This is a genomic window from Gammaproteobacteria bacterium (assembly GCA_030949385.1).
Taxonomy (GTDB): Bacteria; Pseudomonadota; Gammaproteobacteria; order JAUZRS01; family JAUZRS01; genus JAUZRS01.
Map to the genome: position 1 here is coordinate 180,172 of JAUZSP010000002.1, position 57,433 is coordinate 237,604.

General features: G+C 51.0%; 49 protein-coding genes, 2 tRNA genes and 4 pseudogenes (2 of these 55 running past the window's edge). 36 read left to right on the forward strand and 19 right to left on the reverse strand.

Annotated elements, in window-relative coordinates; all coding sequences use genetic code 11:
• The 4 genes and pseudogenes from Q9O24_02875 to phoU all read left to right on the forward strand — a co-directional run.
• Positions 1-1,858: pseudogene (locus Q9O24_02875) on the forward strand (ABC transporter permease subunit) (it extends 414 nt beyond the left edge of the window).
• Between the two features lie 28 nt (positions 1,859-1,886).
• The gene (gene pstA, locus Q9O24_02880; protein MDQ7074099.1) at positions 1,887-3,536 is read left to right on the forward strand and encodes a phosphate ABC transporter permease PstA; all 1,650 of its coding nucleotides are present in this window, start codon (positions 1,887-1,889) and stop codon (positions 3,534-3,536) included.
• 11 nt (positions 3,537-3,547) lie between these two features.
• Positions 3,548-4,393 (forward strand): phosphate ABC transporter ATP-binding protein PstB, encoded by an 846-nt coding sequence (gene pstB, locus Q9O24_02885; GenBank protein ID MDQ7074100.1) that lies wholly within the window; start codon positions 3,548-3,550, stop codon positions 4,391-4,393.
• 26 nt (positions 4,394-4,419) lie between these two features.
• A complete protein-coding gene (phoU, locus tag Q9O24_02890) occupies positions 4,420-5,130 on the forward strand; it encodes a phosphate signaling complex protein PhoU (protein MDQ7074101.1) in 711 nt (236 codons plus the stop codon).
• On the opposite strand, the gene Q9O24_02895 is transcribed toward phoU, so the two are convergent.
• Positions 5,127-7,340: an EAL domain-containing protein gene (locus tag Q9O24_02895; protein MDQ7074102.1), complete on the reverse strand. Its 2,214-nt coding sequence runs from the start codon at positions 7,338-7,340 to the stop codon at positions 5,127-5,129. The two genes, phoU and Q9O24_02895, sit on opposite strands and share 4 nt — an antisense overlap.
• 298 nt (positions 7,341-7,638) lie before the next feature.
• Between Q9O24_02895 and Q9O24_02900 the strand changes: the two genes are divergently transcribed.
• Entirely contained in the window at positions 7,639-7,860 is a 222-nt protein-coding gene (locus Q9O24_02900) for an acetyltransferase (protein MDQ7074103.1), read from the forward strand.
• A 56-nt stretch (positions 7,861-7,916) separates the two neighbouring features.
• Here the strand turns inward: Q9O24_02900 and Q9O24_02905 are convergent, their stop codons facing one another.
• Both Q9O24_02905 and trxA read right to left on the reverse strand, forming a co-directional pair.
• Entirely contained in the window at positions 7,917-10,040 is a 2,124-nt protein-coding gene (locus tag Q9O24_02905) for a nitric oxide reductase activation protein (GenBank protein ID MDQ7074104.1), read from the reverse strand.
• A 15-nt stretch (positions 10,041-10,055) separates the two neighbouring features.
• A complete protein-coding gene (trxA, locus tag Q9O24_02910; GenBank protein MDQ7074105.1) occupies positions 10,056-10,943 on the reverse strand; it encodes a thioredoxin in 888 nt (295 codons plus the stop codon).
• A gap of 148 nt (positions 10,944-11,091) precedes the next feature.
• On the opposite strand from trxA, the gene Q9O24_02915 reads away from it, so the two are divergent.
• Complete coding sequence (locus Q9O24_02915) at positions 11,092-11,772, forward strand: OmpA family protein (GenBank protein ID MDQ7074106.1); 681 nt, start codon at positions 11,092-11,094, stop codon at positions 11,770-11,772.
• Positions 11,773-11,869: 97 nt separating this feature from the next.
• Here the strand turns inward: Q9O24_02915 and Q9O24_02920 are convergent, their stop codons facing one another.
• Both Q9O24_02920 and Q9O24_02925 read right to left on the reverse strand, forming a co-directional pair.
• A complete protein-coding gene (locus Q9O24_02920; protein ID MDQ7074107.1) occupies positions 11,870-12,850 on the reverse strand; it encodes a phosphate ABC transporter substrate-binding protein in 981 nt (326 codons plus the stop codon).
• 149 nt (positions 12,851-12,999) lie between these two features.
• Positions 13,000-14,403, reverse strand: coding sequence for a c-type cytochrome (locus Q9O24_02925; protein MDQ7074108.1), 1,404 nt, complete (start codon positions 14,401-14,403; stop codon positions 13,000-13,002).
• A gap of 266 nt (positions 14,404-14,669) precedes the next feature.
• Between Q9O24_02925 and Q9O24_02930 the strand changes: the two genes are divergently transcribed.
• Together Q9O24_02930 and Q9O24_02935 are read left to right on the forward strand one after the other, a co-directional pair.
• Positions 14,670-16,478 carry a DEAD/DEAH box helicase gene (locus Q9O24_02930; GenBank protein ID MDQ7074109.1) on the forward strand — a complete coding sequence of 603 codons (1,809 nt, stop codon included), beginning with the start codon at positions 14,670-14,672 and terminating at the stop codon, positions 16,476-16,478.
• A gap of 77 nt (positions 16,479-16,555) precedes the next feature.
• Positions 16,556-17,110, forward strand: a complete 555-nt coding sequence (locus Q9O24_02935; GenBank protein MDQ7074110.1) for a hypothetical protein — start codon at positions 16,556-16,558, stop codon at positions 17,108-17,110.
• Here Q9O24_02935 and Q9O24_02940 read toward each other — a convergent pair.
• Positions 17,107-17,982, reverse strand: coding sequence for a tetratricopeptide repeat protein (locus Q9O24_02940; protein MDQ7074111.1), 876 nt, complete (start codon positions 17,980-17,982; stop codon positions 17,107-17,109). The two genes, Q9O24_02935 and Q9O24_02940, sit on opposite strands and share 4 nt — an antisense overlap.
• A 135-nt stretch (positions 17,983-18,117) precedes the next feature.
• Between Q9O24_02940 and Q9O24_02945 the strand changes: the two genes are divergently transcribed.
• Together Q9O24_02945 and Q9O24_02950 are read left to right on the forward strand one after the other, a co-directional pair.
• Positions 18,118-18,459, forward strand: coding sequence for a transcriptional regulator (locus tag Q9O24_02945; protein ID MDQ7074112.1), 342 nt, complete (start codon positions 18,118-18,120; stop codon positions 18,457-18,459).
• Positions 18,440-19,207, forward strand: a complete 768-nt coding sequence (locus Q9O24_02950; GenBank protein MDQ7074113.1) for a DUF6499 domain-containing protein — start codon at positions 18,440-18,442, stop codon at positions 19,205-19,207. Before Q9O24_02945 ends, Q9O24_02950 begins: the two co-directional genes overlap by 20 nt.
• On the opposite strand, the gene Q9O24_02955 is transcribed toward Q9O24_02950, so the two are convergent.
• Complete coding sequence (locus Q9O24_02955; protein MDQ7074114.1) at positions 19,190-19,594, reverse strand: hypothetical protein; 405 nt, start codon at positions 19,592-19,594, stop codon at positions 19,190-19,192. The genes Q9O24_02950 and Q9O24_02955 overlap by 18 nt on opposite strands.
• Before the next feature lie 125 nt (positions 19,595-19,719).
• Here Q9O24_02955 and Q9O24_02960 point away from each other — a divergent pair, with 125 nt between their 5' ends.
• Complete coding sequence (locus tag Q9O24_02960; GenBank protein ID MDQ7074115.1) at positions 19,720-20,250, forward strand: peptidylprolyl isomerase; 531 nt, start codon at positions 19,720-19,722, stop codon at positions 20,248-20,250.
• A 96-nt stretch (positions 20,251-20,346) separates the two neighbouring features.
• Here Q9O24_02960 and Q9O24_02965 read toward each other — a convergent pair whose 3' ends face one another.
• On the reverse strand, positions 20,347-21,159 hold the full coding sequence (locus Q9O24_02965; protein ID MDQ7074116.1) for a CbbQ/NirQ/NorQ/GpvN family protein: 813 nt from the start codon (positions 21,157-21,159) through the stop codon (positions 20,347-20,349).
• 282 nt (positions 21,160-21,441) lie between these two features.
• Here Q9O24_02965 and Q9O24_02970 point away from each other — a divergent pair, with 282 nt between their 5' ends.
• From Q9O24_02970 to Q9O24_02985, 4 genes and pseudogenes are all read left to right on the forward strand, one after another.
• Positions 21,442-22,737 carry an FAD-dependent oxidoreductase gene (locus Q9O24_02970; GenBank protein ID MDQ7074117.1) on the forward strand — a complete coding sequence of 432 codons (1,296 nt, stop codon included), beginning with the start codon at positions 21,442-21,444 and terminating at the stop codon, positions 22,735-22,737.
• 4 nt (positions 22,738-22,741) lie between these two features.
• Positions 22,742-24,987: pseudogene (locus Q9O24_02975) on the forward strand (hydrogenase iron-sulfur subunit).
• Between the two features lie 9 nt (positions 24,988-24,996).
• Entirely contained in the window at positions 24,997-25,626 is a 630-nt protein-coding gene (locus tag Q9O24_02980; GenBank protein ID MDQ7074118.1) for a 4Fe-4S dicluster domain-containing protein, read from the forward strand.
• Between the two features lie 11 nt (positions 25,627-25,637).
• Positions 25,638-26,537: a CoB--CoM heterodisulfide reductase iron-sulfur subunit B family protein gene (locus Q9O24_02985; GenBank protein ID MDQ7074119.1), complete on the forward strand. Its 900-nt coding sequence runs from the start codon at positions 25,638-25,640 to the stop codon at positions 26,535-26,537.
• 147 nt (positions 26,538-26,684) lie between these two features.
• Here Q9O24_02985 and Q9O24_02990 read toward each other — a convergent pair whose 3' ends face one another.
• Positions 26,685-27,263: a Uma2 family endonuclease gene (locus Q9O24_02990; GenBank protein ID MDQ7074120.1), complete on the reverse strand. Its 579-nt coding sequence runs from the start codon at positions 27,261-27,263 to the stop codon at positions 26,685-26,687.
• A 224-nt stretch (positions 27,264-27,487) separates the two neighbouring features.
• Between Q9O24_02990 and murA the strand changes: the two genes are divergently transcribed.
• The 5 genes and pseudogenes from murA (at position 27,488) to queG (ending at position 32,994) form a co-directional block, all read left to right on the forward strand.
• Positions 27,488-28,747 (forward strand): UDP-N-acetylglucosamine 1-carboxyvinyltransferase, encoded by a 1,260-nt coding sequence (gene murA, locus Q9O24_02995; protein MDQ7074121.1) that lies wholly within the window; start codon positions 27,488-27,490, stop codon positions 28,745-28,747.
• A gap of 17 nt (positions 28,748-28,764) precedes the next feature.
• Complete coding sequence (hisG, locus tag Q9O24_03000; protein ID MDQ7074122.1) at positions 28,765-29,403, forward strand: ATP phosphoribosyltransferase; 639 nt, start codon at positions 28,765-28,767, stop codon at positions 29,401-29,403.
• A 10-nt stretch (positions 29,404-29,413) separates the two neighbouring features.
• Entirely contained in the window at positions 29,414-30,490 is a 1,077-nt protein-coding gene (locus Q9O24_03005; GenBank protein ID MDQ7074123.1) for a 3-deoxy-7-phosphoheptulonate synthase, read from the forward strand.
• Entirely contained in the window at positions 30,490-31,791 is a 1,302-nt protein-coding gene (hisD, locus tag Q9O24_03010; GenBank protein ID MDQ7074124.1) for a histidinol dehydrogenase, read from the forward strand. The genes Q9O24_03005 and hisD overlap by 1 nt, the downstream gene beginning before the upstream one ends.
• Positions 31,792-31,906: 115 nt before the next feature.
• A pseudogene (queG, locus tag Q9O24_03015) lies at positions 31,907-32,994 on the forward strand (tRNA epoxyqueuosine(34) reductase QueG).
• Here queG and Q9O24_03020 read toward each other — a convergent pair.
• Entirely contained in the window at positions 32,991-34,595 is a 1,605-nt protein-coding gene (locus Q9O24_03020) for a cation:proton antiporter (GenBank protein ID MDQ7074125.1), read from the reverse strand. The pseudogene queG and the gene Q9O24_03020 overlap by 4 nt on opposite strands.
• A gap of 190 nt (positions 34,596-34,785) precedes the next feature.
• Here Q9O24_03020 and parE point away from each other — a divergent pair, with 190 nt between their 5' ends.
• The 13 genes and pseudogenes from parE (at position 34,786) to Q9O24_03085 (ending at position 48,532) form a co-directional block, all read left to right on the forward strand.
• Positions 34,786-36,675, forward strand: a complete 1,890-nt coding sequence (parE, locus tag Q9O24_03025; protein MDQ7074126.1) for a DNA topoisomerase IV subunit B — start codon at positions 34,786-34,788, stop codon at positions 36,673-36,675.
• Between the two features lie 224 nt (positions 36,676-36,899).
• Positions 36,900-37,826, forward strand: coding sequence for an HAD family hydrolase (locus Q9O24_03030; GenBank protein ID MDQ7074127.1), 927 nt, complete (start codon positions 36,900-36,902; stop codon positions 37,824-37,826).
• Between the two features lie 151 nt (positions 37,827-37,977).
• Positions 37,978-38,054, forward strand: a tRNA-Met gene (locus Q9O24_03035).
• A gap of 74 nt (positions 38,055-38,128) precedes the next feature.
• A complete protein-coding gene (gene rimP, locus Q9O24_03040; GenBank protein ID MDQ7074128.1) occupies positions 38,129-38,590 on the forward strand; it encodes a ribosome maturation factor RimP in 462 nt (153 codons plus the stop codon).
• 53 nt (positions 38,591-38,643) lie between these two features.
• Complete coding sequence (gene nusA / locus Q9O24_03045) at positions 38,644-40,158, forward strand: transcription termination factor NusA (protein ID MDQ7074129.1); 1,515 nt, start codon at positions 38,644-38,646, stop codon at positions 40,156-40,158.
• Positions 40,159-40,180: 22 nt separating this feature from the next.
• Positions 40,181-42,738 (forward strand): annotated as a pseudogene (gene infB, locus Q9O24_03050) (translation initiation factor IF-2).
• Positions 42,739-42,766: 28 nt separating this feature from the next.
• On the forward strand, positions 42,767-43,153 hold the full coding sequence (rbfA, locus tag Q9O24_03055) for a 30S ribosome-binding factor RbfA (GenBank protein ID MDQ7074130.1): 387 nt from the start codon (positions 42,767-42,769) through the stop codon (positions 43,151-43,153).
• An 86-nt stretch (positions 43,154-43,239) separates the two neighbouring features.
• Positions 43,240-44,157 (forward strand): tRNA pseudouridine(55) synthase TruB, encoded by a 918-nt coding sequence (truB, locus tag Q9O24_03060; GenBank protein MDQ7074131.1) that lies wholly within the window; start codon positions 43,240-43,242, stop codon positions 44,155-44,157.
• Positions 44,158-44,206: 49 nt separating this feature from the next.
• Positions 44,207-44,479, forward strand: a complete 273-nt coding sequence (rpsO, locus tag Q9O24_03065) for a 30S ribosomal protein S15 (protein ID MDQ7074132.1) — start codon at positions 44,207-44,209, stop codon at positions 44,477-44,479.
• Between the two features lie 31 nt (positions 44,480-44,510).
• Positions 44,511-46,592: a polyribonucleotide nucleotidyltransferase gene (gene pnp / locus Q9O24_03070; GenBank protein MDQ7074133.1), complete on the forward strand. Its 2,082-nt coding sequence runs from the start codon at positions 44,511-44,513 to the stop codon at positions 46,590-46,592.
• A 62-nt stretch (positions 46,593-46,654) separates the two neighbouring features.
• Positions 46,655-47,518, forward strand: a complete 864-nt coding sequence (locus Q9O24_03075) for a hypothetical protein (protein ID MDQ7074134.1) — start codon at positions 46,655-46,657, stop codon at positions 47,516-47,518.
• 19 nt (positions 47,519-47,537) lie between these two features.
• Entirely contained in the window at positions 47,538-48,020 is a 483-nt protein-coding gene (gene tadA / locus Q9O24_03080) for a tRNA adenosine(34) deaminase TadA (protein MDQ7074135.1), read from the forward strand.
• 86 nt (positions 48,021-48,106) lie between these two features.
• Positions 48,107-48,532 carry a DUF4399 domain-containing protein gene (locus Q9O24_03085; protein ID MDQ7074136.1) on the forward strand — a complete coding sequence of 142 codons (426 nt, stop codon included), beginning with the start codon at positions 48,107-48,109 and terminating at the stop codon, positions 48,530-48,532.
• Here the strand turns inward: Q9O24_03085 and Q9O24_03090 are convergent.
• Both Q9O24_03090 and Q9O24_03095 read right to left on the reverse strand, forming a co-directional pair.
• Positions 48,525-49,388 carry an SDR family oxidoreductase gene (locus Q9O24_03090; GenBank protein ID MDQ7074137.1) on the reverse strand — a complete coding sequence of 288 codons (864 nt, stop codon included), beginning with the start codon at positions 49,386-49,388 and terminating at the stop codon, positions 48,525-48,527. The genes Q9O24_03085 and Q9O24_03090 overlap by 8 nt on opposite strands.
• Positions 49,385-50,263: a DUF4743 domain-containing protein gene (locus Q9O24_03095; protein MDQ7074138.1), complete on the reverse strand. Its 879-nt coding sequence runs from the start codon at positions 50,261-50,263 to the stop codon at positions 49,385-49,387. Before Q9O24_03095 ends, Q9O24_03090 begins: the two co-directional genes overlap by 4 nt.
• Positions 50,264-50,468: 205 nt before the next feature.
• On the opposite strand from Q9O24_03095, the gene Q9O24_03100 reads away from it, so the two are divergent.
• Together Q9O24_03100 and Q9O24_03105 are read left to right on the forward strand one after the other, a co-directional pair.
• The gene (locus Q9O24_03100; GenBank protein ID MDQ7074139.1) at positions 50,469-50,648 is read left to right on the forward strand and encodes a hypothetical protein; all 180 of its coding nucleotides are present in this window, start codon (positions 50,469-50,471) and stop codon (positions 50,646-50,648) included.
• Between the two features lie 43 nt (positions 50,649-50,691).
• The gene (locus Q9O24_03105) at positions 50,692-50,985 is read left to right on the forward strand and encodes a hypothetical protein (protein MDQ7074140.1); all 294 of its coding nucleotides are present in this window, start codon (positions 50,692-50,694) and stop codon (positions 50,983-50,985) included.
• Between the two features lies 1 nt (position 50,986).
• Here Q9O24_03105 and Q9O24_03110 read toward each other — a convergent pair whose 3' ends face one another.
• Positions 50,987-51,484: a hypothetical protein gene (locus Q9O24_03110; protein ID MDQ7074141.1), complete on the reverse strand. Its 498-nt coding sequence runs from the start codon at positions 51,482-51,484 to the stop codon at positions 50,987-50,989.
• A 199-nt stretch (positions 51,485-51,683) separates the two neighbouring features.
• Here Q9O24_03110 and Q9O24_03115 point away from each other — a divergent pair, with 199 nt between their 5' ends.
• Complete coding sequence (locus tag Q9O24_03115) at positions 51,684-52,376, forward strand: DUF481 domain-containing protein (GenBank protein MDQ7074142.1); 693 nt, start codon at positions 51,684-51,686, stop codon at positions 52,374-52,376.
• 8 nt (positions 52,377-52,384) lie between these two features.
• On the opposite strand, the gene Q9O24_03120 is transcribed toward Q9O24_03115, so the two are convergent.
• From Q9O24_03120 to rpoD, 6 genes are all read right to left on the reverse strand, one after another.
• Positions 52,385-52,657 carry a cupin domain-containing protein gene (locus Q9O24_03120; GenBank protein ID MDQ7074143.1) on the reverse strand — a complete coding sequence of 91 codons (273 nt, stop codon included), beginning with the start codon at positions 52,655-52,657 and terminating at the stop codon, positions 52,385-52,387.
• An 18-nt stretch (positions 52,658-52,675) separates the two neighbouring features.
• A complete protein-coding gene (locus tag Q9O24_03125; protein ID MDQ7074144.1) occupies positions 52,676-53,014 on the reverse strand; it encodes a metalloregulator ArsR/SmtB family transcription factor in 339 nt (112 codons plus the stop codon).
• Positions 53,015-53,078: 64 nt separating this feature from the next.
• Positions 53,079-53,933, reverse strand: coding sequence for a response regulator (locus Q9O24_03130; GenBank protein ID MDQ7074145.1), 855 nt, complete (start codon positions 53,931-53,933; stop codon positions 53,079-53,081).
• Positions 53,911-56,292 carry an ATP-binding protein gene (locus Q9O24_03135; GenBank protein ID MDQ7074146.1) on the reverse strand — a complete coding sequence of 794 codons (2,382 nt, stop codon included), beginning with the start codon at positions 56,290-56,292 and terminating at the stop codon, positions 53,911-53,913. The genes Q9O24_03130 and Q9O24_03135 overlap by 23 nt, the downstream gene beginning before the upstream one ends.
• Before the next feature lies 1 nt (position 56,293).
• Positions 56,294-56,370, reverse strand: a tRNA-Ile gene (locus tag Q9O24_03140).
• Positions 56,371-56,393: 23 nt separating this feature from the next.
• Positions 56,394-57,433, reverse strand: partial view of an RNA polymerase sigma factor RpoD gene (rpoD, locus tag Q9O24_03145; protein ID MDQ7074147.1) — the 3' portion only. It continues 784 nt past the right edge of the window; 1,040 of the gene's 1,824 nt are visible here — the last part of the coding sequence; its start codon lies off the right edge, out of view; the stop codon is at positions 56,394-56,396.

A 57,433-nucleotide genomic window follows, 5' to 3' on the forward strand; every position in this document is an offset into this window, starting at 1 on the left:
GCGTTTGGTCTGGACAGTGGTGCGGTGTTGCTGGCCAAACCGCAGTATCAGATCAGCTACCCCAATGATGTGCGCCACATTACACCGAAGATGGCGTACCCCTTTGGTGATGAGGCGCTGATCCTTCGAGAGGACGGCTCGGCGGTTGAAACATTGGCGGTGGGTAACAGCGAGGAGAGCATCAGTTTTTTGAGTTACAACGCCAGCGCTGGCTTGGTGTTGAATTATTACCTCAAAGAAGAAGATTTGATGGAGGAGGGTTTCACACTGGAAGAACAAAGTGTGGCACACCTTGATTATGCTCAAACGGTGTCACGTTTGCAGTTGGATGCAGAGCAGCAATTTGCCTTTGTGGCCACCGCTGAAGGGGTATTAACGGTTTTTTCTCTGGCAGATAAAAGCGAACCAGAGATGAGCCAGCGAGTGCATTTGCTGGCAGGCGGTGCGCGTTTGAGTCGTTTGGATTTTTTGCTGGGTTCTTTGTCGCTGCTGGTGTCAGACAGCAAGGGCACTATCTCTCAGTGGTTTATGAGCAGAGATGCCCAAAATGCCTTTCAGTTGACGCACATTCGTCAATTTGAGCCGATGGTAAGCGGGGTTCAACTGCTGCATTCTGAGCAGCGGCGTAAGGGCTTTGTGGCGCTGGATCAAACGGGGCAGGTGGCGCTTTATCACAGCACCTCTGAGCGTTTGGTGTTGAGCCAACCTTTGTTAGACAGATCGCCGCAGCTGATGGCTTTGTCACCCCGAGCCAACCGCCTATTGTTGGAAAGTGATGATGGCGTGATTGATCTTTGGTCAATTGACAACGAGCACCCTGAGATTTCTTGGAGTGCTTTGTGGGATGAAGTGTGGTACGAGAGCTATTCTGAGCCGGATTATGTCTGGCAATCTTCTTCGGCTAGCAATGATTTTGAACCTAAATTCAGTTTGGTTCCACTGACCTTTGGCACCATTAAGGCGGCTTTTTATGCCATGTTGATGGCGATGCCATTGGCTATTTTTGGTGCTATTTATACCGCTTATTTTATGGCTCCGTCGATGCGTAAAGTGGTTAAGCCGACGATTGAAATTATGGAGGCGTTGCCCACGGTGATTTTGGGCTTTTTGGCCGGTCTCTGGCTTGCACCTTTTGCTGAGGCAAATCTGCCAGGCATCTTTACCCTGTTGTTGCTGATGCCCCTTGGGATGCTGTTGTTTGCCTACGCTTGGACGCATTGGTTGCCCAAGCGAGTGCAACAGTGTGTGCCAGACGGTTGGCAGGCAGCACTCTTGATGCCGGTTGTTATTGTGGTGGGGTGGGGCAGCATCGCATTGAGTCCGACCCTGGGAGGGGCTGTTGTTTGATGGCAATATGCAGATGTGGATGCAGCATGAATTGGGCATCGGTTTTGATCAACGTAATGCACTGATTGTTGGTTTGGCGATGGGTTTTGCGGTGATTCCGACCATCTTTTCCATTACCGAAGATGCGATTTTCAGTGTGCCAAAACACCTCAGTTACGGCTCTTTGGCTTTGGGAGCAACGCCGTGGCAGACCTTGATTCGAGTGGTGCTGTTGACCGCCAGTCCGGGAATTTTTTCAGCGGTGATGATCGGTTTGGGGCGCGCGGTGGGGGAAACCATGATTGTCTTAATGGCGACGGGCAATACACCGATTATGGATTTCAGCGTTTTTGAGGGCATGAGGACGTTGTCGGCCAATATTGCCGTGGAGGTACCAGAAGCGGAGCTGAACAGTTCGCACTACCGAATTTTGTTTTTGGCCGCGTTGGTGTTGTTTATGGTGACCTTTGTCTTTAATTCCGTAGCGGAGCTGGTGCGTCAGCGGTTGCGCGACAAATACAGTAATTTGTAAGGGCAAGGATAAAATGAAATCAAACTCAATGAAAAAGTGGTTTGCAGCCGGTACGCCGTGGATCTGGTTGAACGCTGGGGCGGTGAGCATCAGTGTGGTGATGGTGGTGGGGCTGTTGTTGTTGATTGCGGTACGCGGTTTGGGGCATTTTTGGCCTGCGGATGTGCAGCAGTACCGCTATCACGATCAAGGTAAAACCGTGCGTTTGATTGGTGAACAGGTGAGCGAAGAGTTGATCTCCAGTGAGTTGCTGCGTGAGTCGGGACAGACGGTGGCGGATGATCGTGAAAGCGTTAAGCGTTATTTACTCAAAATTGGCAACCGTGATATTGGGGGGCTTGATTTTGTCTGGATCACGGAATTGGGCATTGAAGAGCAGGGTCAGCCTGATGCGTTGATGGTATTGGAGCGCCGGGAGTGGGGCAATTTTTACGGTTATTTGAAGCAGGTTAAAGAACGTGGCCAGTTGGTTTCGTCCAAGCAGAGCCTCTGGTCTGAATTGCAGCAGCGTTTGCAGCGGGTCAGCCATTTTTATGAGCGCATTGAAAAAATTCAAAAATCGGAGATAGGAGCGGTCAATTATCAATTGGAGCGCCTGCGTCTGCAAGCGCGTTCGTATGAGTTAGAGGGGGGGGGCAGTGCGCAGCAACAGAGTGAGCTGGCGAGTGAGCGCCAGCGTTTGAATCTCGAATACGAGCGGCTGCAAAAAGAGTTGAATCAGTTGTTGCATCAGGTGAACCGTGACAGTTTGGTGGCCGAGGTTATGAGCGGTGAAACGGTGGAAATTTCGCTGCAAAAAATAGTGCAGGCGTACCGCCCCAACGAAATGAATGTGCTGCAAAAATTAGGGTTTTATTTCGCCAGCATCGGCTCTTTTGTCAGCGATGATCCCCGTGAAGCGAATACGGAAGGCGGCATTTTTCCGGCTATTTTTGGCACCGTTATGATGGTGTTGTTGATGGCCATTATGGTCACGCCGTTGGGGGTGATTGCGGCGCTCTATCTGCGCGAATACGCCCATCAAGGTTTTGTGACCCGCGCCATTCGTATCGCGGTAAACAACTTGGCGGGTGTCCCTTCGATTGTTTACGGTATTTTTGGTTTGGGGTTTTTTGTCTACTTTTTGGGTGGCAACATTGACCAGCTTTTTTTCCCCGAATCGGCTCCCGCGCCCACCTTTGGAACGCCCGGATTGTTGTGGGCCTCTTTGACCTTGGCGTTGTTAACGCTGCCGGTGGTGATTGTGGCCACGGAAGAGGGTTTGTCTCGCATTCCGCGCTCCATTCGTGAAGGCTCGTTGGCGTTGGGAGCCACCAAAGCTGAGACGTTGTGGCATACGGTCTTGCCGATGGCCAGTCCTGCCATTATGACGGGATTGATTTTGGCCATCGCCCGCGCTGCTGGTGAGGTTGCGCCGTTGATGTTGGTGGGGGTGGTTAAACTGGCTCCCACGCTGCCCTTGGATGGCAATTTCCCCTTTTTGCATATGGAGCGGCAGTTTATGCATTTGGGGTTTCATATTTACGATGTGGGTTTTCAAAGCCCTAATGTGGAAGCGGCACGCCCGTTGGTGTATGCGACGGCGTTGTTGTTGGTGCTGGTTATTATCATGCTTAACTTGACTGCCATTGCCATCCGTAACCGTCTGCGGGAAAAATTCCGCTCTCTTGAGAATTGAGGTTTTTTTTAATGAGCGATACCAGCGGCAGCAGCTCTGCCAATCACGCCATTGATGTGCGTCATTTAAGTCCTTCCCGACCGGCTTTGAAGTTGGAAGAGGAGCAGGTTTCGTTGCAGGTGAAGGATTTGCAGCTTTATTACGCTGAAAAGCGGGCGTTGCACGGCATTAATTTGGATATTCCGCAAAAAAAAGTTACGGCCTTTATTGGCCCAAGTGGGTGTGGTAAATCAACGTTGTTGCGCTGTTTTAATCGCATGAATGATCTGGTGGACGGCTGTCGTATCGAAGGTGAAATTACCCTTGATGGCGAAAACATCTACGCTCCGCAGGTGGATGTGCCAGATCTGCGTCGTCGAGTGGGGATGGTGTTTCAAAAACCCAACCCTTTTCCTAAGTCGATTTATGAAAATGTGGCGTACGGTTTGCGGTTGCAGGGAGTGAATAAACGCCGTCTACTGGACGAGGTAGTGGAGAGTTCGCTACGGCGAGCGGCGCTTTGGGATGAGGTAAAAGACCGTTTGCACGACAGTGCTTTTGGTTTGTCAGGGGGGCAGCAGCAGCGTTTGGTGATTGCTCGCGCGGTGGCCATTGAGCCAGAGGTGCTGTTGCTGGATGAACCGGCTTCGGCATTGGATCCAATTTCGACCTTGAAGATTGAAGAGTTGATCTACGAGCTGAAATCAAAATACACCCTTGTAATCGTGACCCACAATATGCAGCAGGCGGCGCGGGTTTCGGATTACACCGCCTTTATGTATATGGGGGATCTGATTGAGTACGGTGCCACGGATAGTCTGTTTACTAATCCAACACAGAAACAGACGGAAGACTATATTACCGGTCGTTACGGTTAATCTGAAAGGGGGTGAGCGTGGATAAGATGAATTTGGGTAAACACATCTCTCAGCAGTTCAACAGCGAATTGGAGGGGGTGCGTAATCGAGTCCTAGCAATGGGTGGGCTGGTGGAAAAACAGGTCTCCAATGGTCTGAAAGCGATGTTGGAGGCCGATGCCAAGCTGGGTGAGGCGGTGGCGAATGGAGATTATGAGGTCAATGCGATGGAGGTGGCGATTGACGAAGAGTGTACTCAGATCATTGCGCGTCGCCAGCCTGCGGCCAGTGATTTGCGGGTCATCGTAACCATGATTAAGACCATTACCGATCTGGAGCGCATCGGTGATGAAGCAGAAAAATTAGGTCAGTTTGCAGAGAAGATGGCGGCGAATGAGCGGGATCAAGATTATTTGATTGGCATCGGTCATCTGGGAGAGCTGGTGCAACGTCTGTTGCACGATGCTCTGGATGCGTTTGCCCGCATGGATGTCAAGGCGGCTTTACAGGTGGCGGGTGAAGAGCCAAAAACCAACCGTGAATACGAAGCGGTGATGCGTCAATTGATCACCCATATGATGGAAGATCCGCGCACCATTAAACGCGCCTTACAGGCGCTTTGGTGCGCGCGTGCTTTGGAGCGCATTGGGGATCATTCGCGCAATATCTGTGAATATGTGGTCTATATGGTGGTAGGAAAGGATATTCGTCATACTACACTGGAAGAAGCGCGAGACCGTGTGGAGAAGGGGCGTTAAGATTTTTTTGTGGGCTGTTCCAATGCCTGTGGCCGCGAGAGATAAAATCCCTGTATGTATTCAACCCCCAGTTCAGTCAGTTGTTGGTAAATCTCTTCATCATCAATGTGGCTGGCGATGACTTTAAGATCCAACATCTGTGCTACTTCCAGCAACGCTTTGAGAATCACCCGATCAGGAGAATGCTCGCCAATGTGCTTGGTCAGACGTGGATCAAGTTTGACAAAGTCAAAGGGATGGTCGCGCAGATTGGCCAAGGAGCTGGCGGAATTGTGAAAACGATCTAGGGTGAATTGGCAGCCGTGCTGTTTTAGTTCACGAATAAACCGGTTGGTTTTCGCCTGATTGCTGTTGAGAACCTCTTCGTTGATTTCAAAGCAGATGCGTTTTGCATCGACGTCGTACTGTTGCAAACGGCTGGTAATAAAACGCAGCATGTTTTCATCTTTCAACGATTGCAGTGAGAGGTTGATGGTAAACAGGGTGACGGTTTTTGCTTCTGCGGCGTGAGTTGAGATCCAGCGTAGACTCTGTTTGATCACCCAGCGATCCAGATCGGCCATCAATTTATTGCGTTCTGCGGTGGGCAGAAAAGCACTTGGCAGTAAAATCTCGCCGTTGTTATTGCCCCGCACCAGCAGCTCTAAAATCCGCTCTTTTTGTTGGCCACGAGCGGCAGAGCTGCGCCGCAGAGCATGAATGGGCTGAAAATAGAGGCAAAGTTGATGGTCTTGCAGACCGGCTGAGAGCGTGCTGGCCCAGCTGGCGGTGTCGTTTTGCCAATCGCTTTTTTGGCCACTATCATCGTAAATCTGGACTCGATTTCCGCCCATGGTTTTGGCTACATAACAGGCATCGTCTGCTTGCATGAGCAGTTCATGGACGTTATTGGCGTTGTTGTCGATGGTCACCAGACCGATGCTGGCACCGATGCTAAAGTGACGTTTTTTGCAGTGAAAATGAAACTTTTCCAGTGACTCACAGATGCTGTGACCGACCTCATACCCCTGCTGTTGTGAGCAGTGTTCGAGCAAAATGGCGAACTCATCGCCGCCCAGACGCGCCACTGTGTCGCGGGTGCGAACACGGTTTTTAAACTCCTCGGTGACTTGGCGCAGCAACTCATCGCCAGCCGCGTGACCGCAATTATCATTGATCTGTTTCAGTCGATCCAGATCCAGGCTTAACAGCGTGTGGCTGATGTTCTGATTTTTGGCCGAGTCGATGGCATGTTGCAGTCGATTTTCAAATTCGTTGCTGTTCACTAGCTTGGTTAGGGCATCGTGGCTGGCCAAATAGGAGAGCCGTTCACCTATGTGGTGTTCACGATGAGCGGCAGCCACGGTTAGGCCGGTAATCGCTGCAATCCAAAGCAGGGCGCTGGTAATCATTAAAAGTCGGGCATCATCGTATTGATGAAAATCAGGTAGGTAGAGGTTGCCCGCCGCCAGCAACATGAGGCTAATCATAACAAGAGCCAATGTCACACCTTGTTGAGCGGTGCGCAGTGCGGTCAGGACAATCATGGGAATGATCGGTAACAGCAACAGTGTCACGGAGAGACCTTCTTGCTGTGAGAGGCTCAATTGGACAATCAGAGCCAGACTGATCAGCAGTAGCAGCAACTCCAGCAGCGATTGTGGTTTGTACAGATCGTTGTTGAAATTGCGCCAACTGAGTAAAAAAGCCCCCATGATGAGCATGCCCAAACTGTTGCTGAGCCAATTGAGCGCCCAAAATTTACCGATGGGCAGCAGTGTCAAATTCTGCTGGTCGTAGAGTAAAAAACTGTGCAGTGAGGCGCTAAAAATGGGCGCGATAATGACGGCGATGGCGATAAAACGCATTACATCGTGGATGCGCGAGAAGCTGTGGCAAAACTGATAATAACGCAGCAACAAAATGGCAACGGTGGCGGAGAGCAGATCTGCCAGCACCAGCTCGACGCTTAGCAACGGTTCCAGTGTTTGCAGGGAGAGCAGCGCAGCAGCGATAAAGAGCGCTGGCCACAGACGTAAACCGTAGTGGTGAAGAAAAGCAAAAGCAACGCCGCTGGGCAGCCAGAGCAGGCTGGTATCGTTGTTGTGTTGTTGCAATTGCGAGAGAAAAACAGCCGCCAAATAGAGCAGGCTCAGCGCAAATGTGGCCATAAACCAGTGCAACACCTTTTTCGGGGTACTGCTGATTGCTTGGGTCAGTGTCGTTGACATAGCTGCAAATCCATTGGGCGACGGGGTGTCAGCAAAATCCTAACTTTTATGATTGCTCTTCAGTGAGAACAATTTCCAGTAGCGTGTCGTTTTTTTGACGTGGAATAATTCTAAGCCTACGGCAAATATCAGCGATTTTAAAGAATAAATTACCCGTTTATAGGTTAAATCAGGCTAACTCTAGTACTGGGTCACAATCGGTTGATGGAATTGCTTTGCTGTTTGAACTTGTTCCTGACTTGGATAACGGCGGGGCTGTGCTATGTTTAAAGTAGCTGTACACGTCAAGGAGACGATCATGTTACTGAAACAGAGAAGCAGTGGTCATATGGTTGAAGTGGCCAATTTGACCGATTTGATGAACTTAAATCACGATGAGGTTGTGGGGCGTTTTCAGGAGGGTGAAGAGGTGCAAGACCCTGATCATTTTAAAAAGCGCGAGTTGACCTTCTTGTCTGGTGAGGCCCTGCCCCGTTGTTGGCTGGATAGCGGCTATCGAGACGGTGAACCGCACCATTAGAGGGTAAAGAACGTCTGATTTGATCGACAGCGTGAGTGGTTTTCACGCTGTTTTTTTTAGCTGGTCAAACGCCGGTAAATGTCTGAGACCTTAAAAGGCAGTTTACGCACTTCGTCGATCACGGCGTAGTTGGCGGCACCGTACATGTGCGGCAGATAATCCCGCGCCTCTTCGTCGATGGTGATGCAGAAGGCATGAATGCCATCGCGGCGCGCTTCGATCAACGCTTGGCGTGTGTCTTCGATGCCGTATTGACCGCGATAACCGTCGTAGTCGTCGGGTTTGCCATCGGAGAGGGTGATCAAGAGTCGAATTTTGGCATCCACTTGGCTGAGCAGGGAGCTGAGATGGCGAATGGTTACCCCCATGCGGGTGTAATCTTTCGGTTGAATGCCGCTGATGCGCGCTTGTACCGTTTGGTCGTAGGGTTCATCAAAGGTTTTGATTTTGTACAGTTCGCAGCGTTTGCGCGTCATGCCAGAAAAACCGTAAATGGCGTAGCGATCTCCGAGGGTTTCGAGTACTTCGCAGAGCAGCACCAAGGCTTCGCGTTCCGCTTCATTGATCCAGCCCTGAGTGGAGCCGCTCATGTCCACCATAAACATTACCGCAATGTTGCGTTCTTCTTTGTGCATTCGAGTGAAGAGGCGGTCGCTCATCTCCAGTCCGCTCTGATAATCAGCGTAGGCGGCAACCAAGGCATCAATGTCAATGTCTTCACCAAAGGGCTGTTTTTTCAGCAGTTTGTCTTCGCCGCGCAGGGCTTCGAAGGTGCGGTGCAGTGATTTGGCGATGCCTCGGTGTTTTTGCAGGGTTTGGGCGACAAAGTTGTCGTATTGCGGGGTGATCTCCAGCTCACGCAGCGCGCACCAATTTTTGCGGTAATTTTTGCGGCCAAAATCCCATTCATCGTAGAGAAAAGCGCCCTCTTCATGATAGGTGCCTTTCCAAACGTCATTGGGATCCAGCGCGGTACTGGCTTTGTATTCACCAGGCCCAGCGGCGACCAGATAGTCCGGTGGAATTTCACCCAGATCTTGCAGAATCGACTCCATCGTACCTTGCACCTCTTCTGGCGGCGCGACGGGGTTGCCATCCAGTTCCAGCTCGAAGGTAAAACCGTCAGGAATGTCTTCGTTGGGCGTTTTTTTGCTGCTGAATTTATTGGGTTTTTTATTTGATTGCGCGCTGTCATTGTCAATGGCGCGTTTTTCTTGCTCTTCAACGATTTTGGCCAGCGCAATGCGAAACTCTTGGCGCTCTTTGGCGAGGCGCTTTTCCCGTGCCGCTTTGATTGCAGAGGGGTGTAATAGCCCTTGATAACAGCAGTGTGGCGGCAATTCGGCTGGTTGGGTTGTGTGCAGTAGGGCAAGGCTGTCGCTGGCTTTGGCGTGCGGTTGTTGCAAGATCTGCACGGCAGTGGGGAGAGAAGGCTCGTTTTGTTGATCCAATTGTTGGCGCAAACGTTTCATGTCTCGATAGAGGCCGGGCAGATCCCGTTGCAAGCAGGCATCGAGGCGAATGGTTTCGAGCTGATGGTAGTGACGCAAGGCGTGTTCAGGGTCTTTAAAGTGCGCCAGTTCCTGTTCGAGATCCAGCCGCCAAGTGCCGTACCACGTCTGTGCCCAGAGATGCACCGCGATGGCTTTGTAGAGGCGAAAATTTTCTTCACGGTTTTCAAAGCGGCTTAACAGGCGCGGTAGAAAAAGGGTGTCGCTGTCGGTGTGGATCAATTCACCGTTGCGCAGTTGCAGATGGCGACCGTTGAGGCCGTGAATAAAGCCTTCCAAAATGCCACTGATTTCATCCAGTGGCAGACCGCTGCACCGCTCTTGATAATCCACCGCGAACTGTTCCAGTTCACGGATGGTGGCCATCGCTGGCATGGTGCCCTGTTTGTCGTAGTTGTCCATCGCCTTGAGTAGCCAGACCTCAATGCCTTCTGGCTGCATTAAGTTTAGGGCTTTGTGGGCTAAAAAGCTGAACTGATAGGCCAGTTCGGCGTTGGTTTTGGCCACGGTTTTGACCCAAGTGAGGACAAACTGCTGTTGTTGGGCTGAGAGTGTGGCCAGTTGTCCGGCTTGTTCTTCGGCGGGGTATTGGAAGGAGAACTCAGGATCAATGCAGTTGTCCAGAGCCTGTTCCATTTCGTGGGCATTTAGAGCCTGAGTCAGAGACATAATGGGTGCCGAGGGTTAGTGAAGGAAATTAAACATGCGACGACGGAACTGGCTCACTAAGGGGTCGCCTTCAATGATATTAAAAATCTCCAGCATCCCCTTGCGGGCGGCATCGTCGTTGTAGCTGCGGTCTTTTTGCAGCAAGGTGAGCAGCAGATCCAGTGCAGCCTCAAATTCCCCTTGGGCTACTTTGAGCGCGGCCAGTTGGTAGAGGGTTTCACTTTCATTGATGCCCTGTTCTAGCTGCTGTTGTAATTGAGTTTCGCTGTGTTTACTGCTTTGTGCGATTTGGGTGAAGTGCGCTTGAGCCTGCAGACGCAGAGCATCGCTGCTGTCGCGGGCATCTCTGGGCAGTTGTTTCAACACTGCTAAGGCCTCGTCCACTTGCAGACTTTTTAGTAGCAGTTTGGCGTGGCAGAGTGTCAGCTCGCTTTCTTCGGGCTGTTCTGCGCGGGTTTTTTCCAGCAGTTGCAGTGCGGTACTCTGCTCTCCTGCTTGAAACAGGGTTTCGGCTTGTTTGGTGATGGACGGTTCTTCTATCGATTCGGGAGCGGCGGGTGGGGCGGTGATGTGTTTGCTGAGCAATTCGCGGATTTCACTTTCTGGAATGGCACCCATAAATTCATCAACAATCTGGCCTTGAAACAGCACTTTGACCGTTGGCAGGCTGCGTACCCCAAATTGAACCGCAATCTCTTGCTGTTCGTCGCTGTTAACCTTGGCAAGGATGAATTGGCCTTGGTACTCTTCAGCTAATTTGCTCAAGACGGGAATCAGTGCTTGGCAGGGTTGGCACCAATCGGCCCAAAAATCCACCAATACGGGTTGTTGCATGGAGCTGTTGAGCACCACTTCTTCAAAATTTTCTAGGGTAACGTCAACGATGTACTCTGAATCGCTCATGATCTCTTTTCCGGTAAATTTTAATTGTGGCAAGTTTAGCAACTTTCCAAAGAACTGCTATCCTTCTCTTGCTTGAGGGGCGTGAATGGTATAGTTTTTAGCCCTCTTGATCGTTTGATCATTTTGAATAAGAAAGAAAGGAATAAATATGGTTTTGCGTAATGCTCTTACTGCTGCTGCGGTAGCTTTGACTCTCTCTGCGTGTGCGGTAGATGATCCCAATCAGCGTGCCAAAATGGGGGCGGCGATTGGGGCGGTTGCGGGCGCTGTTTTGGGGCATCAAGTTAACGGTAAAAATGGCAAATATGTGGGTGCTTTGGTGGGTGCGATTGCCGGAGGTGCGGCGGGCAGTTACATGGATAAGCAGCAAAAAGAACTGGATGATGCCTTGGCAGCAGAGCAGCAAGACGGTGCGGTGACCATCGAACGTTTGGCGGACAACACCGTACGTCTGCGTTTGAGCAGCGAAGTCTCTTTTGATGTGAACAAGTCCAGTTTGAAACCTAATTTTGAACCGACCCTGAATAAGTTGGCGACGGTTTTAGGTAAATACGACAGCACTGTGGTTCATGTGGTGGGTTTTACCGACAGCTCAGGTAAAGAGTCTTATAACTTGGATCTCTCCAAACGCCGTTCTAATTCGGTGATTAACTATTTGGTGGGTCGTGGTTTGCCTAGTGATCGTCTGCGCGTTGAAGGTCGAGGTGAAGCTCAGCCGATTGCGGATAACGGCAGTGCTGCGGGTCGCAGTCAGAATCGTCGGGTTGAGGTTTATTTGAAACCAGTGATTGAGGGACAAGAGAATCAGGCTTATCGCTCTCCTGTGTAACTTGATTGGGTTTTATTTAGCACGCTGGGTGTTCTGCCCAACGTGATTCACGCGGTGGTGTGTTGATTTGTAGACGACTTCGCTATGCTTTTAGTTTCTATTTAACCTTTTTGAGCTTTTTCAGGGTCTTTTTGATCATCTTGAGTGACAGAGGGATATAACCGTTGTTACTGATAATCTCTTGACCTTGTTTGGAGAGCATCAGCTTAATGAACTCCCATTCAACTTCAGCTACGGGTTTTGTTGGGTCTCTGTTGATGTAAACGTAGAGGAATCGTCCTAAGGGGTAATGTCGATTCAGGGTGTTTTCTGGGGTCGGTAAAACGAGCTTTTGGCCTCTGCTTTTGGCCATAGGAATGATTCGCACTGACTTGTTTTGATAGGCCATACTGGCGTAGCCAATGCCTCCAAGAGAAACGGCAACTTTCTTGGTGATGCTTTCAAAGTTCTCTTCTTGTGAGACCTCTTTTCCGTATGCTCCATTGCAGAGTGCGCGTTTCTTGATGTAGCCATAGGTACCGGATTTTTTGTTGCGGCCGTAGGCGTGTATGGTTTGGTTCTTCCATTTTCCTGTGAGGCCCAAATCACCCCAGACTTTTATTTCTTTATGTTTGCCGCATTTGTGCTCATGAGAGAAGATCGAATCGAGATCGGCAAAACGTAAGCCTTTGATGGGGTTGTCTTTATGAACGTATATGGCCAGCGTGTCCATAGCAACAGGGATTTTGGTGGGTTTGTAACCGTATTTTTCTTTGAAGGCCTTTACCTCTGTGCGTTTCATTTTTCGGCTCATGGGGCCGATGTTAGCCTCTTCTTTAATCAGGGCTTTGGGGGCGGTGGAAGAGCCTTTGGCCTTTATTTTTGTCTGTACGTTCGGGTGTCTTTGTTTAAAGGTAGCTTGCCATTGCTGCATGATTTTTTCCAGACTGTCGGAGCCGACGCTGGACAAGGTACCAGAGAGCTCGCTGGTGGTGCTGTAGTCGGGGAGTGTGGAATCAACAGGCAGGGCTGCTTTCGCGCTGCCGGTTGTCAGACAGAAACCGATGCTGAGCAGCGGCAGTAATAATTTGTTGTTCATGAGTTTTTATCATCCAATGATGTGAGTGAAAAAGATATGTGCAAGGATCTTGATAGGCCACCTTCTATTTATGGATGGGCTATCAAAATAAAACAGTCTGAAACGATGTTCAGCCTGTTTTGTGCGGAGAGAACAGTCTTCCTTGAGATCTATTGTTGCTGATCTTGGAAGAAAAGCTTGAGTTGGTTCAAAATATCCAGCGTACCGCTGTCTGTGGCAATTTTCTTTTGGGGTGGGGTAGCACGAGAGAGATAGTCTGCAATTGCCCTTGTCTCGGCTTCGGAGAGTGTTTTGACAGCATCAAGCATGGCGGTTGGCACGATGCGTTTGTTGTTGCGGACATTTTTTAACTGTCGTGTCAGATAGTTAAAATGTTGTGCTTGCAAGCGAGGAAAAGCCGCTGCGGCCAAGCCTTGGGCTTCTGTGCCGTGACAGATGGAGCAGTTTTTGGCGAAGAGTAACCCTCCTAGTTTGAGTTGACGGGCATCACCCACCCCGTTATTGGTGCTCATGGGCAGTGATTCAATGTAACTGGCCACATTGATTAAGCCTTGATCACCCCCCAGTGTTTTGGGCTTAACGATCTCATCCATAAAGGGGTTGATACGGAATCTGTGGCGCATGTCCAGAATTTGTTTGACGATCACCTGTTTGTGTTGACCAGCCAGTTGAGGGTATTGGCCATTGGTTACGCCCCAGCCTTGTGCTCCGTGGCAAGCGGCACACACGTTTTTATAAAGCGTTTCACCTGCTTTGATGTCGGCTTTGAGAGCGAGGATTTTATTCCCTTCTTCTCCAAGAGGAGTCCACTCAATCACTTTTTTCTCTTCAGCGGCAGCATCACTGAATTGAGCCATAATGTCGGCCATATGAGCCAGAGAGGCGTTTTTCTGCTTGGGTGGTTCGATGCGAGACAGATAATCGGTGATGGCGTAGAGGTCTTTCTCTTTTAGTTTTTTAACAATGACGCTCATCGCCACAGGTACTTGCCGTTTTCCTACTTGTACATTTTTTAGTTGGCGTAACAGGTAGGCGTATTGTTGGCTTTGTAATTTTGGATAAGCAAAATCATCATTGCCCTGTCCTGCTGGACCGTGGCAGACGGCGCAGTTTTGTTGGAAGATGCGTTTGCCACGTTTCACTAGGTGGCCATTGCCTTTACCGCCGTCTGTACTGAGGGGCAGTAGAGAAATGTAGGTGACCACATCGGCCAGATCTTGATCAGGCAAATTATTTTTGGCCACAATGAGATCCATTGGTGGGTTGAGGCGGCGTTTGTGGCGAATGTCCAAAACCTGTTTTAGGAGCACGCTTTTGTGCTGACCTGCGATTTGAGGGTATTCACCGTCTTCCGATCCCCACGCTTCTAAGCTGTGGCAGCCCGCACAGAGTTCACCGTAGACCTCTTCTCCATTTTCTACATCCACTTCAATGACGTTGATTCTTTTATGTTCTTTATCGGGCGGTGTCCATGCTGCCGATGCCGTGAGGCTAAAAAACAGTGATATAAGGATGGCAAATGCGTAGTGGTTCTGCTTCCTGCTGGGTCTCATGACGATTATCTCCATAAAATTAAGGTTAATACTAAGATCAACCCTTGTTTGTCAGTATTGTGCTGTTATTTAAGTGTATTTTCAAAAACCTAGCTTGTGTGAAAAAAGCGGTTTTCAGTTGATGATCCTACTTAGGTTGTAAGGTAATTTTCTGACAAATTGCCACATCGTTGGATAAATAAGGGTACAATCCCGCTCTTCTTGATTTTTCCTCCGCTCAGGTCGCCGTTTTGGTGGTGTGAGCCGCATTTTTATAGGTTCCCTGCATGTCCACTGATACCGATATCCAATTTTCTCAATTGGGTTTAGCCGCCCCGATCCTCAAAGCCGTCCAAGAGGTCGGTTATGAAGTGCCGTCGCCGATTCAGGCACAGAGCATTCCACCGTTGCTGGAGGGGCGTGACTTATTGGGTCAGGCGCAGACCGGAACAGGTAAAACGGCTGCTTTTGCTTTGCCGTTGTTGAGCCGCCTGGATGTGAGCCTTAAACATCCACAGATGTTGGTGCTGGCACCGACTCGCGAGTTGGCCATTCAGGTGGCCGAAGCGATCCAGACCTACGCTCGTCATATGAAAGGCTTCCACATTTTGCCGATCTACGGTGGTCAGTCTATGGGCATTCAGTTGAAGCAACTGCGCCGTGGTGCGCAGGTGATTGTGGGTACGCCAGGGCGGGTGCTTGATCACCTCAATCGTAAGACGTTGAAGCTGGATAAGCTCACCAGCTTGGTGCTGGATGAAGCCGATGAGATGTTGCGCATGGGGTTCATTGACGACGTTGAAACCATTTTGGATCATTCGCCTGACGAGCGCCAAGTGGTGTTGTTTTCCGCCACCATGCCGGATGTGATTCGTCGTGTAGCGAATAAATACCTGAAAGACCCGATTGAAATTCGAATCAAAAATAAAACTGCGACGGTTTCTACGGTTGACCAGCGTTATTGGCAGGTGAGTGGCACACACAAACTGGATGCTTTGACGCGCATTTTGGAAGCGGAAGATTTTCAGGCGATGATTATCTTTGTACGCACCAAAACCGCCACCGTTGATTTGGCTGAGAAGCTCGAAGCGCGAGGTTATTCAACTTCGCCGCTCAACGGCGATATGAATCAACCTTTGCGTGAAAAAGCGGTGAATCGGCTGAAAAAGGGTTCTCTGGACATCATCGTCGCCACCGATGTGGCGGCGCGTGGTTTGGATGTGGAGCGCATCACCCATGTGATCAATTACGACATTCCCAATGACACCGAAGCTTATGTGCATCGCATCGGTCGTACCGGTCGTGCCGGTCGAAAGGGCAGTGCGATTTTGTTTGTTGCCCCTCGTGAGAAACGCATGTTGCGCTCGATTGAACGCGCCACGCGCCAGCCCATTGAGCCGATGACGTTGCCGAGTCGTAATGACATTAAAAACCGGCGTGTGACCCAGTTTAAAGAGCTGATCAGTGAGACGCTGGAAAGCCAAAATCTGAGTTTTTTTGAAGAGGTCATTGATGGCTTTCAACAAGAGAAAAACGTTGGCATGAGTGAAGTCTGTGCAGCTTTGACGTATCTGTTGCAAAAAGATCGCCCACTGCAACCGGTGGAAAAAGACATCAAGCTCAAGCCGCAACGAGAATATGAGCCGCGTGAAGGCCGTGATGCTCGTGGTCGCCCTGAGCGGGGTGAGCGCGGTGAACGAGGCCGTGGTGGTGATCGTGAGCGTAAACCGCGTCGTGGTGCCGAGGACAAGCCCGGTGAAGGCATGCAGCGTTTCCGTATCGAAGTGGGACGTGATGACGATGTGCAGCCAAAACACATTGTTGGTGCTATTGCCAATGAAGCGGGGCTGGACAGTTACAATATTGGTCAGATCAAACTGCATGATGCGTACAGTACGGTTGATTTGCCATCGGACATGCCACGCGAGGTGTTTAAACATTTACGTAAGGTGTGGGTCTGTAGCAAACAGTTGCAGATCACCAAGCTGGAAGAAGGCGAGCGTGCTCCCAAACGTACTTTTTCGAAAGCGGATAACGGTGATAAACCCCTTAAAGTGAAACGTAAAAAGAACAAAAGTCGTCCGCCCACGGAGTAAGTTCTATTTTGCTTGTTTGATTCTCGTTTGCTGGTTAGAGTGGCATTCCTTTTTGGGAAAAAAATTCGAGAACAGTTATGGGGTGTAAAATTAAACGAGCGGAGTGGGTTTGGGTCTCGGTGATGATCTTGGCCTTGCTTGTTTTAGTGCTGTTTTTGCAGCTTAGACCGTCGGCGTATCTGAGCTACGAGTTGTTTGTTATTGATCGTGGCCAGCAGCATGAAACGGGGAAGCTTGAAATCGCTGTGCCGGATTTTGGCCGTTTTATGCTTGATCGTGTGGTGGGTCAGGAATTGTTTCTGCTGTCGCTGAATTTACCTTGGGTACTGCCTACAGATAAGCCGCTAACGCTGGCCGTGGTCACTCGCGAAGCCTTTTATGAAAACGGTCAGCGGCAAGCGGTGTTGCTGCCTACGGAGCAGTCGCTGTTTGAGATGGGTTCTGTAACTCAATTTGAACAGGGAGCGGCACGTTTCAGTGTCGATCGTGCTCAAGGGCGTTACCGTTATATGGGCTTTTTTCAGTTACAAGATGAACAATGTTCTAGTTTCCAGCGCTGTGTCTATCAACTGAAAATGGTGCAGCCCGATATGGGTCGGGCGGCGGAGAGTTTTCGTTTGTTACGTCCTTAATTGAGCGCGTCTTGCATCAAGCGGCGGTAGTGTTCCACCAATGGCCCTTGGTTTTTCAGCAAACGGAAGGTGGCCAACAGTGCTTTTCTAGCGGCTTGTTCACCAAAATGAGGTACTTCCGTCATCAATTTCAGCAGCTCTTGCAGACCTGCTTCAAACTCGTGTTGCAAAATTTGCTGAATCGCCAGTTGGTAACGGCCGCGATGGTCATCGGGGTTTTGCGCGATGCGCTGTTCAAGCTCGGCTCTGCTGGGGCTTTTTTGTTGAATACGAATAAAGCTCAACTGTGCAATCAAGGCCGCAATCTCTTCTTCTCTGCGTGCCTCTTCGGGCAGATTACTTAGCAGTCGGTAGGCTTCATCAAAACGCTGCTCTTTCAGCAGCAGTTTGCTGATCACCTCAGGGACTTTTAGGTTGTCAGGATCGTCGATGACGGCTTGCGCCAGTACATTGAAGGCTTGACTGGTGTTGCCATCACGGTAAAAAACCAAGGCGTTGGCGATCTGTTGGTCGGAATCACGGGCAACAAATTTGGCTAACAGCGTTTTGAGGCTGTTTTCGTCTTGGTAGCCGTGCAGCGTTTGCTGTACGGTTTCGTTGCGAAACAGCTTCAGGGTCGGCACACTGGTAACGCCGTAATCGGCGGCAATTTTTTTCTCCTGCTCGGTATCGACATTGACCAGTAGAAAGCGCCCTTCCAACTCGTGTACCACTTTATCCAGCAGCGGATATTGGCGCAGACAGGGGCCAGCTTTGGGATTCCAAAAGTTAACCAGTACGGGGCCTTGATGAGAGTTTTTCAGTACTAGGTCGGAAAAATGGGCTTGGGTGCCCTCATGGATGTAGGGTGAGTTAAGATTGGCAGCAGTCATGGTGACGGGTTCGTTGCTCGCAATAATGTTGAAGGTATGCGGGGCATTTTGTTCTTTTGTCCAGCTCGGGGCAACGGTTGTTTTGTTAAGGTTTTCTTGGATAATTTTGATGTCAGATAATAGAGGTGAGATTTTATGTTAATTGAAGGGCCGTTTCATTTTTCTGTATTGGATAACGATTATGGTGTGCGTGAGTTGCATTTGCGTTTCAGTGCTGACTTTCAAGCGTTGGCGGTGAACAAACAAGCGGAGCAGATGCAGGCGTATTGGGCGAGTTTGGAAAGCGAGTTGGAAAACTTACCCGATTCCGACCCCAACTTACAGGGCATGTTGATTGTGCAACAAGTGACGGAGCAGCTTTTGCCGCACATTCAGTCCGGCGAAGTGCCGTTGACAGAAGAGATTGTGATTCAGATTCAGCCTGACAGCCCACTGTCTCAGTTTATGGGCATTGAGATTGAAAGCAATTCCCATTAAACCGCTTGCAGAGTGGTCTGATGCAACGGCTTATGAGTATACCCAAGGTCATGACAGTGCTCTTTGGGCGTGGCAGTTTTTGCGGCGTAATTCTGAGTACCGCCGAGACTGGGTACAGTTTTACACGACTTGGCAGAGTTTAGAAGAGGCGTATGGCAAAGCGCCGAAGCGTGATTTCAGCCGATGGAAAAACGATCCGCGAGCGTACGCTGATCAAGGGCTCTGTGAAGGGCTGGAGGAAGAGGCCGGTTTTGGTTGTGCGGGAGATGGGGGCAAGCTGCTGATTGAGTGTTGGTTGGGTGCGAAGTGGGGTTTTTATAAATTTCCGCTTAATCCAGAATATGCCCAGCCAAAGGTAGGCGAAGAGTTGCTCTGGCGCGAGGTGGAGCTGCAAGCGGTGCGGCTGTCGGTGCAGAGGTGTGCTGCTTATCTTGACTCCGATTGCACCTTGGCCTTTGGCTTTGATTTGAGTCTGCCGCTCAAAGAGCAGTTGGCGCTGGTTAAACGTGAGTTGCAACAGCAGAAACGCCAGCAGCGTGAGGCGATTCGTTGTCAGACCGTACAAGGTTTGGCTGCGCGCTGGTTGTTGATGTTGCGCGTGTTGGATGCCTCGGGTGCAGGGATTGAGGCAGCGCAGATAAGCGCGGCATTGGCGCTGGATGTTGTGTCGTTGCGCAATCTGCAACAACAAGCGGAGGCGTTGCGTGACGGTGCTTATCGGCAGATGTTGTTATTGGCCGAGAGGTAAACCGGCATGACGGGTTTCGTCATCGGATAAGATGCGTTCTTGGATTACGCGCCACTGGCCATCGTCCTCTTTCGCTAATACCACCTCAACCCCGCTTTGGCTCTGTTCACCTTCGTTGGTTAGGGAGACTTCAATGGTTTTAAACATGACGCGCTGCTCCGTGGCGGCGATCATCTTTAGGCCGCTGTAGTGCAGCGAAGCCAGTACGTTGTTGGCAAATTCATGCTCACATTGGTTGAACCAATCCTGATAACCGATCACTTCAAACTCTGGCACACCGTGAACCTGCACCTCTTTTGAGATTAGATTCATGTGGGCGCTGAAATTACCGGCGCTGGCGGTTTGGGCGCTGTCGTCTAACCAACGTTGGGCGATCTGTTCGGACATTGTGTTTTCCTTGGGGCTGAAAAAGGGTGCGCCTATTTTAGCTTTGCAGGCTCAAAAGGGAAGCGCTCTGTGTTATCAACGGATGGCTTCGGGTATGATTGCGGCTTAAATTTTAGGAGAATGTCATGGCCGAGCAACGCATTGGAATAAATAAATTTGTCGAGTTTACTTACCAGATCACCGACGACCTCGGCGAGGTGGTTGAGAAGATGGATTTCCCTTTGAACTACATTCACGGCCACGGCAGCGGTATGCACGACAAAGTGGAAGCGCAGATGAAGGGCAAGCAGGCGGGCGATAAAGTGACCGTGATGCTGGAGCCGGACGAAGCGTTTGGTCAGCCTGATCCTGAGCTGATGTTTGAAGACGATGTTGACAACGTGCCAGAAGAGTTCCGTTATGTGGGTGCTGAGGCGATGTTTGAAAACAGCAACGGCGAGAGCAAAAAGTTCGTCGTGTCTAAGGTGGAAAACGGCAAAATCACCTTGGATGCCAATCACCCGCTGGCAGGTAAAACCGTGGTTTTTCGGGTTGAGATCAAAACCGTCCGTGACGCCACTCGTGAAGAGCTGTCGGGCAAAGTGGCGACGGGACGTGAGTCTGGTGAGCAGTACGGTTTTTCTGATAATGGCGCTGATAAACGCACGTTGAATTGAGGTCGGTAGGGGCCGATTCCATATCTGCCCTTTTTCTGTGAATTCAGCGTCTAACAATTCAGGGTGGATATGGAACCCACCTCTACGGATCGCTCACTAAAACAACGAAGAACTCAACTCATTCACTGCCGCCAACATCTCGCCATCGTCGGTGAGGGCTTGGGCGATGGCGCTGGAGCAGGCGGTGACGGGGTTGATGCCGTCAACGATTAATTTTCCGGTGTGAACCAACAGGCGAGTACTGGCACCTTCGTCTAGGCCACTGCCTTTCAGATTGCGGGTCATCTGAGCAAACTTGACCAACTGGCGGGCGGTCTGTTGATCAACCCCGGTCTCTTTCTCGACGATCTTTTGTTCCAGTGCGCTGCTGGGGTAATCAAACTCCAAGGCCACAAATCGCTGCCGGGTGCTCTGCTTTAGATCTTTGAGCACACTTTGATAACCCGGATTGTAGGAGATCGCCATGCAAAAATCGTCAGGCGCTTCCAGTAACTCACCCAGTTTTTCCATCGGCAGATTGCGCCGATCATCGGTCAGAGGGTGGATCACCACGGTGGTGTCTTTACGCGCTTCGACAATTTCATCCAGATAACAGATGGCTCCGGCTTTCACTGAGGCGGCCAGCGGGCCATCCATCCAGACCGTTTCACCGCCACTGATTAAATAACGCCCGACCAGATCGGAGGCGGTCAGATCGTCGTGGCAGGAGACGGTGATCAGGGGGCGTTTGAGTCGCCACGCCATGTACTCCATAAAACGGGTTTTGCCGCAGCCAGTAGGGCCTTTGAGCAGCACCGGCAGTTGGTTGCGATAGGCTGCCTCAAAGATGGCAATTTCCTCGCCAATCGCTTCGTAATAGGGTTCATTTTTAACGTAGTGCTGTTCGGGTTTGATGCTGCGCGCCTTCATAACGGCTCCTCTCTGCCAATAAGTGATCTGGAGTCGAACGCTAACGTGAAGCGAGGGATTAAACAACCGTAGAATATACAGGGTTACTGGCACTCTATTGGGTCTGTTTATCACTGCATCGGAATTATCTATAGGATATTTGCTGCGAACCGGAGTATCTTTGCAGGTTGTATTTATGGGGCTGCGCAATCGTATTGATGTGATCAGCCACCTTTTCATCGAGTCTACGGCACCGTTTTTGGTGTCTGAGCCGTTTATTTGATCCTTTATGGAGGAGCGTAAATGACGGAAGTAATCGCAACCAACCAGACGATTCTGGTGGTCGGTGGTGGAGTGAGCGGTATGACCGCTGCTCTGGAAGCCGCTGAAATGGGTAAAAAGGTCGTTTTAGTTGAAAAACGGGCTTTTATTGGTGGTCGAATCACACAGTTGTATAAATATTTCCCTAAGCTGTGTCATCCAACCTGTGGTCTGGAGATCAATCAGCGCCGCGCTAAAATGAATCCGAATTTAACCATTCTGACTCTGGCGCAGGTGACGGATTTGACCGGTTCCGAGGGCAATTACAGCGCTAAGGTGACCATCAGTCCACGTTACGTTAATGAAAATTGCACCGCGTGTGGCGATTGTGCCAAGGCGGTGGATGCGGAGTTCGACAACGAATTTAATTACGGTCTTGGAGCGATGAAAAAGCGCAAAGGCGCTTATTTGCCGTACAACATGGCGCATCCGCAAACCTACGTTTTGGATCCGGCGATGATCGGCACCGAAGACGCAGAGAAAGCCAAAGCGGCCTGTAAATACAACGCCATCGACTTGGATATGCAAGAAGAGGTCTTGGAGCTGAACATCGGCGCGGTGATCTGGGCGACCGGTTGGCGGCCTTACGATGCGGCTAAAATTCAGCCTTACGGCTATGACCGCATCGCCAATGTCATTACCAGCGTTGAGTTTGAACGCATGATGGACGCTTCAGGCCCTACTGGGGGCAAGTTGATTCGTCCTTCTGATGGCAAAGAAGCCAAAGACGTGGCGTTTATCCAGTGTGCTGGTTCGCGGGATAGCAATCATCTTAAACACTGCTCGCGCATCTGTTGCATGGCTTCATTGAAACAGTCCACCTACGTCAGTGAGCAGTTTGCCGACAGTGGTAAATCCACCATTTATTACATCGACATTCGTGCCATTGACCGTTTTGAAGATTTTTACAAAAAGGTGCAGGCGAATAAAAACGTCTCCTTTGTGAAATCCAAAGTGGCCAACATCATTGAAGATAAAGCCACTGGCAATCCGATTTTGCGCGGTGTGGATACGGAAGGCTATCACCGTTATGAACAACCTCATGATCTGGTGGTGCTGGCGATTGGTATGGAGCCAAGCCTCAATGAAGCGGGTTTCCCAGGTGATGTGGTCATTAACGAACACGGCTTTATCGAACGTGATGAAAGCAACGGCGCGATTTTCGCCGCCGGTTGTGCGGCGGATGCGCTGGACGTGAACCGTGCGGTGCAAAGTGCAACGGCGGCTTCATTGCGAGCGATCCAAGTGGTGAATCGCGTTGCCAGAGCGGAGGGCTAAGACGATGGCAGACGAAAAGAAAGTAGGTGCTTATATTTGTTCTGGTTGTGGCATTGGTGATCGCCTGAACATGGGGCAGTTGGAGATGACCGCCACCCGCGACGGCAAAGCGAAAGTCTGTAAAACCCATGACTTCCTCTGTTCCAAAGCCGGTGTGCAGATGATTCAAGACGACATCGACAACGAAGGTGTTAATCAGTTGGCCATTGCGGCCTGTTCGCGCCGCGCTAAAGTTGAAGCGTTCAACTTCAGTGGTGTATCACAGACTCGCGTTAATTTGCGTGAAGGGGTGATCTGGGCGCGTCCTGAAGGCGACGAGCACACAGAAACCACTCAAGAGATGGCTGACGATTACGTCCGTATGGGTTGTCATGAGGTCAAAGCCATGAACGTTCCCACCGGCTCTGAAGAGCAGCCGTTGGTGAAAAGTGTGCTGGTGGTGGGGGGCGGGATTACCGGCCTGACCGCCGCGATTGAAAGTTTCAAAACCGGTTACTCCGTGACCTTGGTGGAAAAAAGCGGTGCTCTGGGTGGCATGGCGGGCGATCTGTACAAACGAGTGCCGACTCGTGCGCCGTACGCTGAGCCAGAAGAGACGGGGGTTGCTGAGTTGATTGAAGCGGTGAACGCCGCCGATGGCATCAGCGTACATCTGAACACCACCGTGACCAAAACCGCCGGTGCGCCTGGTCGGTTTGAGATTGATCTGAGCACCGAAAGCGGCAGCACGGAGACCGCCACGGTGGGTGCCATTGTGCAAGCGAGCGGCATGAAAGCTTACGATGCCAATCAGCTGCCGGAATTTGCGTATGGAAAACATGCCGATGTGGTGACCAACGTCGAGTTGGAAGCGTTGGCTAAAGCCGCCAACGGCGGGCCGATGAAACGGCCTTCCGATGGCAAAGAGATTAAAAGCGTTACCTTTATTCAGTGTGCCGGTCAGCGTTCTGAGAAAGAAGGTCATCTCTCTTACTGTTCGGGGTTCTGCTGCAATACATCCATCAAGCAGGCGATGTATTTCAAAGAGAGCAACCCCAATGCGGATACCACGATCCTGTTTACCGATCTGCGTACCCCAGGTGCGGGTGGCGAAGATTTCTATCGCTCTGGGCAGAAAAAAGGCATTCTTTTTTCTAAAGGCGAGGTCTCCGAAGTGGTGCCTTCTGCTGAGGGTCTGGAAGTCAAATTTAACGATCTGATTCTGGGCGAAGAGACCTCCATGCAGGCGGATTTGGTGGTGTTGGCCACCGGTCAAGTGCCGAATTCTGGCCCTGATCCTTACGCCGTTGCTCCAAGCAAAGAAGAGCAGGAAGCGGCTGAAGCATCGAACACCGTTGAGATCAGTGTTGAATCCATTCTGAACTTGGATTACCGTCAAGGTACCGATCTGCCGCATCTCTCCAACGGTTTTACCGATTCGCATTTCATTTGTTTCCCTTATGAAACCCGTCGTACGGGGATCTATTCAGCAGGGCCGGTACGTCGTCCGATGGACACCTTGCAGGCGCAAGACGATGCCATGGGCGCGGCGCTGAAAGCGATTCAATCCGCTGAAAATGCCGGTCAAGGTCGTGCCGCACATCCGCGTTCGGGGGATCTCTCTTATCCGCTGTTTAGCAAAGAAGGCTGTACGCAGTGCAAACGCTGTACAGTGGAGTGTCCCTTTGGTGCCATCGACGAAGACGAACGTGGCTTTCCGAAGTTCAATGAGTCCCGTTGTCGCCGTTGCGGTACCTGCATGGGGGCCTGTCCTGTACGGGTGATTTCCTTTGATAACTACTCCGTTGATACCGTGGGCAATCAGATCAAAAACGTCGATATTCCCGATGAGTTTGATGAAAAACCACGGATCTTGGTGCTGGCTTGTGAAAACGACGCTTATCCTGCACTGGATATGGGGGCTCAAAACGGCTACCACTACAGCCAGTGGGCACGGGTGATTCCGGTCCGCTGTTTAGGCTCGGTCAACACCGTTTGGTTAACCGATGCGCTTTGAGTGAAGGTTACGATGGTGTGGTCTTGATGGGCTGTCAAAAAGGGGATGACTATCAGTGTCATTTTGTCAAAGGATCTGAGGTGGCCAGCATGCGTATGGGTAAAATTGCCGATACGTTGCAGCAGTTGAGTCTGGAAGCGGAGCGGGTCTCGACTTATGAAGTGGCCATTACTGACATCCAACGTGCGCCGCAGTTGATCAACGATATGGCCGACACCATTGAGAAGATCGGTATGAGCCCCTTCAAATTCTAGGAGATCAAGATGAGCGAACTTAACACTGCGATGGTGGAAAAATATCGCAACAGTTTCCTCCATGAAGTGGAGGCCAACGTCGAACAGGGCGATTGGGTCAAGATGTGTATGCAGTGTGGGGTCTGTTCGGGTTCTTGCCCGCTCGGCTCGCACTGGGAACATTCACCCCAAAAGCTCTTTATGATGATTCGTGCCGGTAAGCGTGAAGAGGTGCTTAGCTCCGACTCCATGTGGATGTGTACCTCGTGTTACAACTGTGTGGTGCGTTGTCCGCGTGAAGTGCCGATCACCCACATCATGCACGGTTTGGCCAGTTACGCGAAGCGTTTGGGGCTGGTGCCTAAAGGGCAACAGACGGCCAAATTTGCCCAGCATTTCTGGGACAACCTGGTCAAAAAAGGTCGGGTTAACGAGCTGAAGTTGGGCTTGAACCTCTACTTTATGAACGGTTTTGCCGAGGGTGTTAAAACCTCGCTGAAGATGAAAGACATCGGTTTGGGCATGATGAGAACCAAGCGCATGAACCCGATGGAGATCTTCGGTGGCCATAAAGTGAAAGACCTTGACGGCTTCCAAGCGATGGTGAAAAAAGCCCAAGAGATCGAAACGTCCCGCATTGAAAAGAACATGAACGCCTAAGGAGCTGAACGATGGCGACTAAAGAATATTCGTTTTACCCAGGTTGCTCTTCGCAGAAGGGAGCCTCATCGTCCAACTACCTCATCTCGGTGAATTCGATGTGTGAGGAGTTGGACATTAAGCTGAATCACATTCCAGATTGGAACTGTTGTTCAGCGTCGATTGGTTACGCCAGTGGTGGCGAACTGCCGCGCATGGCGCTGTCGGCGCGCAACATTGCGCTGTCGGAAGAGCACAACCCGGGTCAAGAGATTGTGGCCACCTGTGCGGCCTGTTGGTTGGCGACCCGCGAAACTTCAGAGCGTTTGAAAGACAACAGCGACCTGATGGCGGAGACCAACGAAGCCTTGGCGATGGCGGGGTTGAAGTTGAAAAACGAAACCCCAATCAAGCACATGGTCGAGGTTTTGATTGAAGACTTTGGTTACGATGCCATTGGCGCGAAGGTGAAAAAACCACTGGAAGGGATCAAGATTGCCGGTTATGTCGGCTGTCAGACCAACCGTCCGTTTGGTATTGAGGGCGAATCTTTCGAGAACCCAAAATACTTGGACAAGTTGGTTGAGACCTTGGGCGCAGAGCCAATTGATAACTACGACAAAAAAGTTCAATGTTGTGGTGGTGCGCTGGCCTTCTCTGAGCCAGAGAAATCCCAAGCGATGATTAAAGACATCATTGAAGCGGCTTACGATGGCGGTGCCGAGATGATCGTCACCCCGTGTCCGGTCTGCCAGATGAACGTTGAGGTTTATCAAGATCAGATTAACGCCAAATACGGCACCAAGTTTAATATGCCAGTGACCTACTACTCCACTCTGATGAGTGTGGCGTACGGTCGTTCGGCAAAAGACTCGGCGCTGGATGGTCAGATCATTCGTGCGACTCGACTGGAAGAGATTGCCGCTAAATAAGCCGTAATTTTTGATGGTTGAAAAAAGCCCCGCTGAGGTTTCTTGGCGGGGCTTTTTTTGTGCTTGGAAGTTGCACCTTACGGCGGTAGGTGGAAAAATTTCCACCCTTGTTTTGATTCGGGCGAATATGGAATTTGCCCCTACAGCCTACCCTGTACCAAACAGTGATTTTAAATCCAACGTTATAGCAGGCAAAGCCTCAAGGCTGATCTCCCCCAAGGTTTCGAGCCGGTGTTGCTGTTGATAGGTTCCATCAATCGGCTGCCGATAAATCTCCAGTGCCTTGCCCTCCACATTGACAATCCAGATCTCAGGAATTTCCGCTTGCGCGTAGAGCGGCAGTTTGACCGTGCGGTCGTAACGCAGGGTGCTGTCGGCTACTTCAATAATCAGATAAATTTCTTCGGCTCTGGGGTGAGCGGAGCTGTAAAAATCATCACGGTAGTGCAACAGCGCAATGTCGGGTTGAGGTTCGGATAAGTCGCTGAGGATGACCGGGTCTTGGACTGAAATAATGGCTGCATGAGCCGCTGCTTGGTTACAAAGATGGCTGAGTTTTTTCACAATTCCGGCGTGTTGGCTGCCAATGGGTGCCATATCAATGACTTCTCCGGTAATGAGTTCAACATGATCTTGTGCAGATAAAATACCACTCTCCACCATGCGGTGATAATCGGCGATGCTGAAGCCGTGAGGGTGTGGCTCAAAGGGGGCGGCTGTGGCCATCGTGTTCTCCAATATGGGGAAAGTTGGCATTGGACGGATATTGGGCAGATATTGGGCGGAAAATATTCCGCCCCTACAGCAAGGTTAATCAAAATAGAGCGTAATGACCACCGTGATTGGCGATTTCTCTCATGACCGCTGTTTTGTCCGGTTTCTCTGCTCGTCGTTTTTCTATATGATTGGCCTCCTTTTTATCTCAATATCATCTAAGAAGCCTATATTTCATGGATAAATTGCTGATCAATGGGGGTCGCCCTCTGAGCGGTTCCGTGCGCATTTCCGGTGCGAAAAACGCCGTTCTGCCCATTTTGGCAGGTACTCTGCTCGCCCAAGGCACGGTGGTGGTGGAAAACGTCCCCCATCTGCACGATGTGACCACCATGATGGCGCTGCTGGGGCGAATGGGGATGCGGCTGACTTTGGATGAAAAGATGGCCATCGAAGCCGATGCCAGCGAGGTGACGGAGCTGGTCGCGCCTTACGAATTGGTGAAAACCATGCGTGCCTCCATTTTGGTGCTCGGCCCGCTGTTGGCGCGCTTTGGTCGAGCCGAAGTCTCTTTGCCCGGCGGCTGTGCCATTGGTTCGCGCCCCGTGGATCTGCATCTTGAAGGGCTGCGGGCGATGGGAGCCGAGATCGTGGTGGAGAACGGCTACATCAAGGCGCAGTGCGAACGCCTACAGGGTGCGCAGATTAATCTGTCGGTGGTGACGGTGACCGGCACGGAAAACTTAATGATGGCCGCTGCCTTGGCCAACGGCACCACGGTGCTGAATAACGCCGCTCGTGAGCCGGAAGTGGTGGATCTGGCCAATTTCCTTAACGGTATGGGGGCGAAGGTCTCTGGAGCTGGTACCCATACCATTACTATTGAAGGGGTTGAGCAACTCGAAGGTCAACGTTATCGAGTTACTCCAGACCGGATTGAGACCGGTACTTTTTTACTCGCAGCGGCCATCAGCGGTGGGCGTATTTTGGTGAAAGACACCGACCCCAGTTTGATGGGGGTGGTGTTGGATAAATTGGAAGAGGCCGGTGCGGTGTTGGACACCGGTTCCAACTGGATTGAGCTGGACATGCAGGGCGCACGGCCAAACGCGGTAGACATTTGCACCGCCCCTTATCCTGACTTTCCCACCGACATGCAGGCGCAATTTATGGTGCTGAATGCGGTGGCCGATGGCGTGGGTCGCATCACCGAAACGGTGTTTGAAAACCGTTTTATGCATGTGCAAGAGCTGCAACGCATGGGGGCTGATATTCGCATTGAAGGCAATACGGCCATCGTTACCGGTGTTGCTCAATTGACCGGTGCGCCGGTAATGGCCACTGATTTGCGCGCGTCCGCCAGCTTGATTTTGGCAGGCATGATTGCCACCGGTCAGACGGTGGTGGATCGCATTTATCACATTGACCGTGGTTACGAACGCATTGAAGAGAAGCTGGCGCTGTTGGGTGCCAGCATTCGTCGTCTTCCCGACTGAATTTCATGAGTACAACAATGAAACATGGATTAACCATTGCCCTCTCTAAAGGGCGGATTTACAAAGAGACCTTGCCTCTGTTGGCCGCTGCCGGTATCGAGCCGTTGGATGACCCTGAAAAGAGCCGAAAGCTGATTTTGGATACCAATCATGATGATGTGAAGTTGGTCATTATTCGTGCCTCCGATGTGCCAACCTACGTTCAGTACGGTGCAGCGGATGTGGGTGTGGCGGGCAAAGATGTTTTGATGGAGCACGGTGGCGAGGGCTTGTATGAGCCGCTGGATCTGAAAATCGCCCGTTGCAAATTGATGACCGCAGGTCCCGTTGGTTTTGTGGAGCCAAAACAGGGACGGCTGCGCATTGCGACCAAGTTTGTCAACTGCGCGCAACGTTATTTTGCTGAGCAAGGGCGACAAGTGGAGGTGATCAAGCTCTACGGTTCGATGGAGTTGGGGCCGATTGTGGGGCTGTCCGATCTGATCGTGGATGTGGTGGACACGGGCAACACCTTGCGCGCCAACGGCTTGGAGCCGATGGATCACATTGCTGACATCAGCTCCCGCTTGGTGGTCAATAAAGCGTCGATGAAAATGAAACACGCCCGAGTGCAGCAGCTGATTGAACGCTTTGCCGCTGCGGTTGAGTCTGAGTAAGGAAAGAGCGATGAAATATCAAACCGACGATTTGCGCATTGTTGAGATTAAAAAACTGCTGAAACCCCGCGAGCTGCACGCCCAGCACCCGCTCAGTGAGGCGGCAGCCAAGACGGTGTTTGAAGCGCGCCAAGGTATTGGCGATATTTTGCATAACCGTGATGATCGTTTGCTGGTGATTGTTGGCCCCTGTTCCATTCATGACCCAAAAGCGGCGCGTGATTATGCGAGTAAATTACAGGCGGTCAGCCAAGAACTGAAAAAAGAGCTGCTGATTGTGATGCGGGTTTATTTTGAAAAACCACGCACCACCGTCGGCTGGAAAGGGCTGATTAATGACCCCGATCTGGATGGCAGTTTTGAGATCAACAAAGGTTTGGGGCTGGCGCGCCACCTGCTGTCAGACATTGCCGAAATGGGTTTGCCTGCCGGTACCGAATATCTGGATCTGATCAGCCCGCAGTACGTTGCCGATCTGGTCTCTTGGGGGGCGATTGGCGCGCGCACCACCGAAAGCCAAGCGCACCGTGAATTGGCCTCGGGTTTGTCTTGTCCGGTGGGCTTTAAAAACGGCACCGACGGTGGCTTGCAGGTGGCGGTGGATGCCATCGGTTCGGCTTCGCGGCCACATAATTTTCTCTCGGTGACCAAGGGCGGCAATTCGGCTATTTTTGCCACCAGTGGCAACCCCGATTGCCATGTGATTCTGCGCGGCGGCAAGCAGCCCAATTACGATGCCGCCAGTGTTGATGATGCCTCCGGTTTGTTGAGCAAAGCCAGCCTGCTGCCGCGTTTGATGGTGGATTGCAGCCACGCCAACAGCCGTAAAATGCCCGAACGGCAGGGGGACGTGTGCCGCGATGTGGCGCATCAAGTGGCCAACGGCGATGAGCGTATTTTTGGTTTGATGTTGGAGAGCCATCTGGTGGCGGGACGGCAGGATGTCATTGACGTGGATGATTTGGTTTACGGTCAGAGCATCACCGATGCCTGCATTGATTGGCAGAGCACGGTGCCGTTGCTGCATGAATTGGCCGCAGCGGTGCGTGAACGGCGCAGCTTGAAACAGACTGAGGAGGCGCTGTGATGGCGATGATAAAACGCTTAAATTCAGCAGAGAACGAATTTCAGAGTGATTTGGAGTCGTTGTTGGCGTGGGAGAGTGGCTCTGATGAGGCGATTCAAGCGCGGGTGGCGGAGATTTTGGCGGCAGTTAAAACGCAAGGCGATGCCGCACTGCTGGAGTACACCGCTCGTTTTGATGCCCTGAGTGTGGATTCGATGGCCGAGTTGGAGATTCCGCAAGCGCGTCTGCGTCAAGCGTTGGAGAGCATTCCAAAAGTGCAACGTGAAGCCCTGCGTCTCTCGGTGCAACGTCTGCAAGCCTACGCTGAACATCAAAAGATGAGTTCGTGGAGTTTCACCGAAGACGACGGCACGGTTTTGGGTCAGCAGGTAACGCCGCTGGATCGAGTCGGTTTGTATGTGCCGGGCGGCAAGGCGGCTTATCCTTCCTCGGTGTTGATGAACGCCATCCCCGCTAAAGTGGCGGGGGTGGCGGAGTTGATTATGGTGGTGCCCACTCCCGGCGGTGAGGTCAATGAATTGGTCTTGGCTGCGGCCTGTTTGGCGGAGGTGGATCGCGTTTTCACCGTCGGTGGCGCGCAAGCGGTGGCGGCTTTGGCTTACGGCACAGAAACGGTGCCACCGGTGGATAAGATCGTCGGCCCTGGCAATATTTACGTCGCCAGTGCCAAACGCATGGTGTTTGGCACCGTGGGCATCGACATGATTGCTGGGCCGTCAGAGATTTTGATCATCTGTGATGGCAAAACCGATCCCGATTGGATTGCGATGGATCTGTTTTCACAAGCGGAACATGACGAAGACGCGCAGTCTATTTTGCTCTGCCCCGATGCGGCGTATCTGGATCAAGTGGAGGCGAGTATTGAGCGGCTGATGGATGAGATGCCACGGCGGCAGATCATCGAAACCTCCCTCAGTGAGCGTGGGGCGTTGATTCAGGTCAAGGATTTGGATGAGGCGGTGCGTATTGCCAACTTTATCGCGCCAGAACATCTGGAGCTGTCGGTGGAGAACGCCGAGGATATGGCTAAGGAAATTCGTCACGCGGGCGCGATCTTTATGGGGCGTTTCACCGCTGAGGCGTTGGGTGATTATTGCGCCGGTCCGAATCATGTGCTGCCCACTTCGCGTACGGCGCGTTTCTCGTCGCCGTTGGGGGTGTACGATTTTCAAAAACGCTCCAGCTTGATCGGCTGCTCTGCTGAGGGCGGTTCAACGCTGGGGCGCACCGCGTCTATTTTGGCGCACGGTGAGGGCTTGGTGGCTCATGCACGTTCGGCTGAGTATCGGATTAAGTCGTAGCGTGTTTTTGTGGAGACAAGCGTCTGTTAATTGAGACTTGTGGTGGTAAATGAGAGGTGGTATCTACGAGGTGGGTCTTTATGAACGATAACCAGTATGTGGTTGGTTGAGCGCCTTGAAGAAAAAGCCGCCTTTACAGAATCCAAATCAGCTTTATCAGCAGATACAAAGCTGGGCAGCGGAGCTGGGTTTTCAGCAACTGGAAGTCACCGACACCGACCTGAACCACATCGAAGCCTATTTTGAGTCGTGGCTGGCGCGCGGTTTTATGGGTTCCATGAGCTACATGGCGCGCCACGGCAGCAAACGCACCCGCCCGGCGGAGCTGGAGCCAGGCACCTTACGGGTGATTTCGGTGCGGATGAATTATCACTCCACCGGAGGCCGACGACACCGATTCAGGTGCTGCAAGACCCCAGTTTAGCCTACCTCTCTCGTTACGCCTTGGGGCGTGATTACCACAAAGTGATGCGGAAAAAATTGCAAAAGCTGGCGGACAAAATGGCCGCTGAGGTGGGTGAGTTTGGTTATCGGGTGTTTGTGGACAGCGCGCCGGTAATGGAAAAACCGCTGGCAGAAAAGGCCGGTCTCGGCTGGATCGGTAAACACACCAACTTAATCAATAAAAAAGCCGGTTCGTGGTTTTTTCTCGGTGAGATCTACACCGATCTGCCCTTGCCGGTTACGCCATCGGGTTTGAATCAGAGCCATTGTGGTAACTGTTCGGCCTGCATGACGGTCTGTCCAACGCAGGCGATTATCGCCCCTTACGAGCTGGATGCGCGGCTCTGTATCTCTTATCTCACCATTGAATATGACGGTTTTATTGCCGATCCGCTGGCCTCTCAACTGGGCAACCGCATCTACGGTTGTGATGATTGCCAATTGGTCTGCCCGTGGAATCGCTTCTCAAAAATCAGTGAGGAGGCGGATTTTGCTGTGCGTCACGGTCTGGATCGAGCGGCGTTGCTGGATCTTTATCAGTGGAGTGAGGCGCAGTTTTTAGAACGGTTTCAAGGCTCACCGGTACGCCGCATCGGTTATCAACGTTGGTTGCGTAATTTGACCATTGGCTTGGCTAATGGTGAAGCGTCGGTTGCGGTGCAAGCGGCGTTGCAGGTTCGTTTGGCTGAGTCTGAGGGGGTGTTGAAAGAGCAGATTGGCTGGGCTTTGGCGAAGCTAAGGCGACAAGATCCTGTTTAATCCAAGCCTCTTAAGTGCGTCTCAACGTGGTTGGCGAAACCGTCTCCGGCTTCGGTGTAGATATTGAACACCGTGGTGGCACCGGCTTCTTTGAGCTGCTCCACCTCGTCGGGGAAGTGCGCCACAGACGCAATGTACCCGCCAAAGGCAGTGGCGTTCAGCTCCTGTAGAGCAGCCAAATTGGCGTGCAGATTAGGCAGTGCTAATAAGACGTGTTTGATGGCGTGGTTCTCCTCTACTTTTTCCCAAAAATCGGTGTCGCAGGGGTCGCCGTGCAGCACGTTGCGTTTCAGTTTTTGATGTTTTATGACCCGCTCTTCGTCAAAGTCGATGCCCACCACTGTCTCACCGTGCAGTGAGCGCATGGTGTCGTACGCGCCGCTGCCGACGCGCCCCATGCCAAATACGGCTACGCTGGCACCGAAGGTGTTGAGCACACGGTCGTCTTCCAAGCGTTCGGGGTGCTGAAAGGTGAGCCAGAATGAGCGAAAACGGTTGTAAAGTCGGTCATCGTAGCTGTTTAAGGGGGCTGAAATGACAAAGGATAGCGCCAGTGTCACGGCCATGATTACCAGCCAATCGCTGCTTAGCCAGCCATTACTCACCGCTAATGCAATGACGATCAGGCCAAATTCGCTGTGGTTGGTGAGGTTCAAAGAGGCGAGCAGTGAGGTGCGAGAGCGCAGTTGAAAACGAGTCATCAGGGCAAAAAAGAGGGTGGATTTGATGAAAATTAATGGCACCAACAGCGCACCGATGAGCAGGGCTTCGATGGTCAGTTGCCCTGATAGGCCAATGGAGAGAAAAAAACCGACTAAAAAAAGCTCCTTAAAGGTGAGGATGCTGTTGGCCAGCTCTTTGGCTTTAGGGTGGCTGGAGATCAATACGCCCATCATCAAAGCTCCCAGATCGCCTTTTATGCCGACCGCTGCAAACAGTTCGGCTCCACCAAAGGTCAATAGCAGGGCGTAGAGCATCAACAATTCGCCGTGTCCGACTCGTTGCAACAGCGCTTGCAAGAGGGGGCGTAGCGGAATCAGCAACAGCAGTAACAGCGCCCAAGGTGAGGGGACTTTACCGGTGGAGGCGGCCAAGAAGAGCACTGCCACCAGATCTTGTATCACCAAGATACCGATGGCGATTTGGCCTCGCAGTGATCCCATTTCACCGATTTCTGAGAGGGCTTTGACCACAAAGACGGTGCTGGAAAAGCTGAGGGAGAAAGCGATTAACAACATCATTTTGAGATCAAGGGTGGCGAACAACGGCAGTTGAAGCATAACGAGAATAAAAATCAATAAGGCAACGAGGGCGCTGATAACGGCCATGTGCAGCAACGTTACTGCCCACACTTGGGGGCGGATCAGTACTTTGATGTTTAATTTGAGGCCGACAGTGAAGAGCAATAGGGTGATGCCAAGATCGGCCAGTTGTTGCAGTGTGTCGCCGCTTTCGACTCCCCATGCGCTGAGCAGAAAGCCGGTGACCAGAAAGCCAACTAAGGGCGGTAAGGTCATTGTTTTGGCCAGTAAGCCCAAACCAAGAGCGAGGGCGATCCAGATGATTTCTGTTGAGACTAAGCTGATTGATTCTAATTCCATCTATGTTCCGAATGTTGGGGTTAGTGCATTGAAAAAAGAGGGGCTAATACTACTGGTTTTTGACATGTTTAGTCTTGTATTGCAATGTCGGTAATGTATGTGATGTCTTTGGCCTTTCATTAAGTTGGTTCGTCTGGGCTGACGGTTGCGCTACACTAAGCGCCTTTTTGACCCCATGAGTAACGCTGCGATGAAAAAACAGTACGATGCCGCTTCCATTGAGGTTTTGAGCGGCCTTGATCCGGTGCGTAAACGCCCGGGCATGTACACCGATACGGTGCGCCCCAACCACTTGGGGCAAGAGGTGATCGACAACAGCGTCGATGAGGCGTTGGGTAACTTTGCCACCCGCATTGAAGTGACGCTGTTTAAAGACGGTTCATTGCAGGTGGTGGATGACGGTCGTGGGATGCCGGTGGATCAGCACCCTGAACTAAAACTGCCGGGGGTGGAGGTGATTCTCTCAACCTTGCACGCGGGCGGTAAATTTTCTCATGACAGCTACAACTTCTCCGGCGGCCTGCACGGCGTGGGGGTGTCGGTGGTCAATGCCCTCTCGAAACGGCTGGATGTCTGGATCAAACGCGATGGCCAAGAGCATCACATTGCTTTTGAGCAGGGCGAAAAGGCGGAAGAGCTGAGTGTCGTCGGTAAAGTGGCGAAAAAGAAGAGCGGCACACGGCTGCGCTTTTGGCCGGAGGCGAGCTATTTTGATTCGGTCAGGTTTTCTGTTTCCCGTCTGAAACATCTTCTGAAGGCCAAAGCGGTGCTCTGCCCTGGTCTGTTGGTGAGTTTGATTCTGGAGAAAGAGGACGATGTTTTTGAGTGGTGTTACGAAGACGGCTTGTCGGATTATTTGGAGCAATCCTTAGAGGGGTTGCCTCAGTTGCCAGAAAAACCGTTTTTAGGCAGCTTGAGCGGTGAAACAGAACGGGTTGAGTGGGCGCTCTGCTGGTTGCCGGAGGGCGGCGAGGCGGTGACGGAGAGTTACGTTAACTTGGTGCCGACGGTGCAGGGTGGTACGCACGTTAACGGTTTGCGCAGCGGCTTGACCGAGGCGATGCGCGGTTTTTGTGAGCTGCGTAAATTGCTGCCTCGTGGGGTGAAATTGGCTCCCGATGACGTGTGGGATCGAGTCAGTTACATTTTGTCGGTGAAGATTCGTGAGCCGCAGTTTTCTGGGCAGACCAAAGAGCGCCTCTCTTCTCGTGAGTGTGCCGCTTTTGTCTCTGGGGTGGCCAAAGATGCCTTTGCGCTCTGGCTCAATCAGCACCCAAGTATGGGCGATGAGTTGGCACAGTTGGCCATTAGCAATGCGCAAAGTCGCCTCAAGGCAGGGAAAAAAATCGCGCGAAAAAGAATCACCAGCGGTCCGGCGTTGCCAGGTAAATTGGCGGACTGCACCACTCAAGATCTGGAGCGCGGCGAGCTGTTTTTGGTGGAAGGCGATTCGGCAGGTGGTTCGGCAAAACAGGCGCGAGATCGCGAGATCCAGGCGGTGATGCCGCTGCGCGGTAAAATTCTCAATACGTGGGAGGTGGATTCGGAGCAGGTGTTGGCTTCGCAAGAGGTGCATGACATTGCCGTGGCGTTGGGTTTGGAGCCAGGCAATCCTGATTTGAGCAAATTGCGTTACGGCAAGGTCTGTATTTTGGCCGATGCGGATTCCGATGGGCTGCACATTGCGACGCTGTTGTGTGCCTTGTTTGTGCGCCACTTTGCTTCTTTGGTGGCGGCGGGTCATGTGCATGTGGCATTGCCGCCGCTGTATCGCATTGATGTGGGCAAGGAGGTGTTTTACGCCGTGGATGACGCAGAGCAGCGGGGCATTTTGGATCGCATTGCGGCGGAGAAGAAAAAGGGCAAAATCAGCATCACCCGTTTTAAAGGTCTGGGTGAGATGAACCCCTTGCAGTTGCGGGAGACCTCAATGGCTCCCGACACCCGTCGCCTGTTGCAATTGACCATTGAAGAGGGTGATCAGACCAATGCCATGTTGGATATGCTGTTGGGCAAAAAACGCGCCTCGGATCGTCGTGCTTGGTTGCAGGAGAAGGGCAATTTGGCGGATGTGGGGTAAGGATTATGAGTTTGCTAAAAACGTTTCATCTTGAAGAGAGGAAGGTGGAGATTTTTCACCGTGGTGAGGAAGTGGTTCTACGTCCGAAAAGAGGAGGTTTAGCGGCAGCCTTGTTACATTTGAGGCCACTGCCCGATGATTTTTTTTCTGAGCCAAGAGATCTGCCTGCTGAGATACGAAAGGTGTTGTTATGAACGTGTGTGAAAGCACAAAAAGGTAACGCTATGAGTCAGCATCTGTTTGCACAAAACACCATCGCTATGGTTTGGGATTTTGATAAAACCTTGATCTCTGGCTACATGCAGGAGCCGCTGTTTGATGAGTACGGCGTGGATAAAAAACGTTTTTGGGCGGAGGTGGCAGCTCTGCCAGAGGAGTATAAAAAACGCGGGGTGCAGATGATCTCCAGTGAGATTGTTTATCTAAACCACATTCTCTCCTACGCGCGCGCGGGTACCTTTGCCGGTTTGAACAATCGCAAACTGAAAAAACTCGGTGAACGACTGAATTTTTTCCCTGGATTGCCAGACGTGTTCAAAAACTTACAGCAGCGTTTGATGCAATGTGCTGAGTATCAGCGCCATGAAATCACCTTAGAACATTACATTGTCAGCAGCGGTTTGCGCCAGATGATCGTTGGCAGTGAGATTGCACCCTTTGTGGACGGTGTGTGGGGCTGCGAATTACTGGAGGGAATGGCCGCCGATTCGGTGGTCTGTCAGTTGGGTTATGTGTTGGACAATACCAGCAAAACCCGGGCGTTGTTTGAGATTAATAAAGGCAGTAACAAACATCCAGAGATTGATGTGAACGGCCAGATGAACGCCGAAGATCGGCGTATTCCGTTTCAAAATATGATCTACATTGCCGACGGTCCCAGTGATGTGCCGGTGTTTTCGCTGTTGAATTCTCACGGCGGTAAAACCTTTGCCGTCTACGCCAAAGGTTCCGAGGCGCAGTTCAAGCAGGTGAACGCATTGCAGCAGCAGGGTAGAGTGAACTCGTTTGGTGAGGCGGATTATCGTCAAGGCTCACAAACCTGCATGTGGTTGCAAAACGCGCTGGAGGAGATCGCCTCACGGATGGTCAAGGGCCGTGAACGGGTCTTGGGTGAAAAGGTGGGTGATGCGCCGCAACATCTGTCGGAGTGAATGACAGAATACTTAGCCGTTATGAGCTCCATTATGTAGATACAAATTGGGACTTGGTTTTGACTCAAAAAGCCGATTGGCAGTACATCGGAATAAAATATATTTTTTACTTGCCAATGTTAATTTTCGTCCGTACAATGCGCCTTCCAGATGCGGGGTGGAGCAGTCTGGCAGCTCGTCGGGCTCATAACCCGAAGGTCGTAGGTTCGAATCCTGCCCCCGCTACCAAATGCAGTATCAAACAAGGCTCCTGAGTAAGGGGCCTTTTTTGTAGATGACAATAAAAGGTATTTTTAGCCAACATGCGTAAAGCGCCAGCAAATATTTGGGATTGTGTTAATCCCGTCGTAGAAGGCCTAGGTTATGAGCACGTGGGCAGTGAATATCTACGTCGCCATGACGGCAATTTGTTGCGTGTTTACATAGATCGTCCCGAGGGCATTGGCGTAGAAGATTGCGCCACGGTCAGCCGTCAGTTGGGCGCGGTGTTGGAGGTGGAAGAACCCATTGTGGATGCCTACACTTTGGAGGTCTCTTCCCCTGGTACAGATCGACCCATTTTTAAGGTCTCTGATTACCAGCGTTTTGTTGGCCAAGAGGTTCGTTTGCGTTTACAGGTGCCGAGCGCTGAGGGTCGGAAGAAATTTAAAGGTCTGTTGATTGAAGTGACAGATGAGACACTGCTGATTGAAGTGGACGGCCTTGACTATCAATTGGCGCTTGACGATGTGGATGAAGCTCGTTTGGTTCCCCGTTTTGGGTGAGTGTACGTTTTTGAAAGCACAATTTTCTGGACTCTTGTGGAGACGTGTCGGTTATGAATAAAGAGATCCTCTTGGTTGTTGATGCCGTTTCTAATGAAAAGGGCGTTGATAAGGAAATAATATTCCAGGCGTTGGAAGCGGCTTTGGCCTCTGCTACGCGAAAAAATTACAGTGCGGACATTGATGTACGAGTAGCGATTGATCGGGAAAGTGGGGCTTACACCACTTATCGTCGCTGGGAAGTGCTTGAGGATGATGAGAAACAAGAGCATCCCACGCGCCAGATCTGTCTCACCGTTGCGCAGATGGATGCGCCTGATATTCAGCTTGGTGAGTTCTCTGAAGATGAGGTTGAGTCGGTTAAGTTTGGTCGCATTGCGGCACAAACCGCCCGCCAAGTGATTGTACAAAAAGTACGTGAAGCGGAACGGGCGCGCGTGGTGGATGCCTATCTTGATCGTGTTGGTGAGTTGCTGATGGGCGTGGTCAAGCGCGTTGATCGTAACGGCGTTTATCTGGATTTGGGTAATAATGTCGAAGCTTTTGTGGCGCGTGATGAGCTGATTCCTCGTGAGGCGGTACGCCCTGGGGATCGTTTGCGCGGCTACCTTAAGGAAGTACGCACCGAAAGCCGAGGCCCGCAACTGTTTGTCAGTCGCACCTCACCTGAGTTTTTGCAGGCGCTGTTTAAATTAGAAGTGCCAGAGGTGGGTCAAGAGATGATCGAAATCATGGGCGCAGCGCGTGATCCTGGCGCACGCGCCAAGATCGCGGTGCGTTCTAATGATCCGCGCCTTGATCCTGTGGGAGCCTGTGTGGGTATGCGGGGTTCGCGGGTACAGACGGTCTCGAATGAGTTGTCAGGCGAGCGGGTTGATATTATCCTCTGGGACGAAAATCCAGCGCAGTTTGTCATTAATGCCATGTCTCCGGCTGAAGTCCTCTCCATTGTGGTGGATGAGGACAAACATTCGATGGACATTGCTGTTGAGGGTGAAAAGCTCTCTTTGGCCATTGGGCGTAACGGCCAAAATGTGCGTTTGGCCAGTGAGTTGACCGGTTGGTCGCTGAACGTCATGGATGAAGCGCAGGTGGATGAGAAAAACGAGAATGAAGCTCGTGAGACTCTAAAGCTGTTTGTCGCGCAGCTGGATGTGGATGAAGAGGTGGCTCTGATTCTGGTTCAGGAAGGGTTCAGCAGCGTCGAAGAGGTGGCTTATGTGCCGACTCAGGAGTTACTGGATATTGAAGAGTTTGATGAAGATACGGTGTCTGAGTTACGAAATCGTGCTCGTGATGCCTTGTTGATCAAAGCCATTGCAACGGAGGAGAAATTGGAGGGTGATAAACCCGCTGAGGATCTTCTGGCAATGGAAGGTATGGATCAAGACACAGCTTATGCCCTAGCGGGTTTGGGTGTGGTGAGTATGGAAGATTTAGCTGAGCAGTCCATTGATGAAATTATGGCAGTGGATGAAATGGATGAAGAGCGAGCAGCTGAATTAATTATGAAAGCGCGTGAACCGTGGTTTGCGGAAGACACACAACAAGATAAGAGCGTCGATTGAGATCGACCGGGAGATTTTGCTCATGACGGACGTAACCGTAAAGCAGCTGGCTGAGGTTGTTGGCACCCCGGTCGAGCGTTTAATAGAACAGCTCAATGAAGCCGGTATTGTAAAACAGAAAGCGGATGATCTGGTTAGCAATAAAGAAAAAATGCAGCTGCTGGATTCGCTGCGCAGCTCGCACGGCAAAGAGGAAGCCGCCGATGGCGCGCCGAGTAAGATTACTCTGCGCCGTAAACGCATGAGTACACTTAAGGTGGACTCCGGTGCCGCGCGTGGTAAAAAAACCGTCAATATCGAAGTTCGTTCCAAACGCACTTACGTCAAACGGACTAACGTTGCTGATGAAGAGGCGAAGAAGCAGGCGTTAGAAGAAGAGCGTCTGCGCCAAGAGCAGCTAGAGAAAGAGAAAGAAGAACAGCGTTTTCAAGAGGCTGAACGCCTTAAAGTTGAAGAAGAAGCGCGTGTTAAAGCTGAAGCTGACGCGAAATTGGCCGCTGAGCAGGCGCTTGTTAAAGCAGAAGCTGAGGCGAAAAAAGCCGAAGCAGATGCGAAATCAAAGGCTGAAGCAGCGAAGGCTAAGCCAAAACCGAAAGCTGACCAGCAAAAGCACCAGCAAAAGTAGATGCACGTAATAAACGTCCCGCTGCTGGGCAAAATAACAAAGGCGCTAAGTCCTCAGGCAGCAATACCCGTTACGGTCGTAACGAATTGCATGTGGCCAGTGGTCGTGGTGGCAAACGCAATAAAAAAGGCAAAGGTCGTGGTCGTGCGGCACCGGTGACGACAGAGACGCGGCATCGTTTTGAGAAGCCTGTTGAAGCCGTGGTTCGTGATGTTAAATTGGGTGAAACGATTACCGTTTCAGACTTGGCCAATATCATGTCGGTGAAAGCCACCGAAGTGATCAAAGAGATGATGAAGATGGGGGTTATGGCCACCATTAATCAAGTCATTGATCAAGAGACTGCCACCTTGGTAGTGGAAGAGATGGGGCATAACGTCATCCTCTCTTCTGGTGATGCGATGGAAAATTCATTGGCCAACAGCGATGAGGATCGGGGTGAGTTGGTCACCCGTCCACCGGTTGTGACTGTGATGGGTCATGTTGATCACGGTAAAACGTCTTTACTGGATTACATTCGTACCTCTAAAGTGGCTTCCGCTGAAGCTGGTGGCATTACTCAACATGTGGGTGCGTACCACGTTGAAACCGATAAAGGCATGGTCACCTTCCTTGATACGCCAGGACATGCGGCCTTTACCGCCATGCGTGCTCGTGGTGCCAAGAGCACCGATATTGTTGTCTTGGTTGTTGCCGCCGATGACGGTGTAATGCCACAAACCATCGAAGCGATTCAGCATGCAAAAGCAGCTGAGGTGCCGTTGGTGGTGGCAATCAATAAAATTGATAAACCGGATGCCGATCCCGAGCGAGTCAAAAACGAGCTCGGTAACCACAACGTCATTCCCGAAGATTGGGGTGGCGATGTGATGTTTGTTAATGTCTCGGCCAAAACCGGTGAAGGCATTGAGGATTTGCTGGATGCGTTGATTTTGCAAGCGGAATTCCTTGAATTAACGGCTTATGAAAAAGGCAGTGCCACCGGTGTGGTGGTGGAAGCGAGCTTAGATAAAGGTCGCGGTCCGGTTGCTACCATTTTGGTGCAGTCAGGTCTGCTTAAAAAGGGTGACACTCTGTTGGCCGGTACGGAATACGGTCGGGTGCGAGCGCTGTTTGATGAAGATGGTCTGCCGATTGAATCCGCAGGTCCTTCTATTCCGGTGGTGGTTTTGGGGCTTTCTGGTACACCGGAGGCCGGTGGCGAAATGATGGTCACCAAAGACGAGCGTAAAGCGCGTGAAGTGGCGCTTTATCGTCAAGGTAAATACCGTGATGTTCGCCTTGCTGCACGTAAACCAGCCAAGCTGGAAGATGTCTTTGCACAGATTAAAGACGGTGAGTTGCAGGTTCTGAACTTAGTGGTCAAGTGTGATGTGCAGGGCAGCTACGAAGCACTGCGCGACTCGCTGGAGAAAATTTCCACTGATGAAGTCAGTGTGCGGGTTATTGGTGGCGGTGTCGGTGGGATCAACGAATCAGATGTTCAGTTGAGCGTCTCTTCGAAAGCCATTTTGATCGGTTTTAATGTCCGTGCCGATGCTACCGCCCGTCGTTTGATCTCCGAACGTGAGGTGGAACCGTACTACTACAGCATCATCTACGAAGTCATTGATCAAGTACGCGGTGTGGCGTCTGGCCTGCTGGCTCCTGAAATTCAAGAGCGCATTATCGGTTTGGCTGAAGTGAAAGATGTGTTTAGTTCGCCTAAGTTTGGTGACATTGCCGGTTGCATGGTGATTGACGGTGCGGTGCGCCGTGCGGAACCGATTCGTGTCCTGCGTGACAACGTGGTGATTTACGAAGGTGAGCTGGAATCCCTGCGTCGCTTTAAAGACAATGTGGAAGAGGTTCGCATGGGTACTGAATGTGGTATCGGAGTGAAAAACTACAGTGATGTGCGCCCAGGTGATCAGATCGAAGTCTTTGAACGTAAAGAGGTGGCACGCACCCTTTAATTGGGGGCGTATTTAGGAGCCTTTTTTTATGGCCAATGATTACCCACGCAGCTTTCGGGTTGCCGATCAGATTCAGCGCGAACTGTCGCAACTGCTGCGCTTTGAGTTGAAAGATCCGCGCATCAGTGACATGTTGACCGTTTCCGAGGTGGAGGTGAGTCGAGATCTCTCTGTGGCGACGATCTTTGTCACCGTGATGGGGGATGACGACCGTCAAGAAGCGTTGAAGGGCTTGAACAGCGCCAGTGGTTTTATGCGCAAACAGTTGGCGGCACGCTTAAAGCTGCGCGCCGTGCCAATTTTGCGTTTTCGCTACGATGATTCTGCTGAGAAAGGCGCTGAATTGGCGGCTTTGATTGAAAAAGCGGTTCGTGATGATCATCCCAACGGCAATGACTCCAACTCCAACGACTGATTAAAATTGTAGATCTCGATAGGATCGTTATAATGACCCCCTTTTTTGCCCCTGCGGTGAGTCTGGGGGTTTGGCGTTTTTAAACTATGGCACGTAGAAGAGACAAAGGTCGTGCGGTTAACGGCATTATTTTGCTGGATAAACCGCAAGGCATCACCTCCAATAAAGTGTTGCAGAAGGTGAAGCAGTTGTTTGGTGCCAATAAAGCCGGTCATACGGGTAGCCTTGACCCTTTGGCTACCGGCATGTTGCCGCTCTGTTTTGGTGAAGGGACTAAGGTGTCGGCCTTTCTGTTGGATGCGAATAAGGAATATCACCTGATTGCTAAATTGGGTGAGAACACCACTACGGGTGATTCAGAGGGGGAGGTTCTTGATACCTTTTCTACTGCTGAATTGACCCTTGAGCGGGTACGTGAAGTGGTGGAGTCTTATCTGGGTGAGATTGATCAAGTGCCGCCGATGTTTTCGGCCATTAAACACGAAGGTCAACCGCTTTATAAGTTGGCTCGCCAAGGCATTATAGTAGAACGTAAGTCCCGTCGAATCACGATTTACGACTTAGAGCTGGTGAGTTTTATAGATGACCGTTTGGAGTTGAAAGTACGCTGCTCCAAAGGCACGTATGTAAGAACGTTAGTAGAAGACATTGGCCGCGACCTGAAGTGTGGTGGCCATGTGGTGATGCTGCGGCGTACCGCAGTGACACCGTATGAAGAAATGCCGATGGTGACACTGGAGACTCTGCAACAGACAGCGGAGCAAGGCGGTTTTGCGGCCTTAGATCAGTGTTTGCACGCGGTGGACACGGCGCTCGTTGCTTGGCCGTCGGTCTCTCTCAACGATGATATGGCGTATTACCTGAAAATGGGTCAAGCGGTGCAGGTGTCCAATGCACCGACTCAGGGGTTGTTGCGTCTCTATCAAAATGGAGAGCAGTTTATAGGCATGGGGTGCGTCGATGAAGATGGCAAAGTTGCACCCAAACGCCTGATCGTTGTGTAAGCAGCGTGGTTGATTTTGTCTGTTGCCGTCTATTTTTAGGAGTTATTTGATGTCTTGTTTAAATGCTGAAGAGAAAGCCGCCGTTGTTAAAGAGTACCAACAAGCGGAAGGTGATACCGGTTCCCCAGAAGTGCAAGTGGCACTGCTGACCGCACAGATCGTGCGTTTGAGTGACCATTTTGCCGATCACAAACACGATCACCATTCACGTCGTGGTCTGCTGCGGATGGTCAACCAACGTCGTAAATTATTGGATTACCTGAAAGGCAAAAACGTCAGCCGTTATCAGGATCTGATCAAAGGTCTTGGTCTGCGTCGTTAATTAACCGCTCTCTCATTGCAAGGAAATTATCGTGACTGCCTACAGTAAAAAGTTTCAGTTTGGTGACCATGAAGTCACTTTAGAGACCGGTGAAATTGCCCGTCAAGCGTCGGGTGCCGTGTTGGTAAAAATGCTGGACACCGAGGTGCTGGTGACGGTTGTGGGGCAAAAAGAGAGTGCCCCAGGGCGTGACTTTTTCCCCATGACGGTGAATTACCAAGAGCGTGCTTACGCTGCGGGTCGTATTCCAGGTGGTTTTTTTAAGCGTGAAGGTCGCTCCACTGAGACCGAAACTCTGGTTTGTCGTTTGATTGATCGTCCGCTGCGTCCGTTGTTTCCAAAAGGCTACACCAATGAAGTGCAGATCATCGCCACGGTGATGTCCGCTGATGAAGGCATCAACCCCGATGTCCTCTCTATCATTGGTGCTTCGGCGGCGCTGGCCATTTCTGGCTTGCCCTTTGATGGTCCTGTAGGCGCGGCGCGGGTCGGTTATAAAAACGGCCAATTTTCGCTGAATCCGACTTTTTCTGAGCTGGAAGAGTCAGATCTGGATCTGGTGGTTGCGGGTACCGACAAAGCGGTCTTGATGGTGGAGTCGGAAGCCAATTTGCTCTCGGAAGAGGTGATGTTGGATGCGGTGATGTACGGTCACGAACAGCTGCAAGTGGCGATCAAAGCGATTAGCGAACTGGCAGCGGAAGTGAACAAACCCGTGCAAGAGTGGCAGGCACCTGAAGCAGATGTGGCATTGGCACAAGCCGTTGCGGCAGCCTGTGAAAGTGATTTGGCTGCGGCTTACGCGGTGGCAGAAAAACTGCAACGTCAGGATCTGGTTAAAGCGGCGCGTAATTTGGCGGTTGCCACCGTTGCTTCTGACGACGGTTGGAGCAGCGATGAGGTTTCCGCTGCGTTTAGCGCATTGGAAAAAACCCTTGTCCGTAGTCGTGTGTTGGCTGGTGAAAAACGCATTGATGGCCGTGATTTGGTTACGGTACGTCCGATTTCGGTGCGTACCGGTGTCTTGGCGCGTACTCATGGCTCAGCCTTGTTTACTCGCGGTGAAACCCAAGCCTTGGTGGTTACCACCTTGGGTACCGGTCGTGATGCGCAGATCATTGATGCATTGGAAGGCGAACGGCGTGAAAACTTTATTTTTCACTACAATTTCCCTCCCTATTCTGTAGCGGAAACCGGTCGGGTTGGCTCTCCAGGGCGACGTGAGATCGGTCACGGTCGGCTGGCCAAACGCGGTGTGCAGGCGGTGATGCCGAACGAAGAAGATTTCCCCTACACCTTGCGGGTGGTCTCTGAAATCACCGAGTCTAACGGTTCCAGTTCAATGGCCAGTGTCTGTGGTTCCAGCCTGTCGATGATGGATGCCGGTGTGCCGTTAAAAGCACCTGTCGCCGGTATTGCTATGGGTTTGATCAAAGAGGGTGAATCCTTTGCGATTTTGAGCGACATCATCGGTGATGAAGATCACTTAGGTGATATGGACTTTAAGGTGGCCGGTTCTAAAGACGGTGTGACCGCTCTGCAGATGGACATCAAAATCGGCGGCATCACTCGTGAAATCATGCAGATTGCATTGACTCAAGCGAAAGAAGGTCGTCTGTTTATCTTGGAGGCGATGAGCGGTGAATTGACCTCTGCACGTCAAGACATGTCGGAATTTGCGCCGCGTTTCATTACGGTTAAAATTGATCCTGAGAAGATCTCTTCGGTGATCGGTAAAGGCGGTTCAGTGATTCGAGCCTTGACCGAAGAGACCGGCGCTAACATTGAGATCGGTGATGACGGTTTGATTAAAATCGCTTCCGCAGATCGCAAGGCCGGTGAAGAAGCCAAACGTCGCATTGAGCAGATTACCGCCGATGTGGAAGTGGGCAGTATTTACGAAGGCAAAGTGTCCAAGATTATGGACTTTGGTGCCTTTGTGAATATTTTGCCGGGTAAAGACGGTCTGGTACACATTTCACAAATCTCCGATGAGCGGGTTCAGAACGTCAGTGATGAACTTAAGGAAGGTGAAATGGTCAAGGTGAAGGTGCTCGAAATTGATAAGCAGGGTCGCATTCGTTTGAGTATGAAGGCGGTTAATGCGGGTTAAGTTTAAACCTTGGGTTGGATGTTTAAAGAGGGAGCTTTAAGCTCCCTTTTTTTGTGGGTTTTTTGAATCAATTGGATGGTGTTGCGGTGTTATTCAATCGTTCGATAAGCAACTCTTTTTTTGTCTGTTTTCTGTTATGGCACGGCTCCCTTGCGGCGGCCACAGTACAAGTCTTGGTCTCTCCGGCTTGGTTGCAATCAGGCGGTGAGCGCCATCCGCTGAAGCCTGGGGTGCTCTTAAAAGCGGATGATGTGATCGAAACCGGTCTCGGTGGGCGGGTGCGTCTGGTCTTGGAGGAGGGCGTGCTGCTAAAACTGGGCAGTGATAGTCGGTTGTTATTTCAAGCACATGACTTGACCTTGCTCAGTGGTGTGGTGCGTCTGAAAGTGAAGCAGAAACACCGTGATTCGGCAGTGTATCGGCTGTTTTCTCAGGGTCGCCCCACCTTGTCAGTGCCACAGGGCACAGAAGTGTGGTTAAAACGCACCATCAACAGTTGGCGCACGTGTCGGGTCAAGGGAATGCTCATGGTGGAAAAAAGTCCTGCCAGTGGCTTTATTTTGAATCGCCCACGACACTGTTATGAGTGGTTGGCCGATGCGGCACAAGGGCAGTTTCGCTACCTCTCCAAGGCGCGTATGAAAACACGGTTGCAAGAGGTCAATACGGTGAAGGATCAAGGTTTGCTGATTAAGGGAGGCTCTTGGGTGGCGTATTTGGGTCAGTTTCGTGGCAGAGGTGGGGAGCGGTTGCTGTTGCGTTTGCAGCAGCAAGGTTATCCTGTTGAACGTGAGATGGCCTATTTCAGCGGTGAAGAGTGGCAGCGGTTGATGATCCGGGGCTTTTATGAGGAATCTGAGGCGTTGGCTTTTGTTCGTCGGCACCGCAGCTGGAGCAGTAAAAAAATGTGGGTGGAAGAGCAGTAAGGTGCAGGTTGGATTTATTATGGACGATGACTACTTTTATATGTCGCAGGCGCTTAATTTGGCTAAAAAAGCCGCCGCTTTAGGCGAGGTGCCGGTGGGGGCGCTGTTGGTTAAAGAGGGTGTGGTGATTGCTGAAGGCTGGAACCGTCCCATTACAACATCGGATCCTTGTGCTCATGCGGAGATTATGGCGCTGCGTTTGGCAGCGCAGAGACTGAAGAATTACCGTCTGCTGGATTGCACTGTGTATGTGACCTTGGAGCCGTGTCTGATGTGTGTTGGGGCGATGGTACATGCGCGTTTGCAGCGGGTGGTGTTTGCTGCTTTTGATCATAAAACCGGTGCGGCGGGTTCGGCTTTTGATCTGCTCTGCTCGCCAAAACACAATCATCGCATTGAGGTGACCTCGGGTATTTTGTCTGTGGCTTGCAGTGGTCTTTTAAGCCATTTTTTTCGGCAACGACGAGCGGAGAAAAAACGGGTAAAAAAGTATGGGTTTTAATTGAGGTTTGACTCTTGTCGCAGCAATTGTTGCCGGTTAAGATAAAAGTTCTATTCGCATTTTTTGAATAAAAAGGAAGCTAAAAAATGAAGTACGTTATTGCGTTGTTAGGGTGTGTTGTTTCTCTGTTTGCGGTGAGCGTTCAAGCGGGGGATATGATGCGTTCTGCTTCTCCTGCAGGTGCGATGCTCTACATTATCTCACCTGTTGATGGAGCCGTGGTCTCTTCTGAGATGACGGTGAAATTTGGTCTGAAGGGAATGGGCGTTGCTCCTGCTGGAGTGGAGAAAAAGAACACCGGCCATCATCATCTGTTGGTGGACGGTAAAATGCTGCCTGCATTTGATAAACCGATGGGTGGCGAGGTGAAGCATTTTGGTGGTGGTCAGACTGAAACAATGATCACGTTGAGCAAAGGCATGCATACCTTGCAGCTGGTGTTGGGAGATCGTTTTCATGTGCCACACAGCCCAGCGGTGGTGTCGAAGAAAATTACCGTGACGGTTAAATAACCGGGCTTTCTAAGCAGGCTGTCAGTCCTTCTTTTAGGCTGGGGTACTTTAGTTCAACGCCGAGGTGCTCCCGTAACAGTCGGTTGTCGATCCGTTTTGATTCGGCCAGATAGGAGCGCATTCCTAGACTTAATTGGCTCTCCATCTCTTCTTTAGTGATGACCTTCGGTCGGGGCAATTGCAGCGCATCGGCAACTTGGAAAAAGTAGTCGCTCATGGTGCTGGGGTGGCCATCGGCAACATTATAAAGTGGTTTTGGTTCGGGGTGATGTGCCGCTGCCACGCAGGCTTGGGTCAGGTCTTCAATTTGGATTCGGTTGCTGTAAGGTGAGGCTTCCGGTGCCAAAACCGGTTGGCCGCTGAGCAGCCGTTTACGCGGTAATTTTCCTGTGCCGTAGATTCCTGGCACTCTTAAGACGACAATCTTTACCCCGTTTGTTTCTCCCCATTGCATTAATCTTTGTTCCGCCGACCAACGTCGATGGGCGCGATCCGCTTGTGGGTTGGAGGGGCGAGTCTCATTGATCCACTCTCCATTGCAGTTACCGTAGACTCCGGTGGTACTGATTAACACGACCCTTTTTGGTCTCTGTTTGCCGATGGCAGTGAGAAAGTTATGTATGCGTGGATCATGCTGGCCTTGACTGGGAGGGGGGGCGCAGTAATAGACGATTTTTTGCTCTACTTCTAATTCGGTGAGGCTGTCTGTGTCGTCTAGGTTGGCGGTCACAGAGACAATCTGTGGATGTTCAAATTTAGAACGGCAGAGAGCTTCAATCTGCTTGCCTACCTGTATTTCAGCCTTGGCTAAATAACGCCCCAGATAGCCGTAACCAACGATGAGGACTTTGTTCATGCTTCTGGATGACTCACTTTAGGAAAGGGGTGATGCAGGCCATTGATAATGGTCAGATAATCGGGATGATCGGGTTTGATGTAACCGACTCGAATCAGAAAGTCGATAATGACCAAGTTGCAGTTGAGTTTGAACTCGTCGCTGTTTTGCACGATGTCGGCAATCTCATCAAGACCGTAGAGTTGAAACGACTCCGTTTCACCGTCACTGCCGTGGGGAGTAAAATCAGTGGGTAATTCCAGATCGTAGCAGTAGAGTAGATCTTGTTTGAGGCCTTCTTTGCTTTCGCGACAATAACTGATGGCACCGACGGATTGGGCTTGCTGTGCTAATTCACGGCTTAGGGTGGCTTCTTCAGCGCACTCTTTGGCCAAATTGTCTTCTAGGCTGATGTTGATGGGCAGACCACCGGCGACCATGTTATCCAGCTTTCCGGGTGCGTGCCAGCGATCCAGTGCGCGTCTGCCAAGCCAAAGTTTGATCTCCCCGTGCTGTTTGACGTAACCGTTGAGGTGTTGGCCAAAAGCACGAATGCCAAAGTAGGGTGCGGCAGAACGATCCAGTTGGCAGAGTGCCTGTGAGCGCTCGTTGGCCGTAATGGGGTAGAGTTCGCCGTGCAGATTGTGAATCAGTTCTTGCTGGTGCAGGGCCTGTGTGACTTCTTGCAGTGCTGAGCTTCGTTTTGCAAAGGTGTTGAGTTGGTGGTTGAGGTGAATGCCGCTGCGCTCTTGCTGAAACCAGTTTGGCCATTGATCTAGGAGTCGGCGGGCAAACTCAGGGCGTAACCAGCCCACCAATGTTTGTTGGATAAAAAAGGCCAAAAAGCGATCTATTTGATGGCGGTTGCAGCGTTGAATGGGATCAAGGTAACTCACTCTGTGCACCTCTGTGAATAAAATAAAGTTCATTGTGGCGTGCCGCGAGGAGGATGCCAAGTTGTGATTGTGGCTTAATTATGGAACGACGTGCTCAGGTTTTCCTTGTTGGCTTAAATAGCTGTGTTTTGCATTGACTCTTGGGGATGATTCACCACAATGTGGTCTTAGGGTTTAAGAAAACAGTCATAAAAGGAGTGGACTGATGAAGAGTGTATTGATTGCGACTGTGGTCGGTTTTGCGGTTATTGTATTGCAGAGTTGTTCGCCAGATACCTCATCACAAAATGCTCGACAAGGGTTTAACAGCGGTATAAAACCGAATGTTGTGGCCATTCCAGAAAACAGTCCTGAAACACCCCCCCGCTCCAGTTGTTACAACTGAAGTCGTTTCTCTTTTGGTAGAAAAACCTGCTGTAGCGGGGTCTATGCAAACAGAACCTTCGCAGGATAAGGTGGTTTCATTGCAAAAAATTCGAGCTACCGCCTGGCCAGCGGTACCCACTACTACGGAATTGGAAGCGTCAGCCAGTCGTTATTTGGTCTCTTTGGAGATGTACCGGCGAGCCTTGGAGACAAAACGTGAGTCGCTGGAGTTGGCGCGCCAAGAAGGTGTAATGCAGTCGTCAGAGTATGCGGCGATGATTGATCGTTATCGACAAGGCATTCGAGCGTATCGTTTGGGTTACGCGCGTTATAAACAGCGCCAAGAAAAGCGGTGAATTATGAGCTCTCTTTATTGGCTTTTTCCGAGAAGCGTTTTGCGGTGCTGCGTACATTGATTAACAGTTTTTGCAGGGAACGTTTGGGAAACAGATTGCGCAGTGGTTTTGGAATGCAGCTGGCAATTTTGTCGCTGCCGTTGATGAGCGCTGGACGACTTTGTTCCCACCACGTTTCTGGGCGTTTGAGTAGACGAGTTTCCAGCTGTTGCAGCTCGTGATACACCCGTTTGCGTTTAATCTGAAAAACATCAAGACCTTCCTGAGAAAAATTCCCATTTTGATGCCAATGTTTGACGTCATCGCCGACTTTTTCGGTAATGGCACGGATTTTTTGGTACTGTCTGCTGCTCAGTAGTTCTTCACTGTCGTAACGATGAGAGCGAAAAATCACACCCTGTGTTTCCGTTGCCTTTCTGCGCAACTCCTCCATTTCTCCTGAGACATGGTGAAATTTGCGTTTGAACAGAGCTTGATATTCGCGTCGTTGTTGTTTCATTGTCAGTGAGCCGTTGCATTTCATCGTTACGTTTGTCCTCGTAAATGTAACAAATTCATTTGGTGGGGTGGAGATTAAGCTGAGTTAATTTGAGATAAGTGAAAAAATATCAGAAAAAGTTCTTTTAATGGGAATTTTTTGGCCATTAGAATCTGCTAATATCATTTTTTTAGATTAAATATGAGTGAATGAGTTTTTTATGGATAAAAAGATGTTTTTGTTTCTGTTGGTTTTATCGAGTTCATTGCAGGCCGAGGGCTGGCAAGGTGAGGGTGAGTTGGGTGTTACTTTGACATCAGGCAACAGTGAAACCCAGAGTTGGAATGGCCGTATTGATCTAAAACACGACAGTGAACAGTGGCGTAACAGCCTTGGTTTGCAGAGTTTGAAAGCCTCAAACGAAGCGGTGGTGACGGCGGAGCGTTATGTGGCCGCGCTGAAATCCGATTATAAGTTCAAGCGTAATTACGCATTTTTGGCGTTTCGTTACGAAGATGATCGTTTCAGTGGTTACGATTATCAAACCTCGTTAACACTGGGTTTGGGGCGACGTTTTTGGGACAGCGAAGGGAAATTATTGGATCTCTCCATCGGTTTGGGTAACAAGCGTTCCAGTGACAGCGTGACTGCTTTGGTTTCAAGCGAGGCGATTTTGCGGGGTGGGTTGTTATTCAGTTACCCGTTGAATAAGCAGGTCAGTTTGAGTGAAGAGCTGTTGCTGGAGTCGGGACAAGCGTTGGTGCAAACCCAATCGGTGACGGCGTTGGCGGTCAATATGAGCCAGAATTTAGCGGCAAAATTTTCTCTGACCGCAACCCACAATTCACAGGTGCCGGTGGGCAGTGAGAAGACCGATACGATTACCGCCGTGTCACTGCTCTACCGATTGTGATGGGGTTTTTAGCCGAGGCGATAGTGTTTGTTGACCTCTTCTAAAATTTGCCAATGGCAGGCTAATCCGGCGGGAAAGGTGATGTAGTCACCGGCAAAAAACTCCATTGGCTCGCCGTCTTTTGGGGTGACGATGATGTGGCCATCAAGCAGATAACAGGCTTCGTCTACTTTGTAGAGCCACTCAAATTCTGAGATGCCCTTGTTCCACAGCGGCCAGTCATAAACACCCCAGACTTCCAGTTTGCCAGGGGCGGGGTTGCGTTCAAATAAGATGTGCATTGAAAAAATACCTTGTTGTTAGCGAGTGGGGCTGTTCCAGTCGTCCAGATTGGCGGGGCAGAGCACGCCACGCATGGTGTTGATCAGGGTGAGGATTTGATCGTTACGGATGCGGTAATAGATTCGGTTGGCTTCTTTGCGTGAGACCAGAATGTTTTTATTGCGCAGCTGATCCAGGTGTTGGGAGATATTGCTCTGCGTGGTGCCGACTTTTTCCATGATTTCACGCACCGACAATTCGGTGCCGCCCAAGGAACAGATGATTTTCCAGCGCAGCGGATGAGCCATCGCTTTGAGGGCGTTGGCGGTCAGCTCGGTATCTTCTTCCGGTTCGTTGGGCAAATTGGGGGTCGTCATGCTAAAGCTCCGTGGCAGGTGAATCCATCAGTGAGCACTGTACTGGATTGGGCAGAGAGTTTCATTAAGTCACTGCTTCTGGGTTTGTGAGACGGCTGTAACCGCTCATGTTTTTCGCAATGCAGATGATGTCACTGATCTCTTGGTGTTCATTGTGTAGCGCCGTGCGCGAGAAGAGAATCGGTACGCGGCTGTTGTCTTGGGCGATAAAACGCGCTTCGATGTCTCGAATCGCGCCGGTACGAATCAGCGCTTCCAGCCAGATGCCCATAAAGGCTTTGGCCTGAACCTGATCCTCTTCTTCAAAGACATCGCCAATGGCCATGCTAACCAACTCTTTTTCTGTGTAACCGAGCATCTGGCAGGCGGCGGGGTTGACGGATTTTATTTTGCCCTCGGGGTCGAGAATCAACAGTGCTTCACCCATCGTTTGTAAAATACTCTGCAGATAATTATTGGCCTGTTTCAGCTCGGCGGTGCGCTGTGCGACCTGCTCTTCCAGCCGCTGGTTTAGTTCTCGCTCTTTTTCGATGAGGCGAAAGTAGGTGCTGATTTTATTCAGCAGTTGGTGGTCATCAATGGGTTTGAGTAGGTAGTCGGCAGCTCCCAGTGCGTAGCCTTTTTTCTGAAACTCATCGCTTTTAAACGCAGCGGTGAGGAAGATAATCGGAATGTCGCGGGTTTTTTTGCGAATCTTCAACATCGAAGCGGTTTCAAAACCGTCCATCTCGGGCATCTGCACATCAAGAATAATTAGGTCGATGTTACTGATGCTGAGCGCCAGCTCAATGGCTTTTTTACCGCTGTCGGCCTGTAAAATCTCCAGATCCATTTGGCTGTTGAGCAGGCTCTGCAAGCTGAAGAGGTTGTTGGGATTGTCATCGACAATCAGTACTTTAAAGCCGTTGTAGCGCGTCATGGGACTCTCCAAGGGAGGGTGAGAGGTATTGGTTTAGGGTTTTCAATAGGGCGGGATGCTCAAGTGGTTTGTTTAGGCTGTCTGTGGCTCCGATAGCCAAACAGCGTATTTGATCTGTGTTTTGATCACGCTCAATGAGAGAAATAACGGTCAGTTTCTGGAAGCGCGTCTGTTGGCGTAGGTTCTCCAGTGTTGCAAAGCCATCCATCTCTGGCATTCGCATATCCAATAAGACCAAATCAAAATCGGGTTCATCTTGTAGGGTTTCTAAGGCTTCTTGGCCATCACCGGCAGCGGTGACGTGCAGATTCCAGCTCTCCAACAGCGGCGTTAAGCTGAGTAGGACGTTTAAATCGTTTTCCACCAGCAGCAGGCGTTGTTGTTTGAAGTTCGCTTCCAGCAGAGGCGGTGCGATTGAGTGGCTTGCGTGTGGAGCAGGAGAGGCGGCGTTTTCTTGATGGGTAATAATAACGTGCTGCTCATCAATTCGGTCTGTATCGACCTCCAGCGGCAAATGGAGGCTGAAGGTTGAGCCGTGATTGGCTTGGCTCTCTAAGTGTATCTCGGCTCCAAGCAGATGTGCCAATTCGCGGCTGATGCTGAGCCCCAGCCCAGTGCCACCAAAACGACGGTTGGTGGAGCCGTCGGCTTGCCGAAAGGCCTCAAAGATCAACTGCTGCTTCTCTTTTGCAATGCCAATGCCGCTGTCGTGAACGCTGATCTGGATCGGGTGTGAGTGCTGGTTTTCAGCTGGGTTGTTCTGTAGCCGAATCTCAACGCCGCCCTGTTGGGTGAATTTGACCGCATTGGAGAGGAAGTTTTTAATGATTTGGCGCAATTTTTCACGGTCGCTGGTGATCTGCGTCTGTGCCAGCGGCTCAATATGCAGGCTGAGGCTGAGGTGTTTAGCCGCAAACTGAGGTTGCAGCAGCTCCAGCAATTCGTGCAGCAGGGGGGTGAGGTTAACGGGTTCCAGATGAATGTTGCACTTGCGGGCTTCGATTTGTGACAGATCCAAAATATTGTCGATCAGTGATTTCAGGTCTGAACCGGCGTTGTGAATCACTTGGGCTTGTTGGCGGTTTTCCGCATTTAATGTGTCCTGTTGGCTGAGCAACTTGGAGAGCAGCAAGATGGAGTTCAGTGGGGTGCGCAGTTCGTGACTGACATTGGCTAAAAATTCCGATTTATAACGGTTCGATTCTTCCAGCTCTTTGGCGTGATGACGCAGCTTTTGGCTGTGTTGGCTGTGGCTTTTAGACAGTTGGCTCAGTTCGTCGCTCAGTTGTTTGACTTCTTGTGGGCCAGACCAGTGAAAGCGGACTTCGCCATCGCCTTTGAGGACTTGGCTGATGCCCATAAGCAGTTCACGGCCAAAGGTGGAGAGGCGCTTGGCGATCCAGTGGGCGATCAGTAACACCAGCACAAATAGAATGGCCATCACCAGCAGGGTGCGGTTTTCGAGTCGATTGCTAAAAGTCTCCATCGGCGAGGGATCAACGCGCCTGCCAACCCACAGTGAGCCGTTTTTTTCCGTAGCAAACAGCGGTACCCAGATCACTTGAGCTTGATCTGCTTGTTTCCAGAGGGCGAAGGTGCCCTTGGCAAACAGTTCTTTTAGGCCAGGATAATCTGTGAAGGCCTGAGCGTTATCGTTGACCGCTTCGCCGTATTTTAGGTAGCTGCCGTTGTTATAAACCCAGTAGGTGTCTTGGTAGGCTTTGGCCAGTCCGCCAATGTCCAGATGCACAACCACCGCTCCCAGATGGGGTGTATTGGTGTCCGTTGAGATTGGGCTAATTAGGCTGAGGTTCATAAAATGACGTGGGTTAACGCGCCCTGCTGCGGGGTTAAACCGAATCGCTCCGACCAGCACCACACCTGCGGGGCTGTTGAGGCTGGTGTGAAACAGGCGGGTGTTTACCGGTGTGCTTGTTTGCTGGCAAGCAGAAAAATTAAGGGTTTGCGGGTCGCGTTCCAGACAAAATTGGATGGCGGCCATTGGATCTAAAAACAGCACTTGGGTGATGTCTTGTTGATCTTTGAGGATGTGATTCAGCCAGTCGGTGTAACGAATGCGCTCTTTTTCCAGATCAATTTGAAAACCCTTAGGCGGCGGCGTGTGTTTGAGCTGGATGCCGGGTTCAGGAAATTTGGTCAGCAGGCGCACCATTTCGTGACGGGTGGCGAGGTGCTGTTCCACATCACGAAAGTCATCGCGCAAACTTTGCAGATAGGCTTTGTGATAGAGCATCTCCAGCTGGTTGAACATCAGCGGGGCATTGATGCTGATGGCAACCAGCAGAGGCGCGGTGCCAAAAAAAAGCAGAAAAATAAGAATTTGGCTGCGAAGTTTCATCTGGTGGGCCCAGTAGGACTTGAACCTACGACCAAGGGATTATGAGTCCCCTGCTCTAACCAACTGAGCTATGGGCCCGAAAGGGTGCCGATTATAACCTGTTAATCTTGGTCAAGGAAACTGCGCAATTGCTCCGACCGAGTGGGGTGACGCAGTTTGCGCAGTGCTTTGGCTTCGATTTGACGAATGCGCTCACGAGTCACATCAAACTGTTTGCCCACTTCTTCCAAGGTGTGGTCGGTGTTCATGCCAATACCGAAGCGCATCCGCAGCACTTTAGCTTCACGAGGGGTGAGGCTGGTGAGCACGTCTTGAGTGGTTTCGCCCAACCCTTGGATGGTGGCTGACTCCACAGGAGACATAACCGCACCATCTTCAATAAAGTCTCCCAAATGAGAATCTTCATCATCGCCAATGGGGGTTTCCATTGAGATCGGTTCTTTGGCGATTTTGAGTACTTTACGAATTTTGTCTTCTGGCATCTCCATTCGTTCCGACAGCTCCTCTGGGGTGGCATCGCGCCCCATCTCTTGCAGCATTTGGCGCGAGATACGATTGAGCTTGTTGATCGTTTCGATCATGTGTACTGGAATACGAATGGTGCGTGCCTGATCGGCAATGGAGCGGGTGATGGCTTGACGAATCCACCAAGTAGCGTAGGTGGAGAACTTGTAACCACGACGGTATTCAAATTTATCCACCGCTTTCATCAAACCGATGTTGCCTTCTTGGATCAGATCCAAGAATTGCAGACCTCGGTTGGTGTATTTTTTCGCAATGGAGATCACCAAACGCAGGTTGGCTTCCACCATTTCTTTCTTGGCGCGGCGGGCTTTGGCTTCACCCAAGGACATGCGACGGTTGATCTCTTTCAAATCGCTGATGGAGAGACGCGATGCTTTTTCGATGTTTTCCAAGCGCTGTTGTAGGCGCAGGATTTCACCTTTGTTGTTTTTCAGTGTGTCTGAGTAGCTCTGATTGGCTTCAATGTGGGCATCGAGCCAATCCATATTGCTTTCATTGCCAGGGAAAGAACTGATAAAGGTCTTGCGTGGCATGTGTGAGTATTTGATGCACAGGTCGCGAATCAGGCGCTCGTACTCACGGATTTGAGAAATGATCGCAATGGCTTTTTTGCCTA

Bases quoted from the DNA above. Each gene is read 5' to 3' on its own strand.
- pstA (MDQ7074099.1), top strand. From the start codon at position 1,887: ATGAAAAAGTGGTTTGCAGCCGGTACGCCGTGGATCTGGTTGAACGCT.
- pstB (MDQ7074100.1), top strand. From the start codon at position 3,548: ATGAGCGATACCAGCGGCAGCAGCTCTGCCAATCACGCCATTGATGTG.
- phoU (MDQ7074101.1), top strand. From the start codon at position 4,420: ATGAATTTGGGTAAACACATCTCTCAGCAGTTCAACAGCGAATTGGAG.
- Q9O24_02895 (MDQ7074102.1), bottom strand. From the start codon at position 7,340: ATGTCAACGACACTGACCCAAGCAATCAGCAGTACCCCGAAAAAGGTG.
- Q9O24_02900 (MDQ7074103.1), top strand. From the start codon at position 7,639: ATGTTACTGAAACAGAGAAGCAGTGGTCATATGGTTGAAGTGGCCAAT.
- Q9O24_02905 (MDQ7074104.1), bottom strand. From the start codon at position 10,040: ATGTCTCTGACTCAGGCTCTAAATGCCCACGAAATGGAACAGGCTCTG.
- trxA (MDQ7074105.1), bottom strand. From the start codon at position 10,943: ATGAGCGATTCAGAGTACATCGTTGACGTTACCCTAGAAAATTTTGAA.
- Q9O24_02915 (MDQ7074106.1), top strand. From the start codon at position 11,092: ATGGTTTTGCGTAATGCTCTTACTGCTGCTGCGGTAGCTTTGACTCTC.
- Q9O24_02920 (MDQ7074107.1), bottom strand. From the start codon at position 12,850: ATGAACAACAAATTATTACTGCCGCTGCTCAGCATCGGTTTCTGTCTG.
- Q9O24_02925 (MDQ7074108.1), bottom strand. From the start codon at position 14,403: ATGAGACCCAGCAGGAAGCAGAACCACTACGCATTTGCCATCCTTATA.
- Q9O24_02930 (MDQ7074109.1), top strand. From the start codon at position 14,670: ATGTCCACTGATACCGATATCCAATTTTCTCAATTGGGTTTAGCCGCC.
- Q9O24_02935 (MDQ7074110.1), top strand. From the start codon at position 16,556: ATGGGGTGTAAAATTAAACGAGCGGAGTGGGTTTGGGTCTCGGTGATG.
- Q9O24_02940 (MDQ7074111.1), bottom strand. From the start codon at position 17,982: ATGACTGCTGCCAATCTTAACTCACCCTACATCCATGAGGGCACCCAA.
- Q9O24_02945 (MDQ7074112.1), top strand. From the start codon at position 18,118: ATGTTAATTGAAGGGCCGTTTCATTTTTCTGTATTGGATAACGATTAT.
- Q9O24_02955 (MDQ7074114.1), bottom strand. From the start codon at position 19,594: ATGTCCGAACAGATCGCCCAACGTTGGTTAGACGACAGCGCCCAAACC.
- Q9O24_02960 (MDQ7074115.1), top strand. From the start codon at position 19,720: ATGGCCGAGCAACGCATTGGAATAAATAAATTTGTCGAGTTTACTTAC.
- Q9O24_02965 (MDQ7074116.1), bottom strand. From the start codon at position 21,159: ATGAAGGCGCGCAGCATCAAACCCGAACAGCACTACGTTAAAAATGAA.
- Q9O24_02970 (MDQ7074117.1), top strand. From the start codon at position 21,442: ATGACGGAAGTAATCGCAACCAACCAGACGATTCTGGTGGTCGGTGGT.
- Q9O24_02980 (MDQ7074118.1), top strand. From the start codon at position 24,997: ATGAGCGAACTTAACACTGCGATGGTGGAAAAATATCGCAACAGTTTC.
- Q9O24_02985 (MDQ7074119.1), top strand. From the start codon at position 25,638: ATGGCGACTAAAGAATATTCGTTTTACCCAGGTTGCTCTTCGCAGAAG.
- Q9O24_02990 (MDQ7074120.1), bottom strand. From the start codon at position 27,263: ATGGCCACAGCCGCCCCCTTTGAGCCACACCCTCACGGCTTCAGCATC.
- murA (MDQ7074121.1), top strand. From the start codon at position 27,488: ATGGATAAATTGCTGATCAATGGGGGTCGCCCTCTGAGCGGTTCCGTG.
- hisG (MDQ7074122.1), top strand. From the start codon at position 28,765: ATGAAACATGGATTAACCATTGCCCTCTCTAAAGGGCGGATTTACAAA.
- Q9O24_03005 (MDQ7074123.1), top strand. From the start codon at position 29,414: ATGAAATATCAAACCGACGATTTGCGCATTGTTGAGATTAAAAAACTG.
- hisD (MDQ7074124.1), top strand. From the start codon at position 30,490: ATGGCGATGATAAAACGCTTAAATTCAGCAGAGAACGAATTTCAGAGT.
- Q9O24_03020 (MDQ7074125.1), bottom strand. From the start codon at position 34,595: ATGGAATTAGAATCAATCAGCTTAGTCTCAACAGAAATCATCTGGATC.
- parE (MDQ7074126.1), top strand. From the start codon at position 34,786: ATGAAAAAACAGTACGATGCCGCTTCCATTGAGGTTTTGAGCGGCCTT.
- Q9O24_03030 (MDQ7074127.1), top strand. From the start codon at position 36,900: ATGAGTCAGCATCTGTTTGCACAAAACACCATCGCTATGGTTTGGGAT.
- rimP (MDQ7074128.1), top strand. From the start codon at position 38,129: ATGCGTAAAGCGCCAGCAAATATTTGGGATTGTGTTAATCCCGTCGTA.
- nusA (MDQ7074129.1), top strand. From the start codon at position 38,644: ATGAATAAAGAGATCCTCTTGGTTGTTGATGCCGTTTCTAATGAAAAG.
- rbfA (MDQ7074130.1), top strand. From the start codon at position 42,767: ATGGCCAATGATTACCCACGCAGCTTTCGGGTTGCCGATCAGATTCAG.
- truB (MDQ7074131.1), top strand. From the start codon at position 43,240: ATGGCACGTAGAAGAGACAAAGGTCGTGCGGTTAACGGCATTATTTTG.
- rpsO (MDQ7074132.1), top strand. From the start codon at position 44,207: ATGTCTTGTTTAAATGCTGAAGAGAAAGCCGCCGTTGTTAAAGAGTAC.
- tadA (MDQ7074135.1), top strand. From the start codon at position 47,538: ATGGACGATGACTACTTTTATATGTCGCAGGCGCTTAATTTGGCTAAA.
- Q9O24_03085 (MDQ7074136.1), top strand. From the start codon at position 48,107: ATGAAGTACGTTATTGCGTTGTTAGGGTGTGTTGTTTCTCTGTTTGCG.
- Q9O24_03090 (MDQ7074137.1), bottom strand. From the start codon at position 49,388: ATGAACAAAGTCCTCATCGTTGGTTACGGCTATCTGGGGCGTTATTTA.
- Q9O24_03100 (MDQ7074139.1), top strand. From the start codon at position 50,469: ATGAAGAGTGTATTGATTGCGACTGTGGTCGGTTTTGCGGTTATTGTA.
- Q9O24_03105 (MDQ7074140.1), top strand. From the start codon at position 50,692: ATGCAAACAGAACCTTCGCAGGATAAGGTGGTTTCATTGCAAAAAATT.
- Q9O24_03110 (MDQ7074141.1), bottom strand. From the start codon at position 51,484: ATGAAACAACAACGACGCGAATATCAAGCTCTGTTCAAACGCAAATTT.
- Q9O24_03115 (MDQ7074142.1), top strand. From the start codon at position 51,684: ATGGATAAAAAGATGTTTTTGTTTCTGTTGGTTTTATCGAGTTCATTG.
- Q9O24_03120 (MDQ7074143.1), bottom strand. From the start codon at position 52,657: ATGCACATCTTATTTGAACGCAACCCCGCCCCTGGCAAACTGGAAGTC.
- Q9O24_03125 (MDQ7074144.1), bottom strand. From the start codon at position 53,014: ATGACGACCCCCAATTTGCCCAACGAACCGGAAGAAGATACCGAGCTG.
- Q9O24_03130 (MDQ7074145.1), bottom strand. From the start codon at position 53,933: ATGACGCGCTACAACGGCTTTAAAGTACTGATTGTCGATGACAATCCC.
- Q9O24_03135 (MDQ7074146.1), bottom strand. From the start codon at position 56,292: ATGAAACTTCGCAGCCAAATTCTTATTTTTCTGCTTTTTTTTGGCACC.